The organism is Streptomyces tritici (assembly GCF_048500665.1).
Taxonomy (GTDB): domain Bacteria; phylum Actinomycetota; class Actinomycetes; order Streptomycetales; family Streptomycetaceae; genus Streptomyces; species Streptomyces tritici.
In genome coordinates this window covers 1,909,504-1,965,388 of the sequence record NZ_CP183183.1, presented here as the reverse complement: position 1 = coordinate 1,965,388, position 55,885 = coordinate 1,909,504, and the positions used below count along the sequence as shown (strand labels likewise).

General features: G+C 69.1%; 58 protein-coding genes, 3 tRNA genes and 1 pseudogene (2 of these 62 running past the window's edge). 46 read left to right on the top strand and 16 right to left on the bottom strand.

The annotated features are described in order from the left end of the window. On the bottom strand, positions 1-496 hold the 5' portion of the coding sequence (gene aceE, locus ACNJ93_RS09180) for a pyruvate dehydrogenase (acetyl-transferring), homodimeric type (RefSeq protein ID WP_418956866.1). 2,237 nt of this gene lie to the left of the window's left edge; 496 of the gene's 2,733 nt are visible here — the first part of the coding sequence; its start codon is at positions 494-496; its stop codon lies off the left edge, out of view. Between the two features lie 422 nt (positions 497-918). On the opposite strand from aceE, the gene ACNJ93_RS09175 reads away from it, so the two are divergent. The 6 genes from ACNJ93_RS09175 (at position 919) to ACNJ93_RS09150 (ending at position 5,306) form a co-directional block, all read left to right on the top strand. Beyond that, a complete protein-coding gene (locus tag ACNJ93_RS09175; protein WP_418956865.1) occupies positions 919-1,341 on the top strand; it encodes a DUF3052 domain-containing protein in 423 nt (140 codons plus the stop codon). A 101-nt stretch (positions 1,342-1,442) separates the two neighbouring features. Beyond that, a complete protein-coding gene (locus ACNJ93_RS09170; protein WP_418956864.1) occupies positions 1,443-1,901 on the top strand; it encodes a peroxiredoxin in 459 nt (152 codons plus the stop codon). Between the two features lie 130 nt (positions 1,902-2,031). Continuing rightward, positions 2,032-2,607, top strand: a complete 576-nt coding sequence (locus ACNJ93_RS09165; protein ID WP_418956863.1) for a TerD family protein — start codon at positions 2,032-2,034, stop codon at positions 2,605-2,607. A gap of 97 nt (positions 2,608-2,704) precedes the next feature. Further along, on the top strand, positions 2,705-3,280 hold the full coding sequence (locus tag ACNJ93_RS09160; RefSeq protein ID WP_418956862.1) for a TerD family protein: 576 nt from the start codon (positions 2,705-2,707) through the stop codon (positions 3,278-3,280). Positions 3,281-3,310: 30 nt separating this feature from the next. After that, entirely contained in the window at positions 3,311-4,456 is a 1,146-nt protein-coding gene (locus ACNJ93_RS09155) for a DUF475 domain-containing protein (protein WP_418956861.1), read from the top strand. 112 nt (positions 4,457-4,568) lie between these two features. Further along, complete coding sequence (locus ACNJ93_RS09150; protein ID WP_418956860.1) at positions 4,569-5,306, top strand: TerD family protein; 738 nt, start codon at positions 4,569-4,571, stop codon at positions 5,304-5,306. A gap of 60 nt (positions 5,307-5,366) precedes the next feature. Here the strand turns inward: ACNJ93_RS09150 and ACNJ93_RS09145 are convergent, their stop codons facing one another. Then, positions 5,367-6,170: a TerD family protein gene (locus tag ACNJ93_RS09145; RefSeq protein ID WP_418956859.1), complete on the bottom strand. Its 804-nt coding sequence runs from the start codon at positions 6,168-6,170 to the stop codon at positions 5,367-5,369. Positions 6,171-6,360: 190 nt separating this feature from the next. On the opposite strand from ACNJ93_RS09145, the gene ACNJ93_RS09140 reads away from it, so the two are divergent. Genes ACNJ93_RS09140 through ACNJ93_RS09130 form a run of 3 tightly spaced genes read left to right on the top strand, consistent with a single transcriptional unit; the run spans position 6,361 to position 10,877 of the window. Further along, positions 6,361-7,536, top strand: a complete 1,176-nt coding sequence (locus ACNJ93_RS09140; RefSeq protein ID WP_418956858.1) for an HpcH/HpaI aldolase/citrate lyase family protein — start codon at positions 6,361-6,363, stop codon at positions 7,534-7,536. 18 nt (positions 7,537-7,554) lie between these two features. Next, on the top strand, positions 7,555-10,005 hold the full coding sequence (locus ACNJ93_RS09135; RefSeq protein ID WP_418956857.1) for a phosphoribosyltransferase: 2,451 nt from the start codon (positions 7,555-7,557) through the stop codon (positions 10,003-10,005). Then, positions 10,002-10,877, top strand: a complete 876-nt coding sequence (locus ACNJ93_RS09130; RefSeq protein ID WP_418956856.1) for an HAD family hydrolase — start codon at positions 10,002-10,004, stop codon at positions 10,875-10,877. Before ACNJ93_RS09135 ends, ACNJ93_RS09130 begins: the two co-directional genes overlap by 4 nt. Here the strand turns inward: ACNJ93_RS09130 and ACNJ93_RS09125 are convergent. Continuing rightward, on the bottom strand, positions 10,840-11,466 hold the full coding sequence (locus tag ACNJ93_RS09125; RefSeq protein WP_418956855.1) for a DedA family protein: 627 nt from the start codon (positions 11,464-11,466) through the stop codon (positions 10,840-10,842). The genes ACNJ93_RS09130 and ACNJ93_RS09125 overlap by 38 nt on opposite strands. Positions 11,467-11,574: 108 nt before the next feature. On the opposite strand from ACNJ93_RS09125, the gene ACNJ93_RS09120 reads away from it, so the two are divergent. Then, the gene (locus tag ACNJ93_RS09120; RefSeq protein WP_418956854.1) at positions 11,575-12,738 is read left to right on the top strand and encodes a sensor histidine kinase; all 1,164 of its coding nucleotides are present in this window, start codon (positions 11,575-11,577) and stop codon (positions 12,736-12,738) included. Continuing rightward, entirely contained in the window at positions 12,729-13,385 is a 657-nt protein-coding gene (locus tag ACNJ93_RS09115; protein WP_418956853.1) for a response regulator transcription factor, read from the top strand. Before ACNJ93_RS09120 ends, ACNJ93_RS09115 begins: the two co-directional genes overlap by 10 nt. Before the next feature lie 45 nt (positions 13,386-13,430). Here ACNJ93_RS09115 and ACNJ93_RS09110 read toward each other — a convergent pair whose 3' ends face one another. The 3 genes from ACNJ93_RS09110 to ACNJ93_RS09100 all read right to left on the bottom strand — a co-directional run bounded on the left by ACNJ93_RS09110 (position 13,431) and on the right by ACNJ93_RS09100 (position 15,923). Further along, the gene (locus ACNJ93_RS09110; protein WP_418956852.1) at positions 13,431-13,652 is read right to left on the bottom strand and encodes an FmdB family zinc ribbon protein; all 222 of its coding nucleotides are present in this window, start codon (positions 13,650-13,652) and stop codon (positions 13,431-13,433) included. Between the two features lie 71 nt (positions 13,653-13,723). Next, positions 13,724-15,124, bottom strand: coding sequence for a hypothetical protein (locus tag ACNJ93_RS09105; protein ID WP_418956851.1), 1,401 nt, complete (start codon positions 15,122-15,124; stop codon positions 13,724-13,726). Between the two features lie 34 nt (positions 15,125-15,158). After that, a complete protein-coding gene (locus tag ACNJ93_RS09100; protein WP_418956850.1) occupies positions 15,159-15,923 on the bottom strand; it encodes a DUF4097 family beta strand repeat-containing protein in 765 nt (254 codons plus the stop codon). Between the two features lie 178 nt (positions 15,924-16,101). Between ACNJ93_RS09100 and ACNJ93_RS09095 the strand changes: the two genes are divergently transcribed. From ACNJ93_RS09095 to ACNJ93_RS09085, 3 genes are all read left to right on the top strand, one after another. After that, positions 16,102-16,176, top strand: a tRNA-Val gene (locus tag ACNJ93_RS09095). A gap of 472 nt (positions 16,177-16,648) precedes the next feature. Continuing rightward, on the top strand, positions 16,649-16,792 hold the full coding sequence (locus ACNJ93_RS09090) for a hypothetical protein (RefSeq protein ID WP_418961620.1): 144 nt from the start codon (positions 16,649-16,651) through the stop codon (positions 16,790-16,792). A 296-nt stretch (positions 16,793-17,088) separates the two neighbouring features. Beyond that, entirely contained in the window at positions 17,089-17,655 is a 567-nt protein-coding gene (locus ACNJ93_RS09085) for a hypothetical protein (RefSeq protein ID WP_418956849.1), read from the top strand. On the opposite strand, the gene ACNJ93_RS09080 is transcribed toward ACNJ93_RS09085, so the two are convergent. Further along, a complete protein-coding gene (locus tag ACNJ93_RS09080) occupies positions 17,652-18,410 on the bottom strand; it encodes a GntR family transcriptional regulator (protein WP_418956848.1) in 759 nt (252 codons plus the stop codon). The two genes, ACNJ93_RS09085 and ACNJ93_RS09080, sit on opposite strands and share 4 nt — an antisense overlap. A 233-nt stretch (positions 18,411-18,643) precedes the next feature. On the opposite strand from ACNJ93_RS09080, the gene ACNJ93_RS09075 reads away from it, so the two are divergent. After that, positions 18,644-18,886 (top strand): hypothetical protein, encoded by a 243-nt coding sequence (locus ACNJ93_RS09075; RefSeq protein WP_418956847.1) that lies wholly within the window; start codon positions 18,644-18,646, stop codon positions 18,884-18,886. A gap of 38 nt (positions 18,887-18,924) precedes the next feature. Next, positions 18,925-19,173, top strand: a complete 249-nt coding sequence (locus ACNJ93_RS09070) for a DUF2277 domain-containing protein (protein ID WP_418956846.1) — start codon at positions 18,925-18,927, stop codon at positions 19,171-19,173. Here ACNJ93_RS09070 and ACNJ93_RS09065 read toward each other — a convergent pair. From ACNJ93_RS09065 to ACNJ93_RS09050, 4 genes are all read right to left on the bottom strand, one after another. Continuing rightward, positions 19,133-19,744: a DedA family protein gene (locus ACNJ93_RS09065; protein WP_418961353.1), complete on the bottom strand. Its 612-nt coding sequence runs from the start codon at positions 19,742-19,744 to the stop codon at positions 19,133-19,135. The genes ACNJ93_RS09070 and ACNJ93_RS09065 overlap by 41 nt on opposite strands. Positions 19,745-20,368: 624 nt before the next feature. Further along, positions 20,369-20,833, bottom strand: coding sequence for a DoxX family protein (locus ACNJ93_RS09060; protein WP_418956845.1), 465 nt, complete (start codon positions 20,831-20,833; stop codon positions 20,369-20,371). 45 nt (positions 20,834-20,878) lie between these two features. Further along, positions 20,879-22,615 (bottom strand): alkaline phosphatase D family protein, encoded by a 1,737-nt coding sequence (locus tag ACNJ93_RS09055; protein ID WP_418956844.1) that lies wholly within the window; start codon positions 22,613-22,615, stop codon positions 20,879-20,881. A 186-nt stretch (positions 22,616-22,801) separates the two neighbouring features. After that, positions 22,802-23,458 (bottom strand): HNH endonuclease family protein, encoded by a 657-nt coding sequence (locus ACNJ93_RS09050; RefSeq protein WP_418956843.1) that lies wholly within the window; start codon positions 23,456-23,458, stop codon positions 22,802-22,804. A gap of 509 nt (positions 23,459-23,967) precedes the next feature. Between ACNJ93_RS09050 and ACNJ93_RS09045 the strand changes: the two genes are divergently transcribed. After that, entirely contained in the window at positions 23,968-24,552 is a 585-nt protein-coding gene (locus ACNJ93_RS09045) for a TMEM165/GDT1 family protein (RefSeq protein ID WP_418956842.1), read from the top strand. Positions 24,553-24,722: 170 nt separating this feature from the next. Here the strand turns inward: ACNJ93_RS09045 and ACNJ93_RS09040 are convergent, their stop codons facing one another. Both ACNJ93_RS09040 and ACNJ93_RS09035 read right to left on the bottom strand, forming a co-directional pair. Next, complete coding sequence (locus tag ACNJ93_RS09040) at positions 24,723-25,370, bottom strand: HAD-IA family hydrolase (RefSeq protein ID WP_418956841.1); 648 nt, start codon at positions 25,368-25,370, stop codon at positions 24,723-24,725. 175 nt (positions 25,371-25,545) lie between these two features. Next, positions 25,546-26,370 carry a peptidoglycan-binding domain-containing protein gene (locus ACNJ93_RS09035; protein ID WP_418956840.1) on the bottom strand — a complete coding sequence of 275 codons (825 nt, stop codon included), beginning with the start codon at positions 26,368-26,370 and terminating at the stop codon, positions 25,546-25,548. A gap of 199 nt (positions 26,371-26,569) precedes the next feature. Here ACNJ93_RS09035 and ACNJ93_RS09030 point away from each other — a divergent pair, with 199 nt between their 5' ends. Next, entirely contained in the window at positions 26,570-28,666 is a 2,097-nt protein-coding gene (locus ACNJ93_RS09030) for a DHA2 family efflux MFS transporter permease subunit (protein WP_418956839.1), read from the top strand. 8 nt (positions 28,667-28,674) lie between these two features. On the opposite strand, the gene ACNJ93_RS09025 is transcribed toward ACNJ93_RS09030, so the two are convergent. Both ACNJ93_RS09025 and ACNJ93_RS09020 read right to left on the bottom strand, forming a co-directional pair. Further along, positions 28,675-29,163, bottom strand: a complete 489-nt coding sequence (locus ACNJ93_RS09025; protein WP_418956838.1) for a GNAT family N-acetyltransferase — start codon at positions 29,161-29,163, stop codon at positions 28,675-28,677. Further along, positions 29,160-29,321 (bottom strand): annotated as a pseudogene (locus ACNJ93_RS09020) (antibiotic biosynthesis monooxygenase); the annotation flags it as partial. The pseudogene ACNJ93_RS09020 and the gene ACNJ93_RS09025, both read right to left, overlap by 4 nt. Positions 29,322-29,406: 85 nt before the next feature. On the opposite strand from ACNJ93_RS09020, the gene ACNJ93_RS09015 reads away from it, so the two are divergent. The 3 genes from ACNJ93_RS09015 (at position 29,407) to ACNJ93_RS09005 (ending at position 32,027) form a co-directional block, all read left to right on the top strand. Then, positions 29,407-31,155: a recombinase family protein gene (locus ACNJ93_RS09015; protein ID WP_418961352.1), complete on the top strand. Its 1,749-nt coding sequence runs from the start codon at positions 29,407-29,409 to the stop codon at positions 31,153-31,155. Between the two features lie 695 nt (positions 31,156-31,850). Beyond that, a tRNA-OTHER gene (locus ACNJ93_RS09010) sits at positions 31,851-31,943 on the top strand. A gap of 10 nt (positions 31,944-31,953) precedes the next feature. Beyond that, positions 31,954-32,027: transfer RNA gene (locus ACNJ93_RS09005), tRNA-Leu, on the top strand. Positions 32,028-32,044: 17 nt separating this feature from the next. On the opposite strand, the gene ACNJ93_RS09000 is transcribed toward ACNJ93_RS09005, so the two are convergent. Continuing rightward, on the bottom strand, positions 32,045-32,359 hold the full coding sequence (locus ACNJ93_RS09000) for a hypothetical protein (RefSeq protein WP_418956837.1): 315 nt from the start codon (positions 32,357-32,359) through the stop codon (positions 32,045-32,047). 53 nt (positions 32,360-32,412) lie between these two features. Here ACNJ93_RS09000 and ACNJ93_RS08995 point away from each other — a divergent pair, with 53 nt between their 5' ends. From ACNJ93_RS08995 to ACNJ93_RS08875, 25 genes are all read left to right on the top strand, one after another. Next, positions 32,413-32,868, top strand: coding sequence for an HNH endonuclease (locus ACNJ93_RS08995; protein WP_418956836.1), 456 nt, complete (start codon positions 32,413-32,415; stop codon positions 32,866-32,868). A 477-nt stretch (positions 32,869-33,345) separates the two neighbouring features. Beyond that, positions 33,346-33,828 (top strand): P27 family phage terminase small subunit, encoded by a 483-nt coding sequence (locus tag ACNJ93_RS08990; RefSeq protein ID WP_418956835.1) that lies wholly within the window; start codon positions 33,346-33,348, stop codon positions 33,826-33,828. After that, complete coding sequence (locus tag ACNJ93_RS08985) at positions 33,803-35,506, top strand: terminase large subunit (protein ID WP_418956834.1); 1,704 nt, start codon at positions 33,803-33,805, stop codon at positions 35,504-35,506. Before ACNJ93_RS08990 ends, ACNJ93_RS08985 begins: the two co-directional genes overlap by 26 nt. 55 nt (positions 35,507-35,561) lie before the next feature. Continuing rightward, positions 35,562-36,992, top strand: coding sequence for a phage portal protein (locus tag ACNJ93_RS08980; RefSeq protein ID WP_418956833.1), 1,431 nt, complete (start codon positions 35,562-35,564; stop codon positions 36,990-36,992). Beyond that, the gene (locus ACNJ93_RS08975) at positions 36,992-37,972 is read left to right on the top strand and encodes a hypothetical protein (protein WP_418956832.1); all 981 of its coding nucleotides are present in this window, start codon (positions 36,992-36,994) and stop codon (positions 37,970-37,972) included. The genes ACNJ93_RS08980 and ACNJ93_RS08975 overlap by 1 nt, the downstream gene beginning before the upstream one ends. A gap of 8 nt (positions 37,973-37,980) precedes the next feature. Next, positions 37,981-38,577, top strand: a complete 597-nt coding sequence (locus tag ACNJ93_RS08970; RefSeq protein ID WP_418956831.1) for a hypothetical protein — start codon at positions 37,981-37,983, stop codon at positions 38,575-38,577. 78 nt (positions 38,578-38,655) lie between these two features. After that, positions 38,656-39,612, top strand: a complete 957-nt coding sequence (locus tag ACNJ93_RS08965; protein WP_418956830.1) for a major capsid protein — start codon at positions 38,656-38,658, stop codon at positions 39,610-39,612. A 195-nt stretch (positions 39,613-39,807) separates the two neighbouring features. After that, a complete protein-coding gene (locus ACNJ93_RS08960; RefSeq protein WP_418956829.1) occupies positions 39,808-40,341 on the top strand; it encodes a hypothetical protein in 534 nt (177 codons plus the stop codon). Next, on the top strand, positions 40,338-40,682 hold the full coding sequence (locus ACNJ93_RS08955; protein WP_418956828.1) for a hypothetical protein: 345 nt from the start codon (positions 40,338-40,340) through the stop codon (positions 40,680-40,682). Before ACNJ93_RS08960 ends, ACNJ93_RS08955 begins: the two co-directional genes overlap by 4 nt. After that, a complete protein-coding gene (locus ACNJ93_RS08950; protein ID WP_418956827.1) occupies positions 40,682-40,930 on the top strand; it encodes a hypothetical protein in 249 nt (82 codons plus the stop codon). Before ACNJ93_RS08955 ends, ACNJ93_RS08950 begins: the two co-directional genes overlap by 1 nt. Next, positions 40,927-41,343 (top strand): hypothetical protein, encoded by a 417-nt coding sequence (locus ACNJ93_RS08945; protein WP_418956826.1) that lies wholly within the window; start codon positions 40,927-40,929, stop codon positions 41,341-41,343. The genes ACNJ93_RS08950 and ACNJ93_RS08945 overlap by 4 nt, the downstream gene beginning before the upstream one ends. Positions 41,344-41,386: 43 nt before the next feature. After that, positions 41,387-41,950, top strand: coding sequence for a hypothetical protein (locus ACNJ93_RS08940; RefSeq protein WP_418956825.1), 564 nt, complete (start codon positions 41,387-41,389; stop codon positions 41,948-41,950). A 31-nt stretch (positions 41,951-41,981) separates the two neighbouring features. Beyond that, positions 41,982-42,296, top strand: a complete 315-nt coding sequence (locus ACNJ93_RS08935) for a hypothetical protein (protein WP_418956824.1) — start codon at positions 41,982-41,984, stop codon at positions 42,294-42,296. 388 nt (positions 42,297-42,684) lie between these two features. After that, positions 42,685-45,081 (top strand): phage tail tape measure protein, encoded by a 2,397-nt coding sequence (locus ACNJ93_RS08930; RefSeq protein WP_418956823.1) that lies wholly within the window; start codon positions 42,685-42,687, stop codon positions 45,079-45,081. Between the two features lie 4 nt (positions 45,082-45,085). Further along, positions 45,086-45,928 carry a hypothetical protein gene (locus ACNJ93_RS08925; RefSeq protein WP_418956822.1) on the top strand — a complete coding sequence of 281 codons (843 nt, stop codon included), beginning with the start codon at positions 45,086-45,088 and terminating at the stop codon, positions 45,926-45,928. A gap of 367 nt (positions 45,929-46,295) precedes the next feature. Beyond that, positions 46,296-48,170, top strand: coding sequence for a hypothetical protein (locus ACNJ93_RS08920; protein WP_418956821.1), 1,875 nt, complete (start codon positions 46,296-46,298; stop codon positions 48,168-48,170). 13 nt (positions 48,171-48,183) lie between these two features. Further along, positions 48,184-48,438, top strand: a complete 255-nt coding sequence (locus tag ACNJ93_RS08915; RefSeq protein ID WP_418956820.1) for a hypothetical protein — start codon at positions 48,184-48,186, stop codon at positions 48,436-48,438. Positions 48,439-48,516: 78 nt separating this feature from the next. Further along, positions 48,517-49,242 carry a peptidoglycan-binding protein gene (locus ACNJ93_RS08910; protein WP_418956819.1) on the top strand — a complete coding sequence of 242 codons (726 nt, stop codon included), beginning with the start codon at positions 48,517-48,519 and terminating at the stop codon, positions 49,240-49,242. Positions 49,243-49,334: 92 nt separating this feature from the next. After that, positions 49,335-49,586 carry a hypothetical protein gene (locus ACNJ93_RS08905; protein ID WP_418956818.1) on the top strand — a complete coding sequence of 84 codons (252 nt, stop codon included), beginning with the start codon at positions 49,335-49,337 and terminating at the stop codon, positions 49,584-49,586. Positions 49,587-49,636: 50 nt separating this feature from the next. After that, positions 49,637-50,164 carry a hypothetical protein gene (locus tag ACNJ93_RS08900; protein WP_418956817.1) on the top strand — a complete coding sequence of 176 codons (528 nt, stop codon included), beginning with the start codon at positions 49,637-49,639 and terminating at the stop codon, positions 50,162-50,164. Positions 50,165-50,307: 143 nt separating this feature from the next. Continuing rightward, a complete protein-coding gene (locus ACNJ93_RS08895; RefSeq protein WP_418956816.1) occupies positions 50,308-51,144 on the top strand; it encodes a hypothetical protein in 837 nt (278 codons plus the stop codon). A gap of 83 nt (positions 51,145-51,227) precedes the next feature. Then, positions 51,228-51,926, top strand: coding sequence for a hypothetical protein (locus tag ACNJ93_RS08890; protein ID WP_418956815.1), 699 nt, complete (start codon positions 51,228-51,230; stop codon positions 51,924-51,926). 18 nt (positions 51,927-51,944) lie between these two features. Then, positions 51,945-52,514, top strand: coding sequence for a DNA cytosine methyltransferase (locus tag ACNJ93_RS08885; RefSeq protein ID WP_418956814.1), 570 nt, complete (start codon positions 51,945-51,947; stop codon positions 52,512-52,514). 1,038 nt (positions 52,515-53,552) lie between these two features. After that, positions 53,553-54,077 (top strand): hypothetical protein, encoded by a 525-nt coding sequence (locus tag ACNJ93_RS08880; RefSeq protein WP_418956813.1) that lies wholly within the window; start codon positions 53,553-53,555, stop codon positions 54,075-54,077. Beyond that, positions 54,064-55,885 carry the 5' portion of a phage/plasmid primase, P4 family gene (locus tag ACNJ93_RS08875; protein ID WP_418956812.1) on the top strand. Its footprint extends 614 nt past the window's final position, so the window shows 1,822 of its 2,436 coding nt (coding positions 1-1,822); it begins with the start codon at positions 54,064-54,066; its stop codon lies off the right edge, out of view. Before ACNJ93_RS08880 ends, ACNJ93_RS08875 begins: the two co-directional genes overlap by 14 nt.

The window sequence follows — 55,885 nt, the reverse complement described above, 5'->3', positions numbered from 1 at the left end:
GGAACGCGCGGGCGTAGATGCCCGGGGAGGCGTGCCCCTGGAAGAAGATCTGGTCGCCGCCGTCGCCCTCGTCCTTGCCCCGGAAGAAGTGGTTGAAGCCGACGTCGTACAGCGAGGCGGAGGAGGCGAAGGTCGCGATGTGGCCGCCGACCCCGATGCCCGGGCGCTGGGCGCGGGAGACCATCACCGCGGCGTTCCAGCGGGTGGCGTTGAGGATCTTGCGCTCGATCTCCTCGTTGCCGGGGAAGAACGGCTCGTCCTTGGTGGCGATGGTGTTGACGTAGTCCGTGCTGCGCATCTCGGGCACGGCCACACGCTTCTCGCGGGCCCGCTCGATCAGGCGGAGCATCAGGTAGCGGGCCCGCTCACGGCCGCGCTCGTCGACGGCGGCGTCGAGCGAGTCGAGCCACTCCTGGGTCTCCTCGGGATCGAAGTCCGGGACCTGGCTGGGCAGGCCGCCAATGATGATCGGGGTGCGATCGGATCCGGAAGCCACGCTGTTCCTTCGCTGTTCGGTGGAGCCACGGGTGACGGTCGGGATTGCGGAGAGCTGTCGCGCCGCCACCATCGTGTACCCCACGGGTCCAGACGTCATCTCTACCGAGAGGTAACCCCCAGGGGGTGCCCGGTCGGTCAAATCGCAACCTTACGCCCAAGCCGCGCATGCGTTTCGTCGCTGCGTTCGGCAGACTGAAGCCACGGATGGATTCAAAGCCGGACGAAGGGTGTGGGGGCGATCACGGAGCGTACGGCCCCGCTTCCCGGAGTTGCGGCGAGACGGCCCCAAACGTCACCGTTTCGGCGGTCTCGTTGGCCGGGTACTTGCGCGATCCGCCCGGCCCGTGTGGACTACGGCCAACACCGTGCGCACGCGCGCGGAACGCAACACATTTCCCGAAAACGATCAGGAGGCAAGCCGTGAGCGCGACCGCGGACCACGCGGAGGAGCGGACCAACCCGGCGGCTAGGCTGGGGTTCGAGCCCGGACAGGTGGTCCAGGAGATCGGCTACGACGACGACGTCGATTTCGATCTCCGTGAAGGCATCGAGTCCACCATCGGCCAGGAGCTCGTGGACGAGGACTACGACGACGTCGCCGATGTCGTCGTGCTCTGGTTCCGCGACGAGGACGGTGACCTCACCGACGCCCTGGTGGACACCATTGGTCTGCTGGAGGACGGCGGCATGATCTGGCTGCTGACCCCGAAGACCGGCCGCGACGGCTACATCGAGCCGAGCGACATCAACGATGCCGCGCAGACAGCTGGTCTCTCCCAGACCAAGAGCATCAGCGTCGCCAAGGACTGGACGGGCACCCGCCTGGCCACCCCCAAGCGCTGATCCCGACGCTGCACCGGAGCCCCCGCCGAATACACCCGGCGGGGGCTCCGTGCGTAGGGTGGGGGTTCACCACTTCGGCCCAATGAAGGGAAACGTCTGTCATGGCGATCGAGGTCGGCACCGAGGCCCCGGACTTCGAGCTCAAGGACAACCACGGCCGCACCGTGAAGCTCTCCGACTTCCGCGGCGAGAAGAACGTGGTGCTTCTCTTCTACCCGTTCGCCTTCACCGGCGTCTGCACCGGTGAGCTCTGCGAGCTGCGCGACAACCTGCCGAAGTTCGTGAACGACGACACCCAGCTGCTCGCCGTCTCCAACGACTCCATCCACACCCTGCGCGTCTTCGCCGAGCAGGAGGGCCTGGAGTACCCGCTGCTCTCCGACTTCTGGAAGCACGGCGAGGCCTCCCGCGCGTACGGGGTCTTCGACGAGGACAAGGGCTGCGCCGTGCGCGGCACCTTCATCATCGACAAGGAGGGCGTGGTGCGCTGGTCCGTCGTCAACGACCTGCCCGACGCCCGCGATCTGAACGACTACGTCAAGGCGCTCGACACCCTCTGATCCGGCGTCCGATGGGCCGACACCTCGGAAAAGTCTGCCCCTGCCGGGAACCGCTCACTAGGATCCAATCGTTGATCCGACTGCCAACGCACGACGGGGGCGCTGCCCCTGGAAACCAATGGAGGGACTCGTGGGAGTCAGCCTCAGCAAGGGCGGCAACGTCTCGCTGACCAAGGAGGCCCCCGGCCTGACCGCCGTCACGGTCGGTCTCGGCTGGGACGTCCGCACCACCACCGGTACGGACTTCGACCTGGACGCCAGTGCCATCCTCGTCAACGAGGCCGGCAAGGTGCGCAACGACCAGGACTTCGTGTTCTTCAACAACCTGAAGAGCGCGGACGGCTCGGTCGAGCACACCGGCGACAACCTCACCGGTGAGGGCGAGGGCGACGACGAGCAGGTCAAGGTCAACCTCGCGGCCGTGCCGGCCGACGTGGCCAAGATCGTGTTCCCGGTGTCGATCTACGACGCCGAGAACCGCCAGCAGTCCTTCGGCCAGGTGCGCAACGCGTTCATCCGCGTCGTCAACCAGGCCGGCGGCGCCGAGATCGCCCGGTACGACCTGTCCGAGGACGCCTCGACCGAGACCGCCATGGTCTTCGGCGAGCTGTACCGCCACGGTGCCGAGTGGAAGTTCCGCGCGGTCGGCCAGGGCTACGCCTCCGGCCTGCGCGGCATCGCGCAGGACTTCGGCGTCAACGTCTGAGCCGTACCGCAGTACCGCCCGTCCGGCGCCGCACGTTTCCGTGCGGCGCCGGACGCGCCTTCAGCGAGAGAAAACTGAACCGGGGAGGACCATCGTCATGGGCGTCACGCTCGCCAAGGGAGGCAATGTCTCCCTCTCCAAGGCCGCACCCAATCTCACCCAGGTGCTCGTCGGCCTCGGCTGGGACGCGCGCTCCACCACGGGTGCGCCCTTCGACCTCGACGCCAGCGCGCTGCTGTGCCAGTCGGGGCGCGTGCTCGGGGACGAGTACTTCGTCTTCTACAACAACCTCAGGAGCCCCGAGGGTTCCGTGGAGCACACCGGCGACAACCTCACCGGCGAGGGCGACGGCGACGACGAGTCGCTCATCGTGGACCTCACGAAGGTCCCGCTGCAGTGCGACAAGATCATCTTCCCGGTCTCGATCCACGAGGCCGACAACCGCGGCCAGACCTTCGGCCAGGTCAGCAATGCCTTCATCCGCGTGGTGAACCAGGCCGACGGCCAGGAACTCGCCCGCTACGACCTCTCCGAGGACGCGTCCACCGAGACCGCGATGATCTTCGGCGAGCTCTACCGCTACAACGCCGAATGGAAGTTCCGGGCCGTAGGCCAGGGGTACGCGTCCGGACTGCGCGGCATCGCTCTAGACTTCGGGGTCAACGTTTCGTAAAGCCGCGTACTTATGACGATGGGGTAGACAGTGGTTCTGAAAACCTTCGGCTGGTCGTTCGCAGTCACTGCGCTCGGCCTGGCCTTCGCCGCGTGGCAGTGGGGGTGGGAGGCGTTCGGGGTCGTACTGATCCTGTCGATCCTCGAGATCTCGCTGTCCTTCGACAATGCTGTCGTCAACGCCGGCATTCTGAAGAAGATGAATGCCTTCTGGCAGAAGATCTTCCTGACGGTCGGCATCCTCATCGCCGTCTTCGGCATGCGGCTCGTGTTCCCCGTCGCCATCGTCGCGATCAGTGCCAAGGTCGGCCCCATCGAGGCCATCCAGCTGGCGCTCGACGAGCCGGAGAAGTACGAGGCCCTGGTCACCGACGCGCACCCGGCCATCGCGGCCTTCGGTGGCATGTTCCTGCTGATGATCTTCCTCGACTTCATCTTCGAGGAGCGCGACATCAAGTGGCTGGGCTGGCTGGAGCGGCCGCTGGCCAAGCTCGGCAAGGTCGACATGCTGTCGGTCTGCATCGCCCTGATCGCGCTGCTGGTCACCGCGATGACCTTCGCCACGCAGGCGCACACCAGCACCGGACACCTGGACAAGTCCGCGACGGTGCTCCTCGCCGGCGTCGCCGGTCTGATCACGTACCTCATCGTCGGCGGTCTCTCCGGCTACTTCGAGGACAAGCTCGAGGAAGAGGAGGAGCGCGAGCACGAGGAGGAGGAGAAGGCCAAGGCCCAGGGCAAGCCGGTCTCCGCGGTCGGTCTCGCAGGCAAGGCGGCGTTCTTCCTGTTCCTGTACCTGGAAGTGCTCGACGCCTCCTTCTCGTTCGACGGCGTGATCGGCGCCTTCGCCATCACCAACCACATCTTCTGGATGGCGCTCGGCCTCGGCATCGGCGCCATGTACGTCCGTTCGCTCACGGTCTACCTGGTCCGCCAGGGCACTCTGGACGACTACGTCTACCTGGAGCACGGCGCGCACTACGCCATCGGCGCGCTCGCCGTCATCCTGCTGATCACCATCCAGCACCAGATCAGCGAGCTCATCACCGGCTTCATCGGCGTGTTCCTCATCGCCGCCTCCTTCGCCTCCTCCGTGATCCGCAACAAGCGGCTCGCCGAGGGCGACGGAAACGCCGACAGCCCCGGTGACAAGACAGAGGTGAAGTCCGGGGTGTGACAACCCGGACTCTGAGGAACGCTTCTCTGCGGGGCGGCCGGTGCACCCGGCCGCCCCGCGGCTCATGTCGGCAGCACACAGGGCACGGCGGGACAGGTGGGGGTGGGAGGCCATGGCCTTCTGGGACAGTCTGTGGCGGGGCAGCGCCGCCCAGTTCGACTCGGGCAGCGCCGCGAGCAACGCGATCGAGCTGACCAAGCGACGGCCGTCGGTCTCCTTGACCAAGCAGGGCGCCGCCACCGGCAACCTCCGGGTCAACCTCTCCTGGCGGATGCGCACCTCGGACATCGAGGGCCGCTCCCGGCAGAGCGGCCGGCTGCTGCGCCACCCGTCCAAGCTCTTCAAGCCCGAGGTCGTGCAGGGCCACACCCAGGGCGTCGTCAACGTCGACCTGGACATCGGCTGCCTCTACGAGCTCAGCAACGGCAGCAAGGGCGTCGTCCAGCCGCTCGGCAGCTACTTCGGCGACGTGAACGCGGCGCCGTACGTGAAGCTAAGCGGCGACGACCGGTTCGGCTCGCCCTCCGGCGAGACGATCTACGTCAACCTCGACCACAAGGACAAGATCAAGCGGCTGCTGTTCTTCGTCTACATCTACGACCAGACACCGGCCTTCGACCGCACCCACGCCAAGATGACGCTCTACCCGAGCAACGGGCCGCGGATCGAGATCGAACTGGACGAGCGGGCCCCGCAGGCCCGCTCCTGCGCCGTGTTCAGCATCGAGAACGTCAAGGACGAACTCGTGGTGCGCCGGGAGGTCAAGTTCGTGTACGGGTTCCAGGCCGAGCTGGACCGGCTGTACGGCTGGGGACTCCAGTGGGGCCGCGGCTACAAGACGAAGGCCTGAGGCGTGACGACGGAGCCGGCCTTACGGCCGGACGCGTGTCCGCGGGCGGACGCCGGTGGTCTACGGGCGTACGAACTGCGGTCCCATGGGCGGCAGCCGGAAGTCCGGGGCCGGGCCGGGAGGCGCGGACGACGTGACCGGCTGCGGATAGCCGTAGGCGGGTGGCGTGGCAGGGGCCGGGGGAGTGGCGGGAACGGGCGGCGCGGCGGGCTGAGCCGGCACCGGCGTGTGCACCATGGTCGCGTCGGCGTCCCCGGTGGCCGGGGCGGGCGTGCCCTGCCCGGCCGGTGCGGCGCCCGACGGCTCCTCGCCGGCCTCGTCCACCGAGATCCCGAAGGCGGTCGCCAGACCGACCAGGCCGGTCGGATAGCCCTGGCCGACCGCGCGGAACTTCCAGCCCTCGCCGCGGCGGTACAGCTCGCCGCAGATGATCGCCGTCTCCTCGCCGGTCTCCGCCTTCACGTCGAACAGCGCCAGCGGCTCGCGGTCGGCCGCGCCCGCGTCGTACAGCAGGATCCGCAGATCGGTCACGGAGCGGAACGCACCACCGTCCGAGGAGGCGGCGATCACCACCTGGTCCACCGACGGGTCCAGCGCGCCCAGATCGGCTTCGATCGTGTCGGTCAGCCCGTCGGTCTCACGCTTCTTCGACAGCCGCCGCACCAGGCCCGAGGGGTGGCGCGGCTGGTTGTAGAAGACGAAGTCCTCGTCCGAACGCACGCGCCCGTCCGGGCCGAGCAGCAGGGCGGAGGCATCCACGTCGGGGACCCCGGGGCCCGGGGTCCAGCGGAGCACGGCCCGTACGGCCGCGGTGTCGAGAGGGACGTTGGAGCCCTTCAGCATCGCGTGCGTCATGGGCGTCATCCTGCCTTCCCGCCTCCCCTCCGGACAACGCGGGGGGCGGTACACGGCGCGCCGACCACACCTACGGAAGGGGAGGGATACGGACGAGTTACCTGGATTTCATGCACTCGGGGAACTGTGGACACCCGCACCTACGTACTATTACCGGCCACATGTCGTCACGGCCACAGATGCCAGTCGGGGGAGATACATGCGTCATTTCGGGCACATCCCGTCCGCTTCGCGGGCCGGGCTGTTCCATCAGGAGCCGGCCGAGTTCACGGCCGACTCGCCCGCGCGCACGCTCGCCGCGGCCCTGGGCGCCACGCTCTACAGCCCGGCCACCCGCCCCAAGCTAGCCGACGACGTGCGCAAACAGGCCGCGCGCGGTGTCGTCTCCATGGTGCTGTGCCTGGAGGACTCGATCGACGACCAGGACGTGGAGGGCGCCGAGGCCAACCTCGTCCGGCAGTTCGCGGACCTGGCGGCCGCCGGTGCCGCCGATGGCGCGGAACCGCCGTTGTTGTTCATCCGGGTCCGTGAGCCCCAGCAGATCCCCGATCTGGTCGAACGGCTCGGAGACACCGTTCGCCTGCTCTCCGGCTTCGTGCTGCCCAAGTTCACCGAGGAGCGCGGAGCGGCCTTCCTGGAGGCCCTCACACGCGCGGAGAACGCCAGCGGACGGCGACTTTTCGCCATGCCCGTCCTGGAATCCCCGCAGCTGCTCCACCTGGAGAGCCGGGCCGAGACCCTCGCCGGCATCGCCCGGATCGTCGACAAGTACAGAGACCGGGTCCTCGCCCTGCGGCTCGGCGTGACCGACTTCTGCTCGGCCTACGGGCTGCGCCGCTCGCCCGACATGACCGCCTACGACGTCCAGCTCGTCGCCCACGTCATCGCCGACGTCGTCAACGTGCTGGGCCGCTCCGACGGCACCGGCTTCACCATCACCGGCCCCGTCTGGGAGTACTTCCGAGCCCAGGAGCGCATGTTCAAGCCGCAGCTGCGGCGCAGCCCCTTCCTGGAGGGGCGGGCCGAGGAACTGCGCACTGCGCTCATCGAGCACGACCTCGACGGACTGCTCCGCGAGATCGAGCTCGACCGGGCCAACGGCCTGCTCGGCAAGACCTGCATCCACCCCTCGCACGTGGTCCCGGTCCACGCGCTCTCCGTGGTCAGCCACGAGGAGTTCAGCGACGCACAGGACATCCTGCGGCCCGAGCGGGGCGGCGGCGGAGTGCTGCGCTCCGCCTATACGAACAAGATGAACGAAGTGAAGCCGCACCGCGCCTGGGCGGAACGGACCCTGCTGCGCGCCGAGGTCTTCGGCGTCGCCCGGGAGGACGTCGGCTTCGTGGAGCTGCTCACCGCCGGACTGGCCGGCTGACGAAGGGTGAACGAGGACGTGGAGTGGACGGGAACGTGGGTCGCCGAGCGACTGGGCGTCGAACTGGTCGGAGACGGTGAACTACGGGACCTCCTCGGTCTCGCCCTGCGGCGCAACCCGAAGCGGGCCCATCTGCTCGTCTCGAACGTGCTGGGCAAGCACGTCCCCCAGCGGCCGTCGGTCGTGTACGGGCACGGGCACGCCCTCGGCGTACGCGCCGCGGAACTGCTCGGCCCGGCCGCCGCGGACGCCGTCGTCGTCGGCTACGCCGAGACCGCCACCGGCCTCGGCCACTCCGTCGCCGACGGCCTGGGCGACGTCCCCTACCTGCATTCCACCCGCCGGCCCGTCCCGGGCGTGGTGCCCGCCGGCGGCTTCGAGGAGTCCCACTCCCACGCCACCTCCCATCTGCTGCTCCCCGAGGACCCCAAGCTGCTGGCCGGACCCGGCCCGCTGGTCCTCGTCGACGACGAGTTCTCCACCGGCAACACCGTCCTCAACACCATCCGCGACCTGCACGCCCGCCACCCCCGCGACCGGTACGTGGTCGTGGCCCTGGTCGACATGCGCTCCGCCGCCGACCTCGGCCGGCTGGCCGCCTTCGGCGAGGAGATAGGCGCCCGGATCGACCTCGTCACCGGCGCCCGCGGCACCGTCCGCCTCCCCGACGACGTCCTGGCCAAGGGCCAGACCCTCGTGGGCCAGCAGGAAGCCGCCAACGCCAACGCCTCCGCCAACCCGGCCACGCCCGCCGAGACCGCCGGCCCGGCGTCCTCCGGCGCCCAGTCCCGTCCCGTCCGGGTCGACCTGGGCTGGCCCGCCGGAGTTCCCGACGGCGGCCGACACGGCTTCACCCCCGCCCACCGGGCCCTCCTGGAGGCCGCCCTGCCGGACATGGCCGCCCGCCTGTCCGCCGCGCTGCCGCCGGTGACCGCGACCGACGGCCGCCCGCCCCGCGTCCTCGTCCTCGGCAACGAGGAGCTGATGTACGCCCCGCTCCGCCTCGCCCACGCGCTGGAGCAGACCGGGGCCGACGTCTCCTACTCGACCACCACCCGTTCTCCCGTCCTCGCCGTCGACGACCCCGGCTACGCGATCCGCACCCGGCTCGTCTTCCCGGCCCACGACGCGCCCGCCGACGGCCCCGGCGACCGCTACGCCTACAACGTGGCCGGCGCCGGCTTCGACGCCGTCGTCGCCGTCGTCGACTCCACCGCCGACACTCCGGAACTCCACGCTTCCGACGGGCTGCTGGCCCGTCTCGGCGCGCACATCCCGCACGTCGTGCTCGCCGTCGTTCCCTCCTACACCCCCCGAGGTGCCTCGATGCTGCCCGAGCCGCTGCGCGGTCCCGCCTTCTCCTCGTACGCGCCCGAGGAGGTCGGCTGGCTGCTGCAGGACCTCTCCGACGTCGAACTCGAAGCCCCCACCGAGGAGCGCGAGGAGGCCATCCAGAGCGGCGGCGCCCACTACGCCGAGTCCCTGCCGGTCGAGTACCAGCCCAGCGAGCAGTACCAGCAGCTCTTCCACGCGGCCCTCGACGCCTCCGCCGCCCGACTCGCCCGCGCCGTCGGCACCGTCACCGAGACCGTCCTCGCCGAACGGTCCGGCCGGCCCGTCCTCGTCTCCCTCGCCCGCGCCGGCACCCCCGTCGGTGCCCTGATGCGCCGCTGGGCCCAGCACCGCCACGGCCTCGACCTGCCCCACTACGCCGTCTCCATCGTCCGCGGCCGCGGCATCGACGCCAACGCGCTGCGCTGGCTCGCCGCCCACCACGACCCCGCCGACGTCGTCTTCGTCGACGGCTGGACCGGCAAGGGCGCCATCACCCGCGAACTCGCCGAGGCCCTGAAGGACTTCGAGGGCTTCGACCCGGAGATCGCCGTCCTCGCCGACCCCGGCTCCTGCGTCCGCACCTACGGCACCCGCGAGGACTTCCTCATCCCCTCCGCCTGCCTCAACTCCACCGTCTCCGGCCTGATATCGCGGACCGTGCTCCGCGCCGACCTCGTCGGCCCGGACGACTTCCACGGCGGCAAGTTCTACCGCGAACTCGCCGAGGCCGACGTCTCCAACGACTTCCTCGACACCGTCTCCGCCCGCTTCGACGAAGTCGCCGACGCCGTCGACACGGAGGTCAAGGAACTCCTCGCCGCCGACCGCACCCCCACCTGGGAGGGCTGGGCCGCCGTCGAGCGGATCAGCGAGGAGTACGGGATCCACGACGTCAACCTCGTCAAGCCCGGCGTCGGCGAGACCACCCGCGTCCTGCTGCGCCGCGTCCCCTGGAAGATCCTCGCCCAGCGCGGCGCCGGCGCGGACCTCGATCACGTCCGCCTCCTCGCCGAACAGCGCGGGGTCCCCGTCGAGGAGGTCGACGGACTTCCCTACACCTGTGTCGGTCTCATCCACCCCCACTTCACACGGGGTGCGACAGGCGCCGACGGCAAGGCGGTGGTGTCCCAGTGACCACCGCCACCGTCCTCGTCGCCAGCGACCTCGACCGCACCCTCATCTACTCCTCCGCCGCGCTGGCCCTCGGCATGCCCGACGCCCACGCGCCCCGGCTGCTCTGCGTCGAGGTCCATGAGAGCAAGCCGCTGTCCTACCTGACGGAGGCCGCCGCCGAGCTCCTCGAACAAATCGCCGCCGACACGGTGTTCGTCCCGACCACGACCCGTACCCGCAAGCAGTACCAGCGGATCCGTCTGCCCATCCCCACCCCCCGCTACGCGATCTGCGCCAACGGCGGTCACCTCCTCGTCGACGGCGTCACCGACCACGACTGGCACGCCTCCGTCCTGAGCAGCCTCGACGCCGAGTGCGCCCCGCTGGACGAGATCCGCGCCCGCTTCACCGACACCACCGACCCCTCCTGGGTGCGCAAGCACCGCGTCGCCGAGGACCTCTTCGCCTACCTCGTCGTCGAACGCGACCAGATGCCCGAGGAGTGGCTGGAGGAGTTCACCGCCTGGGCCGGCGACCGCGGCTGGACCGTCTCCCTCCAGGGCCGCAAGGTCTACGCCGTCCCCAAGCCGCTCACCAAGAGCGCCGCGATGAGGGAGGTCGCCCGCCGCACCGGCGCCACGCTCACCCTCGCCGCCGGAGACTCGCTCCTCGATGCGGACCTCCTCATGGCCGCCGACCGCGCGTGGCGCCCCGGCCACGGCGAACTCGCCGACGCCGGCTGGACCGCCCCTCACCTCGACGCGCTCACTCACCGCGGCGTCGCCGCGGGGGAGGAGATCCTGCGGCGTTTCGGCGCGACCGCCCGGACCCACCGTGCCACCCTGCCAGGGCTGCTCAGCGACGCTGCCGACGCACTCCCCGACCCGGCCTGACCACAGCCCTCAGACGTATCGCGACGAAGCACAGCACCGCGGCCACCGCCGTCCCGAGCACCGCCTTCGAGTACACCGACACCAGACCGGTGACCTGCTCCCAGTTGTCGCCCAGCGCGTGACCGGCGAGTACGAAGGCGGTGTTCCATATCGCGCTGCCCAGCGTCGTCAAAGCCAGGAACAGCGGCAGCGGCATCCGCTCCACCCCGGCCGGCACCGAGATCAGACTCCGGAAGATCGGCACCATCCGGCCCAGGAACACGGCCTTCGCACCGTGCCGGACGAACCACGCCTCCGTCCGCTCGACATCGCTCACCTTCACGAGCGGCAGCCGGGCGGCGATCGCGAGCGTCCGCTCCCGGCCCAGCAGGGCACCCACCCCGTACAGCGCGAGCGCGCCCACGACCGAACCCGCCGTCGTCCACACGAGCGCCGCGAGCAGACCGATCCGGCCCTGCGCCGAGGCGAAGCCCGCCATCGGCAGGATCACTTCACTGGGTATGGGAGGGAAGAGGTTCTCCAGCGCGACCGCGATTCCCGCACCGGGCGCGCCGAGCGTTTCCATGAGTCCGTTGATCCATTTCTCCATGCGTCCATGCTCGAATTCCGAGCCCGCCGGCGGACTGCGGAAGTCCGCAAAGCTTTCTGAGGTTTTCCGCAGTACGCGCCCCGGCCTGCCGCCGCTAGCGTGGCGATCATGAAACGACTGGCTCTGAAGTGCGCGAGGAACGCGGTCGGGCTGGGCATCGGGCTCGGCAGCGCGGTCGTCGAGCTGCTGGCTGCGGTGCTCATGGGCGTCGTGCTGCTCCCGCTGCTCGCCTGGCCGCGCGGCCGGCGCGCGGCGCTGCGCCCGGCGACCGCCGCGGCCCGCTGGTTCGTGCGCTTCGAGGCCGGCCGGCTGGAGCGATTCCACGACGTGGCGCTGCCGCCCGGGTACGCGGGTGCGCACGCGGACGCGGACGGGGACGCGCAGGTCCTGCGCTATCTCGCCCTGCGCTGGCCGCTCGGACTCCTCGGCGGGACGGTCCTGCTCGTCGGCGTGTACGGGGCCGGGCTCGCTGTCTTCGCCCTCGTCGGTTGGGTGTTCACCGAGATCGACCACCCCTGGCAGGTGGTGTTGAGCGGCTTCCTGGGGCTGTTCATGCTCTTCCTCGCCACGCAGGGGATATTCGGGGCCGCCACACTGGAGGAGCACCTGGCGGTGCGCCTCGTCGGGCCCGACCAGAGCGAGCTGGAGCGCCGGATCGAACACCTCGCGTCCAGCCGCTCGGGTGTCGTGGACGCCATCCACGACGAACGCCGCCGTATCGAGAGGGATCTGCACGATGGCGTCCAGCAGCGGCTCGTGGCACTGGGGATGCTGCTGGGCCGCGCCAGACGCAGCAGGGATCCCGTGACGGCCGCGGAGTTGCTGGTGCAGGCCCACGAGGAGAGCCGGCGGGCGCTGGCCGAACTGCGCGAGGTGGCCTGGCGCGTCCACCCGGCCGTCCTGGACGAGGCCGGGCTGAAAGCGGCGCTCGAGTCCGTCGCCGAACGCAGCCCGCTGCCCGTGGAGTTGGCCTATCGGGTGGAAGGGCCGCTGAGCAGACAAGTGGAGACGGTGGCGTACTTCATCGTCTCCGAGTGCGTCACCAACGTCGTGAAGCACGCGGAGGCGACGCGAATAGAGGTGACGATCGCCGACGACGAGAAAGGAGACCTGGTCGTGCGGGTGCGGGACGACGGCGACGGCGGGGCGGATCCGCGCGGCGGAGGACTGACCGGTCTGGCCAGACGGGTGGCCGCGCTGGACGGCACGTTCACGGTGGACAGCCCGGTCGGGGGACCGACGGACGTGAGGGCGGAGCTGCCGTGCGTGTGATGCTGGCCGAGGACTCGACGCTGCTGCGGGAGGGGCTCGCGCGCCTGCTCGTCGAGGAGGGACACGAGGTGCGGGCGGCCGTCGGCACGGCGGTGGAGCTGATGGCGGCGGTGGCGGCCGAGCCGCCGGACGTGGTCGTGGCGGACGTGCGGATGCCTCCGACGCACACCGACGAAGGGCTGCAGGCGGCGCTGGAGATCCGCCGGCGGTGGCCGTCGGTGGGCGTGCTGGTCCTCTCGCAGTACGTGGAGAAGAGGTACGCGACGGAACTGTTCACCGGAGAGGTGGGGGACGCGGGAGCGGTCGGCTATCTGCTGAAGGACCGGGTGGCGCAGGTCGACGAGTTCCTGGACGCGCTGGAACGGGTGGGGGAGGGGCGGACGGCCTTCGACTCGGAGGTCGTGCGCAGGCTGTTCGCCCGCTCCTCGCACGCCGACCCGCTGGCGAGACTCACGCCCCGCGAACGGGACGTGCTGGCGGCGATGGCGCAGGGCCACACCAACGCCGCCATCGCGACCCGGCTCCACATCTCGCAGAGCGCCGTGGAGAAACACAGCAACGCGATCTTCGACAAGCTGGAGCTGACGGGGACGGCGGAGGGGTACAGCAGACGGGTGCTGGCGGTGCTGCGTTACCTGGGCGGCTGACGACGCCGACGCCGCCCGGGCACGGCAGAACGGGCGGGGCGGGGCTCAGCCGCAGCAGCCGCCACCGCAGCAGCCGCCGCCGGAGCCACCGGCGGGGGCGGGGGCGGGGCCGGCCTTCGCCGAGCCGCCGACCGCGACGGCGGAGAGCAGCTTGACGGTGTCGGAGTGCCCGGAGGGGCAGTCGGCGGGGTCACCGGACTCGGCCATCGGGCGGCTGAGCTCGAAGGTGTCGTCGCAGGTCCGGCAGCGGTATTCGTAACGAGGCATGCCGACCAGGCTAGCGGCCCCGGCCGTACCGGGGCGCTCCCCTGCCCACCTGGCGGGCTCTCCTGCCGCCCCTAGGCGTGGCCGGCGCCGCGTTCCTCGCGGATGAGGTCGACCACCTGGGCGGCGGTGGTGCGGACGGCTTCCAGTTCGGTGAGGAAGTGCCAGTAGTCGGGGTGGCGGCCCTCCAGACCGGCGACGGCGCGGTCCAGGCGGGCGACGGCCTCGTCCAGGGGACGGGCGTGACGCGGGTCCGGGGTGTTGCGGCCGTCCATCGCGAGCCGCTGGGCGTCGCGGACGGCGAAGCGGGCGCGGTCGATCTCCTGCTGGGGATCCTTGGCGACGGCGTTGAGGCGGTGTAGCCGGTCACCGGCCGCGGACACCTCCTCGTCCGTGGTGTTCAGCAGGGCGCGGACGGTGGCGAGGAGGCTGGTCGCGTCCGCCCAGCGCTGCTCCTCGCGGGCCTTCGCGGCCTCGCCGAGCCGTGTCTCCGCCTGCCGGAGGTGGTCGGCGGCCCGCTCGGGGACATGCTGCAGGTCCTGCCAGCAGTCGGCGACGAAACGACGCCGCAGTTCGCTCAGGACCGGCTCGACGCCGCCCGCCCGGGTGGTGAGGGCCTGGGCCCGCGTCCGCAGCGACACCAGGCGGCGGTCGATCTCGGCGGCGCGCTCCGGGAGGCGTTCCGCCTCGGCCCGCACCGCCTCGGCGTCCCGCAGGACACGGTCGGCGCGCTGGAGGGTGTCGGCGACGCCATGCCGTCCGGCGCCCTCGTTCAGGCGGGTCAGCTCGGGCCCCAGCTGGGCGAGCCGGGCCGCCAGCTCGTCGGCCCGCAGCCCGGAGCTGCGCACGGTGTCGAGGGCGTCGCTCGCGCCGCGGAGAGCCTGGCGCGCCCGCTCGACGGCCGGTGCGAGCTGCGCCAGCTGGGTCTCGGCCTTGTCCAGCAGCGGTGCGATGTTCTGCTCGAAGCGGTCGAGTTCGCCCTTGACCCGGAGCAGTTCGTCCTTCGCCCGGTTCAGCTCGCCCTTGGCGCGTGCCGCGACCGAGGCCTCCAGGCCATCCCGGTCCAGGTCGTGGGCGTCGACGGCGGTGATGTACGTGTGACTGACCTCGTCGATCCGTCGTCCCAGCGCGACGAAGTCCGACTCGGCCCGACGGGCCTCCGGCGAGCCGTCCACGGCGGTGATCGTCTCGATCGAGATCCGCAGCCCGCGCTGCGCGGTGTCCAGCTCGTAGAACGCGGCGGCCGCCGCGTCCTTCGCCGCCTGGGCCTCGGCCCGCTGGCTCTCGGCGCGTCCCCCGAACCAGCGGCGCGACGTCCCGCCCCCGCCGCCGCTCGCGAACGCGGCGGGCAGCAGCGCGACGGCCAGCAACGGCGCCCCGATCATCAGCCCCAGCACGGACCTCGTCGCACTGCCCCTCGCCTGGGTCGCCGCCACATCCCTCTCCCGTGCCGAGTCCGCCCTGCCCCGGTTCATTCTCCCACCAGGCAAGGACGAACACACGGGCCGTTCAGTTCGCCGTGTGCACGACGACATCTCCGTTCTCACTGCGCGCGGAGACCTTGTGGGCGCTGGCGCGATCGGTCGGCACGTCCACGCTGACGTCCCCGTTGTCGCTGGAACTCGTGACGGCGTACCGCGCGCCGCCTGGCAGCCGGAGGTCCACGTCCCCGTTCTCGGCGCTCGCGTCGACCCGCTGCGGCGCGGCGCCGGGGGCGAGCCGGACGTCCCCGTTCGAGCTCGATGCGGCCAGGGTCCTCGGCGTACCGCTCTCCAGGTGCAGATCCCCGTTGTCGCTGCGCAGCTCGACCGGGCCGCGCTGGTCCCGTACCCGTATGTCGCCGTTGTCGCCGGTCACCGTGAGCGGCGTGGTGAAACCGGTGGCGGTGACGTCCCCGTTCTCGTTCCGCACGGTCACCGTGACGCCGCGCGGCACGGTGACGGTATGCCGGCCCCCGCAGTTGCTGGCGACGGCGTCGCACTCCACGCGCAGCACCAGCTTCGCGCCCTCCATCCGCCAGGTCGCCTTCGGGCCGTCCCCGAGGAACACCCACCCGTCGATCTGCCGGGTCACCCGGATCTCGGACACATCGCCCGGCACCAGCTCCAGGTCCGAGTCGTCCGCGTCGACGGTGAGCGCGTCCCCTTGGAACGCGAAGCTCTTCCGCTCGACCGGCGCCCCCTCGACGTCGGTGGTCCCGCACCCGGTGACCCCGAGCGCGACGACCGCGGCCCCTCCGGCAGCGAGCAGCGTACGGATGCGATGTGCGGTCACGATGTCCCCCGTCTGAACGCGTCTGACTACCCCCTCACCGTACGCAGCCCCGCCCTCACGCCACGATCCGGCCGACCACCGCACCCATGGTGGGGTTAACCACAGCACCGCCCCGCCCACCCCTGTATCGGTTTGCCGGACCCACCGGGGTGCCATGTACGCTGTTGCCTCATTCCACGGGTGCGTAGCTCAGGGGTAGAGCGCTGCTCTTACAAAGCAGATGTCGGCGGTTCGAAACCGTCCGCGCCCACCAGGACGAAGGCCCCGGACCGATCATGGTCCGGGGTCTTCTTTGGTGTTGTCGTGGCGCGTGCTTGGGGTCTCCTTTGGCAGGGTGGTTGAACGTGTTCAAGATGAGGTGTGCTGCCCGCCGGTGGGCGTGTGTGGTGGAGGTGAGAGGCGGGGTTATGGGGGGCGCGGGGTGTCGGTGGGGGTGGCGGGGGAGTGTCCGTGCGGCGTTGGGGGGTGTGGGTTTGGTGTTGGCTGGGTGTGGCGGGTATTACCCGGTCAGTGTCGACAGTGCTGAGCGGTTGACGGGTGTGTGGTCGGACTGGAGTGGGGCGACCGTCGAGTTCGCGGACGACGGGACGTTCACCGCTACGGGGTTCGACAAGAAGGACGTCGTCGGGTGGGGGTGCACCGGGTTCGCCGCGCGGCAGACGGGGAGCTGGTCCCCGTCCGGTGCGTATGGCACGGTCACCTTCGACGGGGTGGACTGTGCCGACATGCGTCTGGCCTTCTACGGCTCGCCGAGTTCCTTCGTCGCCTGCTTCACCAAGGACGTCACGTCCGGAGGGTGCTCGCACGAGTTCAGCCGGGACGAGGGCGATCCGATGGGGACCAGGCGCACGTCCGCTGCCCCGCAGTAGCGTGCCCGGAGTGGGGGTATCGCGTCTGGGACAACAAGGGGCGTCGGTGGTGGGGGGACCATGACGAGCTCTGTCCGGATGATCTTCTCGTCGAGCTGAACGGTGCGGCCGACCAGGCGAAGATCACGGCGCTGCTCAGGAAGTACCGGGCGTTGAAGCGCTGAGTCGACTCGCGGGGGCGTCGGGCTGGGTTCTCGGTGGGCGGGCGGGAACCATGTGGGGGGTGGGGGCGTCTTCGGTTCATAGGGTTTTGGGGCTCGTCGGGGTTCCGGGCGTGTGGACGGAGGATGTGGGGTTTGCTTTCTGAAGAGCTCTGGGAGCGGCTGAACGAGCCGCGGTTCAAGGCCCGGGAGTACGAGGAGAGCGAGCTGCCCGGTCCGCTCGACTCGGATGTCGAGACCGCCATGGCGGCGCTGACGAACCAGCGGGAGTTCGAGCTGCTGGCGCGGTACACCGCGAAGAACGCGGTGGGGATGTACGGGATGTACGCGGTCCGGATGGCCTCGCTGGCCGTGCGGCTGAAGGAGCCCGAGCGGATCGAGCGGGGGCTGCTCGGGTTCTGCCTGGCGCACTACAGCTGTGGCGGGAAGTTCTACTGGACGCCGCCCGGGCCGCCGCTGCTGCGCAGGGCCTGTGAGCTCCTCGAGGTCGAGGCCGAGAAGTACTTCTCGGGGATCCCCGACATCGTTCCCGAGTACAGCAGGCGGGCCGTCGGGGAGTTCCTGGCCGGTGAGGGCGTCGATGCCGAGGGGCTGCTCTATGTCGAGGGGGAGGACGAGGGCGGGTTCCGGTTTCTGAGGAAACCGTTCACCGTCGACTGGGACGGTTCCCCGCCCCCTCCCCAGGCTTCCGGGGCCTCCTAGGCGTCGAAGTCGTACTCCAGGACGTACGAGCCCGAGTCCAGCGTCATCTCGTTGAGTTCGACCGCCTGTCCCTGCTCCGTGAACGCCGTCCGGTAGATCAGGATCACCGGCGTGCCCGCGGTCAGGGACAGGCGCTGCGACTCGTCCGCCGTCGGCATGCGGCAGCGGATCTCCTCGCGGAAGTGGGCGGGCTTGCAGCCCAGTTCGGCGAGCCGGGCGTACATGCCGCCCGGGCCGGTGTCCGGGGTGGCGATGGCGGTGCCCGCCGCGACCGACGCCGGCAGGTACGACACCGACAGCAGCACCGGTTTGTCGTCCAGGACGAAGCGGCGGCTGCGGACGCAGAGCGGTGCGTCCTCGGGGATGCCGAGCGCTTCCGCGAGTCTGGCCGGGGCCGGGGCCTCGGTCACTTCGATCTGGTCCACGACCAGGGCGCGTTCCTCGATGTCGGCCGACCAGACCGAGCGGCCCGTGCCCCAGTGGCCCTGCGCCAGGCGCGGGATCCCGCGCCGCCGGATGGGGCGGAAGGAGCGGACGAAGACGCCGGCGCCCTTGCGCGCCTCGGCCAGGCCCTCGTCCCGCAGCACCGAGAGCGCCTGACGGGCGGTCATCCGGGCGACGCCGTACGCCTCCATGAGGTCGTTCTCGCCGGGGAGGCGGTCGCCGGGCCCGTACCGGCCCTCGTCGATCGCGGTTCTCAACTCGTCCGCGATCCGCCGGTACTTGGGCCGACGGTCAGTGCCCTGGTCAGCCATGGGGGACCCACTCCCTTCGTCGGGGGACACCCTAAGGCCCGGTGCTGTGGCCGGGGGTACGCGTGTGCGCCGTCCTGTGCGCCCGATCCATCCATCGGGGGACATCTCTAGAGAAACGTTGACAGGGGGGTGTCGTGGGGATTCCCTGGGTGTATCTCTGGAGATCCGCAACCCGGCACTCGTAGGAGACGACGCAGGCCAGGGCGCACGGCGCGGGCCAGGACGGAGGGACCATGACGCACCACCCCGACTCCGGTCCGTTCCTGCCCGAGGTCGGCGACCTCGTCCGGGACACCGCCAGCGGCCGGGTCGGCTTCTACGTCGACAGCGTCGCCGGCCGGCTGCTGATCCGCCCGGTGCACGGCGGCTGCGAATGGGAGGCCGAGCCCGCCGACGTCGAACTCGCGACGCCGCTGCGCGAATTGCGGGCCCGTGCCGCCGAGGCCAACGCCCGCAGCCGGGGCGATCTGCTCTGAGCCCGGCCGTTGTCGGACCCGAGGGGCACACTGGAAGCATGTGCCGCAGCATCAAGACGCTCCGCCCGCCGGTCCTGCCCCACGAGGCCACCGATGACGACATCAGGGCCGCCGCCCTGCAGTACGTCCGCAAGGTCTCCGGCTTCCGCGCGCCCGCCGCGCACAACCGGGAGGTCTTCGACCGGGCCGTCGACGAGATCGCCGACGCCACCCGCGCCCTCCTGGAGCACCTGGAGGTGCGCGGGCTCAGGAGACCGGCGTCGGAGCCGGCGCCGGACGCCGTATGACCCAGCCGGCCAGCGTGCCGGCGAGGAACAGCGCGAGGACGGAGGCCGCCGCGCCGAGCCAGTTCGCGCCCAGCCACTGGCCGCCGAGGTAGCCGAGCCCCACGCTGTACGCCGCCCAGGTCAGCCCCGCCAGCGCGGACCAGGGCAGGAAGTCCTGCACGGGTCGGCGCGCCGCGCCCGCGGCCAGCGAGACCACCGAGCGTCCGGCGGGCACGAAGCGGGCCAGCACGACGAGGGCGCCGCCGCCGTGCGTCAGCGCGGTGCCGAGACGTTCCTGCGCGCCGCGCAGACGGCGTGAGCGCGCCAGTACGCGGTCCAGGCCGCCCCGCCGGGCCATGCGGTACGCCCCGAGGTCGCCCAGCACCGAGGCCGTGGCCGCGCACAGCAGCAGGGCGGGTACGGAGGGGGCGGCGGTCGCGGCCGTCACGGACGCGGCCGCGGCGGAGGTCGCCGCCGTCACCACCAGGACGCCGCTCGGCAGCACCGGCAGGAACACGTCCAGGAGGACGGACGTGGAGATCGCCGCGTAGATCCACGGGCCCGCGGTCAGCGGCGCCAGGCTGTCGAGCAGGTTCACAGCGGTAGAGCGTACGCGCGGTGACCGGACCGCGACGCGGAACGGGCCGGAACCGCGCGGCGATTCCGGCCCGGGGTGCCGGGGGTGCCGGGGGTGCCCGGGGTGCGGGGGGGGGGGGGGGGGGGTGGCGGTGGGGCGTTGCGCGACCGGCGTCGCCCGGCCCGCGGGGCGGTGACGCGACCGCCGTCGGCCGGCTCGGGGTGCGGTGGGGCGTTGCGTGGCTGGCGTCGCCCGGCCAGGGTGTGCGGTGGGGCGTTGCGCGGCCGCCGTCGCCCGGCCCGCTGGACGGTGACAAGACCGCCGCGGCCCGGCCCGGGTTTGCCGCCGGGCGGTGAGGCGACCGCCGTCGCCCGGCCCGGGTTTGCCGGGGTGCCTACGCGACCGTCGCCCCCGGCCGGGGTTTGCCGCGGTGCCTACGCGACCGCGACCGCGGCCCGGCCCGGGTTCGCCGCCGGGCGGTGAGGCGACCGCCGTCGCCCGGCCCGGGTTTGCCGGGGTGCCTACGCGACCGTCGCCCCCCGCCCCGGTTCGCCGCGGTGCCTACGCGACCGGGACCCGGCCCGGGTTCGCCGCGGTGCCTACGCGACCGTCGCCACCCGGTCCGGGTTCGCCGCGGTGCTACGCGACTGCCGTCGCCTTGCGCTCCGGGGTCGTCGCGGCCTCCGAGTGCTGCTCGCGCTTCGGGAACAGGCCGTCCACGGCCAGGGCGCCCGGGCCGGTGAAGACCAGGAGCAGGAACGCCCAGCAGAACAGCGCCGACGCCTCGCCGCCGTTCTGCAGCGGGAACAGCGCCTCCGGCTGGTGCGCCACGAAGTACGCGTACGCCATCGAGCCGGAGGCCGCGAACGAGGCGCTCCGGGTGCCGACGCCCAGCAGCACCAGCGCGCCCGCGACCAGCTGGATCACCGCCGCGTACCAGTACGGCCAGAGGCCCGTCGGGACGGTTCCGCCGCCCGGCGCGCCGCCGAGCACGCCGAACAGCGAGGCGGCGCCGTGGCAGGCGAAGAGCAGGCCGACGACGATGCGGAACAGGCCGAGCGCGTACGGCTGAGTCCTCTGGAGGTGCGGGACAAGGGTGTTCATGGGGGGAGGGCTCCTTCGATCAGGGGGGACGACCCGACGAGGCCCTCAGGTTAGGGAAGCCTGACCATTACTTGCAAGTTCAACATTCCAGATTTCCACCATGTGGGCGCGCCCCGTCGCCCGTCCGGGCCCCCGTCCCGCCCGCGCCTGGTCGAGCCGGGCCCGCGCGGACCGCCCGCGCAGCGTCAGCGTCATCAGCTGGTTGCCGAACCACGGCCCGCCGGTCCTTCGCCAGCCGAAGGCGGGCCCCGTCACCCGCCCGTGGCGCGCCAGCGCCCGCCCCAGCCGCCGCCCCGCCCGGCTCCAGGCGAAGCGGAAGCCGAGCCGGACCACCGCCGGGATCGCGTTGTGCAGCGGCGAACAGGTCAGCTGCACCAGCCGCGTTCCGCCGGCCGGCGCCGGTATCGGCTCCGCCGCGTACGCGTGATGGACGTCCCCCGACAGCACGGCCACCGTCGCCGGCGCCCGCGACGCCCCGTCCGGCACCACGTCCAGGACCCCGTCCGTGCGCTCCGCCGCCTCCCTCAGCAGCTCGGACAGCCAGTCGAAGGACGCCGGGAACGCCGCCCAGTGCTCCAGGTCCGACCGCCGCCGCAGGTCCTCCCCGAACCGGGCCCACCGCCGGCCCCGGCCGCCCCGGCACAGCGCCGCGCTCCACGCCTCCGCGTCGTGGATCAGCGGCGGCAGCAGCCAGGGCAGCGAGGTGGCGACGAGCAGATGGTCGTACGAGCCCGGGGCGTCGAGCACCTGCTCGCGCACCCACCGCGCCTCGTCCGGGTCGAGCATGGCCCGCCCGTCCTCGTCGAGGACCCGGGCCGCGCGGGTGTCGATGGTCACCACTCGCGTCCGGCCGAAGTCCCGGCGGTGGCTCCAGCGCGTCCGCGCCGGATCGGCGTCCGCCTCGGCGGCGAAGCGCCGCAGCGCCTCCGTCCCGTCCGGCACCGCGCGGACCTCGGCGTAGAGCGGATCGGCGGCCAGTTCGGCGGGGGAGAGGTTCCCCAGGTGCTGGTACACCCAGTACGACATCAGGCCGCTCAGGATCCGCTCGCGCCACCACGGGGTGGCCCGCATGCCGGCGAGCCAGGAGGCGCTGGTGTTCCAGTCGTCGATGACGTCGTGGTCGTCGAAGATCATGCAGCTCGGTACGGTGGAGAGCAGCCAGCGCACCTCCGGATCGCCCCAGGACTCGTCGTAGAGCCAGCTGTACTCCTCGTAGTCCCCGACCTCGGCGCCCGGAGGGTCGCGCGGATCGCGGCGGGCGGCCAGCCGGCGGCGCACGGCCGGGGAGGTCTCGTCCGCGTACACCTGGTCGCCGAGCAGCAGCAGGACGTCCGGCCGTCGCGCGTCCGGGTCGGCGGCGAGGGCGGCCGCGAGCGTCGTGGCCAGGGTGTCCAGGGCGTCGGGGCCGACCGGGTCGTGCTCGCCGCCGGGCTTCGCCGCCCAGCGGCAGGAACCGAAGGCCACCCGCAGTTCCGCGTCGGGCGCGGTGTCCGGGACGCGGATGGTGCTGGGCGGGAAGGCGGAGCCGGGCAGCGGCCAGACCGGCCGGTCGTCGAGCAGCACCTCGTACGGGGTCGCGACGCCCGGCGTCAGGCCGGTGACCGGCACGAGGGCGTAGTGGTGGCCGGCGACCTGGAAGGTGCGGGCGTCGCCTCCCGCGCCGTCCGCGCAACGCACGCGCGCCGTGCAGGGGCGGTCGGCCTCGACCCACACGGTCGCCGTGCCGTCCCCCGCCCCGTCGACGTACCGCAGCAGGGGTCCCAGTCTGAGTCCGGCCGCCATGAAGTGCTCCCCTCCGTCGTCCCGCCGTCCGTCCGCATGGAGGGACGCCGACGGAACGACGGAGGGATGCCTTGTGGTTCCTCCCGGACCGACGGACCGGCGGACCGGCGGACCGGGAGAGCAGCGGACCGGCGGGGTGCGCGGGATCGGGAGGACCGTTTCAGCAGCTGCTCGGGAGGAGGAGCGTCAGCAGGCGTTCAGGACGGACTGCAGCTTGCTCTTCTCCGCCGAGTCCACGCTCAGGCCCCAGTAGTACTTCGTGTGCACCCACGCGCGGGCGTACGTGCAGTGGTACGAGCTGCGCGGCGGCATCCACTCCGCCGGGTCCAGGTCGCCCTTGGCCTGGTTGACGTTGTCGGTGACCGCGATGAGCTGCGGCCGGGTCAGGTCGTTGGCGAACGCCTGCCGCTTCGACGTGGTCCAGGAGTTGGCGCCGGAGCGCCACGCCTCGGCCAGCGCCACGACGTGGTCGATGTCGAGGTCGGAGGCGGCGTACCAGGTGGCGCCGTCGTACTCCGAGTACCAGCTGCCGCTGACGGCGGCGCAGCTGGAGTCCTGGACGACGTTCACGCCGTCGCGCTTGAGGACGACCTCACGGGTGTTGCAGGCGCCGGACTGGGTGATCCAGTGCGGGAACAGGTCCCGGCTGTAGCCGGTGGAGGAACCTTCCGCCTTGACCGTGAGCGCGGCGAGGTAGGTACGGGCGGTGGCCGCGCTGACCGGGGTGGGCATGGCCGCCTGGGCGGTCGGCGCGGTGGCCAGGAGGCCGGTGACGGTGAGGGCGGCGGTGGTGGCGAGCACGGAGATGCGGCGCGCGACTCGACGCGCGTAGACATCGGACATGCGAACTCCCTTGATGTGGGGGGACCTTGGCCGTGCCGTCCACCGGACGGCGCGTCCATCGTTGCGGCGCCGGGTTGCTGTGGGGGGTGCGCCAGGTAACAGGGTGGCGACATGGGCACGTCACATCAAGGGTCGGGTGACGCTTCGCCAGAGGACTTGCCCCGTCTTGGGGTTGGCCGGAACGTATGCCCGATTCCGTGCGGCTGTGAGTCAGGTCACTTCGCCGCGCCTGGTCGGAGGGCCGGGGGCAGGGACTTTCGGCCCTGGGGGGCCGCGCGGGGTGTCGCGTATGCTGGCCGGAGCAGAAGGGGAGTAGCTCTTCGCCGGACCGTCGACACACTGCTGGGCCTGTCCCAGCCGGCGCCCGGAGGCGGCCTCGTCAGAGGCCCGCCAGCGAGACCTTCGGCCGCGATGTCCATGACCCGTCTCATGGCGTTGCCGAGCCGAAGCGACCCCTGAAACGGATGCTCTCGGTGCGGCCGCGCCCTACCGATTGAGGAACCTGCCCCGTGCTCAGCTTCACGATCATGGCGATCACCTTCGGTGTCGTCTTCCTCGCCGAGCTGCCCGACAAGACCGCCCTCGCCGGGCTGATGCTGGGCACCCGCTACAAGGCGTCGTACGTCTTCGCGGGTGTCGCCGCCGCCTTCGCCGTCCACGTCGCCCTCGCGATCGCGGCGGGCAGCGTGCTGACCCTCCTGCCGCAGCGCCTGGTGCAGGCCGTGGTCGGTGTGCTGTTCCTCGCGGGCGCGGCGATGCTGCTGCTCAAGAAGGACGACGGCGACGACGAGGAGATCAAGGCGCCGGCCGACCAGTCCTTCTGGAAGGTCTCCGGCGCGGGCTTCATGCTGATCCTGGTCGCCGAGTTCGGCGATCTGACGCAGATCATGACCGCCAACCTCGCCGCCCGCTACGACGACCCGGTCTCCGTCGGTCTCGGCGCGGTCCTCGCGCTCTGGGCGGTCGCCGGCATCGGCATCGTCGGCGGGAAGACGCTGATGAAGTACGTGCCGCTGCGGCTGATCACGCGGATCGCGGCCTGCCTGATGATCGCCCTCGCGGGCTTCAGCCTCTACGAGGCGCTGGCGCCCTGACGGTGCCCGCGCAGATCGTAGCCGGGCCCGCGTGGAGCGTAACCGGGTCTGCGCGGCCGCCGACCGGGCCCGTGCAGCCCTGACCGGGCCCGCATAGACCCGTGCAGCCCTGCCCGGCCCCATGCAGAAGGGGCGCCCCACCCCGGGGGCGCCCCTTCTGCATGTGCGAGTCAGCCCGCGGCGCTCAGCAGGATCGTTCCCTCGGGGCCCCGCTCCAGGCGCAGCCCCGTCAGGTCTGCCACGTGCAGGTCCGGCCCGAAGGCCGCCGCGCGCGGGCCCACGCCCACGACGCGCATCCCGGCGGCGCGGCCCGCCGCGATGCCCGCCTCGGAGTCCTCGAAGACCACGCAGTCCGCCGGCTCCACGCCCAGCTCCGCCGCGCCCTTCAGGAAGCCCTCCGGGTCCGGCTTGCTCGCGCCCACGCACTCGGCGGTCACCCGGACCGCCGGCACGGGCAGCCCGGCCGCGCCCATCCGGGCCTGCGCCAGCGCCTCGTCGGCGGAGGTGACCAGGGCGTGCGGCAGCCCGGCGAGCGCGGCCATGAACGCCGGAGCGCCCGGCACCGGGACGACGCCGTCGAGATCGGCGGTCTCCTCGGCGAGCATCGCGCGGTTCTCCGCGAGGTTCTGCTCGACCGGGCGGTCCGGCAGCAGCGCCGCCATCGTGGCGTGGCCCTGGCGGCCGTGCACGACCTTCAGCGCCTCCTCCGGCTCCAAACCGTGCCGCAGCGCCCAGCGGCGCCAGACACGCTCCACCACGGCGTCCGAGTTGACGAGGGTTCCGTCCATGTCGAGCAGGAGGGCGCGGGCGGTGAGCATGAGGCGGTCTCCAGGGAGCCGGGTACAGCGTGGGTACGACGAACGAAGCGGTCCCGCCCGCCGGTCAGGGAGTGCGGGCGGGGCCACTTTGTTTTTTCACGATACAAAACAGAGGGCGCTCGACGCCACCCCGGCCCCTCTCCGCCCTCGGCCCTCCGCCCCGGCCCACGGGCCCTCACCCCTCCGTGACGGCCTCCAGCGCCTCGCGCGTCGTCGGCCCGTAGACGCCCCGCGGGTCCTCGTGGATGTCCATGGACGACTGGAAGTCCGCCACGGCCTGCTCGACCCGGTCGCCGTAGTAGCCGTTGTCCGGGCCCCTGTACGCCCAGATCTCCTTCAGTCGCCGCTGCAGCTCCGAAACCTCCGGCCCGGAGTCGCCGCGCCGCAGCGTCGGACCGCCGGCGGACTCCGGTTCCTCCGTCGCCGACGCGGACGCCGAGCGGGAGGGCGCGGGCGCGCTCGCGCTCGGGCGCGGGGCGGCCGCCCGGGCCGACGCCGTACGGGACGGGGAGGCCGTGGGCGAGGCGGACTCCGTGGGTGACGTGGACGCGGAGGGCGAGGCCGACTCCGACGCGGTCGCGGACTCCGACGCGGACGGCGACGGGGCCTCGGACACCGCGCTCGCCGTCGACGAGCTGGCCGTCGCGTCCGGGGCCGCCCGGTCCACCCGCTCCTCGCCGCCGAGGACGCCGGCGGCGAAGGCCGCCGTCCCCGCCACGGCCAGCGCCGCGACCAGCGCGACCAGGGCGCCGCGCCTGCGCCCGCCGCGCTCCTCCTCCGGTTCCGCCGCGAAGGCGGAGCGGTCGAGCAGCAGCGGCATCGTCAGCTCGGCCGGCTCCTCCCCGGGCCCCGGCCCCGGTCCGGCCGCACCGCCCGGCGGCGGCGCCATCGGCGGTACGGCAGCAGGCGCGTGGGTGGCCGAAACCTGACGGTCGTGCAGCTCCTCGTGCGGCGGCGGCACGGGGGCGGCCCCCGTCCCGTCCGGAGCCTCCAGCGTCACGTACGGGCGTATCCGCAGCGGTTCGAAGTCCTCCGTGGCCGCACAGGCGCAGGCCGCTCCGCGGCCCCCCGGGCCCGACGGTCTTGCGCACACGGGACATACGTATCCGGCCACTGTGTTCCCTCCCCTTGAACTGCCAGAGATTATGCAGCCCCCGGGCGATCCCCTCACCGCAGGCGGAGGAGAGGGACGCCGCCGGATGCCCGCTCGACAGGCCGTATCGGGACGGAACGCCCAGGATGGTCCTGTGCAGCCACTGCGGACGCCCGCCGCCCAAGGCGGAACACCTCATCAGGCCGGGAGCCGGCGCGGCGTCCTGGTCCCGATCGGCGCCCTGTTGCTCGGGATGCTGCTCGCCGCGCTCGACCAGACCATCGTCTCCACGGCGCTGCCCACCATCGTCAGCGAACTCGGCGGCATGGAGCACCTGTCCTGGGTGGTCACCGCCTACATGCTGGCGTCCACCGCCGGCACGCCGCTGTGGGGGAAGCTGGGCGACCAGTACGGCCGCAAGAAGCTGTTCCAGGCCGCGATCGTCATCTTCCTGATCGGCTCCGCCCTTTGCGGCGTCGCCCAGGACATGCCCCAGCTGATCGCCTTCCGCGCCGTCCAGGGCCTGGGCGGCGGCGGGCTGATGGTGCTGTCCATGGCGATCGTCGGCGACCTCGTCCCGCCCCGTGAACGCGGCCGGTACCAGGGTCTGTTCGGCGCGGTCTTCGGCGCGACCAGCGTCCTCGGGCCGCTGCTCGGCGGCGTGTTCACCGAGCACCTCTCCTGGCGCTGGGTGTTCTACGTCAACCTGCCCGTCGGCGTGGTCGCGCTCTTCGTCATCGCCGCCGCCCTGCACATCCCGGCCCGCGGCACCCGGCACACCATCGACTACCTCGGCACCTTCCTCATCGCCTCGGTCGCCACCTGCCTCGTCCTGGTCGCCTCCCTCGGCGGCACCACCTGGGCCTGGAGCTCCCCGCAGGTCATCGCGCTCGCGGTGCTCGCGGCCGTGCTGCTGGTGTGGTTCGTGCGGGTGGAGCGGCGTGCGGCCGAGCCCGTCCTGCCGCTGAAGCTGTTCCGGATCCGGACGTTCACCCTCGTCGCGGTCATCAGCTTCGTCGTCGGCTTCGCGATGTTCGGCGCGATGACCTATCTGCCGACATTCCTCCAGGTCGTCCAGGGCGTCTCCCCGACGATGTCCGGCGTCCACATGCTGCCGATGGTGCTCGGCATGCTGATCACCTCCACCGGCTCCGGCCAGATCGTCTCCCGCACCGGCCGGTGGAAGGTCTTCCCGATCCTCGGCACCGCCGTCACCGCCCTGGGACTGCTGCTGCTCAACGAGCTGACGGAGACCAGCTCCACCTGGGCGATGAGCGGCTCCTTCTTCGTCTTCGGCGCCGGTCTCGGCCTGGTCATGCAGGTCCTGGTGCTGGTCGTGCAGAACGCCGTCGCCTACGAGGACCTCGGCGTGGCCACCTCGGGGGCGACGTTCTTCCGCTCCATCGGCGCGTCCTTCGGCGTCGCCGTCTTCGGCACGGTCTTCACCAGCCGCCTCACCGACAAACTCGACGCACTCCTCGCCGGCCGCGAACTGCCGCCCGGCGTCGACGCCGACCGGATCTCCGGCGATCCGCGTGTCATCGGCGCCCTCCCGCCCGAGCTGCGCCCCGGCGTGTTGCACGCCTACGCCACGTCCATCACCGACGTCTTCCTGTACGCCGCGCCCGTCGTCCTCGTCGCCTTCGCCGTCTCCTGGTTCCTCAAGGAGGACCGGCTGCGCGGCTCCGTCACCGCGCCCGACGCCAGCGAGACCCTCGCCTCCAACCCCGTGCAGCGCTCCTCGTACGACGAGTGCGCCCGCGCGCTGTCCGTGCTCGGCTCCCGGGAGGGCCGCAAGGCCGTCTACGAGAGGATCACCGCCCGGGCCGGGTACGACCTGCTGCCCGCCGCGAGCTGGCTGGTGCTGCGCATCCGGCGGCACGGCGCGGTCGAACCCGCGCGGCTCGCCGAGAGCACGGCCGTGCCGCTGCGGGCGGTCACCGAGGCGGCCCGGCAGGTCGAGGGGCGCGGGCTCGCCCGCCGGGAGGGCCTGGCGCTGATGCTCACCGACGAGGGCGTCGAGGTCGCGACCCGTCTGGCGAAGGCCCGCGAGGAGTCGCTGGCCGAGCTGCTCGGCGACTGGTGGGGCCCGGAGCGGCCCACGGACCTGGTGCAGCTGGTGGAGGAGCTGACGGCGGAGCTGTGCGGCTCGGACGCGGAGCGGCCCTCCACGCACGAGCCGCCCCGCGACCACCGCGCCTGAGAGCGGGCTCAGAGCTCCTTGCCGTACCAGACCTCCATGTACGGGCCCTCGCAGTAGGCCGGGATCTCCGCGTAGCCGTTCCGGAGGTACAGCGTGCGCGCCTCGATCAGGTCCAGCCGGGTGTTGAGGACCATCCGGCGCGCGCCGAGCGCACGCGCCGCGTCCTCCAGGGCGCCCAGCAGCAGCGCGGCGCCGCCCGAGCCGCGGTACGCCGGACGCACGAACACCCGGGTCAGCTCCGCGCGCTCCGCGTCGAGCAGCAGCACCCCGCCGCAGGCGGCGGGCTCGTCGCCGTACCGGCCGACGAGGAACTGCCCGGTCGGCGGGACCAGCAGCTCCACGCCGTCGTTCGTCAGGCCCTCGTCGATCTCGGCCGCCGTCGCGGGCCGCTTCCAGTACCGGCTCGCGACCTCGTCGTAGTAGTCCCGGCGCAGCGCGGTCGCGTCCGCGGTGTCGTACGGCTCCGGGCGCAGCGCCCAGCCGGTGGTCACGGTCACTTGGGGGACGCCTGCTGGACGACCTCGAAGGACCACAGGGTCGAGCCGGTCGCCGCGGGCTTCGGCCGCTCGGCCCCGCCCTCGCCGCCGGCCGTGCCCTGGTGGGCGGCCTTCATGGAACCGCTCATCCAGTTCTGGAAGTCCTCCTCGCTGCGCCAGCCCGACGAACGCAACTGCGTGTTCTGAGGGAGAGACATGACGGCGACGGTAGCGGAGCGGAACGTACTGGTCCCCACGGGGGACATGACACCTACCTCCAACAGTCCCCTAGCGGGCACCGTCTTCGCCGAGACGCTGCGGGGTGTTCGCTGCATCCGTCTGTCGGTCCTCACCGACGAGACGACATCCCCGGAGCGGCAGCGCGAAGCCGGCGACATCGCATCGGCAGCGCACAACATCAGCTTCGGCGAGGGTGACCAGCTCCGCGAAGCTGTCGACCTTGACGTATCAGCATCGAAGGTTGGTCCCTTCGACCGCCCGCAGCTCGGGGCGTGGCTCGCGAAGCCGGACGAGTTTGACGCTCTGGTCTGGTGGCGCTTTGACCGTGCCATCCGGTCCATGAGCGACATGCACGACTTGGCGAAGTGGGCCCGAACCCATCGGAAGGTTCTCGTCTTCGCCGAGGGGCTAGGCGGGGGCCCGATGGTGCTGGACTTCCGCAACCCCATGGACCCCATGAGCGAACTCATGATGCTCATGCTTGCTTTCGCGGCGCAGGTCGAAGCACAGAGCATCAGCGCTCGTGTGTCCGGTGCTCAAGCGGCACTCCGTGCAATGCCGCTTCGGTGGGCTGGTGGCGGGGCGCCCCCGTACGGATACATGCCCGTCCCCATGCCCGAGGAGCACGGCGGGATTGGCTGGACGCTCGTTCCGGACCCGGATGCCGTCAAGGTCATTGAACGGATCATCCGGGAGTGTCTGGACGGGACGTCGCTTAACCAAATCGCCGTTGCCTTGAACGCGGAAGGTGTCCCCAGTCCGCGGGACCACTGGTCGATTAAGAAGGGGCGAGTAAAGGACGGGAAGGTACTCGACTCCCGCGGACGTCCCCGCGAGCGAAGCAAGTGGACCGGCGCCAACATTGGGAAGCTGCTGCGCAACCCGGTGTTGATCGGATGGAAGATGCATCGGGGGAAGCCGGTACGGACCAAGTCCGGCGAGCCGGTCATGATCACAACTGCGCCCATCCTCACGCGCGAAGAGTTCGACCGCATCGGGAAGGTACTGGACGACCGGCACCACAAGGTTGTCTTTACGGCTCGCGTCGACAGTCGGGCTCTCTTGCTCGGCGTCATCCACTGCGACGGCTGCGGCGGGCGGATGTACCTGCGGGACAGCGAGCGGGTACAGGCTCGGCAAGCCCCCTTCTACATCTGTAGCCCGCAGTCCCGCGGTGAGGTGTGCCCGCAGCCGACCAACGTCCGCGCCTCATGGGTGGACGACTACGTGACCGCCGAGTTCCTTCGGCGCGTCGGCTCCGTGCAGACGACGACGGTTGTAGAGATCCCCGGTTATGACCCCGAGCCCGAGCTAAAGGCCACTCTGGCCGAGTTCGAGGAGCACCAGGAGCAAAAAGGGCGGCAGAAGTCGAAGCACGCTGCTCGCGCGTGGCAGGAACGGGCGGACGCGCTTGACGCGCGCATTGCCGAGCTGGAAGAACGCGAAAAGGTGGAACCGCAGCGGGTTGTGACCCACACGGGGCGGACCTTTGCCGACGAGTGGGCCGGCGCAACCACCGAGGAGCGACGGGCCATGCTGGTGGAAGCGGGGGTGAGGCTCGATGTCCGTAAGGGGCGCGCGGGCGGGTGGCGGAAGCTCGATACCCGACGGGTGGACTTCACCATGTCCGGTGAGCTGGACCCCGCCGCGGAGTCCGTTGCCGTTGCTGCGGGAGACGACGAAGCGGTGAAGAGGAACGAAGCGCCCCCGGCCCCGGGTAGCTCTGCGCGGCTCATAGAGACGTGTCAAGAGCGGGTGACTGTGGCTGCGTGAGCCGGATACCCTCGCCGTAGCCCGTGCCGGTATGGAGAGCGCGGGTGAGGCACGGCGCATCCTTGGACACGTTCCGGAAATGCAGTACACCCGTGCCGCCCTAGCCAAGCCCCGGTAGTCCCTCGCGGACCGCCGGGGCTTTGCTGTGTCCGCAGCGGGGGCGACCAGCGGGCGGAGCTATGACGGTATGACGGTTCAGACTGTTTTTTCGTATGCACAAGAAAAAATAAGGAGAAAACCAAACCGACCGTCGAAACACCATCCCGTCATGCTCGGCCCTCGGGAATCCGGTGGTCCCCACACCACAGTGAGGGACCGAGTGGCACGGCTCGCGGCCGGACGGACGGCGCGGGAATCTGCTGGTCCCCACAACACAGTGAGGGACCGCACGGAGTCACCGAGCACGCCGCACGGCGGGTGCCGGGAATCTGCTGGTCCCCACAACACAGTGAGGGCGGGACTACCGCGCACCCACCCCAAGGGGGATCTCGGCGGACCGAGTGCCCGCCCTCACACCAGCTCTGCCCGTGCACCACGCACCCCGCCGTTACGGGGGTGGCCGCAGGGGTCGTGAGGCAGAGCGCGGGGACCGCACCGCCCATGAGTAACCGCCCTTGACCGGGGCGCCGAAAGGGGTCGTAAGCGCGTGCGGTCCCCACCGTGTCCGGACCGGCCCCGTCGGCGAGGACGACCAAGCCCACCTGACCCAATCGGCAGAGGTGCGCGGTACCGGCCCCGGCTCGGGGATATCGGCCGCAGAGTTCCGGGTTCGAGTCCCGGGGTGGGCACGTACGACCAGCCCGCCTAGCCCAATCGGCAGAGGCGCAGCGCCTAGAACGCTGAGGTTCCCGGTTCGAGTCCGGGGGCGGGCACGCGACGACAGACAGACCTACTCGGCGGGGCGCAGAGCCTCGCGCACTCGGTCCAGCCCTACGCGCCGAATCAGTGGCGCTACGGGGACGCTGAACCGGGTTCCGGGTTCGTCGCCAACGTCGATGACCCGTTCCGGGAACAGCCCCTCGCGGGCTTGGACCAACGCGTCTGCGGGGTCCATGTCGAGGATTCGGGCCGCCGAGTCGAGCGGCACCGTGGGCGGTAGTTCGTAGTCGGGAGCGTTGCTGTTCCCGTCGCCTCGCACGGTCAACACGATGTCGCCGAGCGGGTCCATGCCTGCCTGCACGTCGGGCCGTTCATTGCTGGTCATGGCGTCAACGCTACTGACTCCGAAGTCCGCCCGTACCCCACTTGCCGACCCGTATGGGGGCAGTGACCAGAACTCACCCCAAGGGGGCGCACATGCGCTGTATCGACTGCACGGAGCCGGCGACCCACCGCCGACGCTGCGAGCGACACCACACGGAGTACGAGCGACGTCCGACCGTCCGCACTCGTCGAGCACGCAGCCGACGACGTGCGGCCCGGAACGACGCTGCTGCACGACTCCGCCGGATCATCGAGCGGAAGGGGCACGCATGGTGTGACTGGTGCCTAGACGACTTCCCCGCCGATGCGGTGGACGTGGACCACGTGCGGCCCCTCGCCCTCGGCGGTGAGGACGTGGACGGCAACGTTCAAGTGCTGTGCCACGGCTGCCACCAGCTCAAGACGAGCACGGAGTTCGGGAAGCACGATCCCGCAGCCGGCTCGGCTGATGCGCCGCACGTCGCTGTTGCGCACATTCGTTGTCGGTGCCGCCACAACCATGCCGCGTAGACCCCGCCCGCCGTGCTCGGTACCCGGGTGCCCCGAACTGACTGCCCGTGGTGGCCGCTGTGCCGCACACGAGCGTGAGGCGACCGCACAACGGGAGACACCGGGGACGAGCGCGTACGGGCGACGGTGGCCGAACATCCGGCGCCGCTACCTCAACGCACATCCGTGGTGCGTGCTGTGCACGAAGCCGGCGACGGTGGCCGACCACTTCCCGGAGTCGCGTCGCTCGCTGCTCGCACGTGGAGTGTCCGATCCCGATGCGTGGTCGCGGCTGCGTCCGCTGTGCACGTCGTGCCACTCACGGGAGACCGCGAAGCACCAGCCGGGCGGCTTTGCTGCCGAGCGTCGCTCTCAGCGCGAAGCGGAGCGTCCGCCGTACTGACCAGGGGGTGACCCCCCGCCCCTCCCGAGATTGCACGGCAGGGAGGCAAAAAACTCGCATGGCTCATCAGAGCGTTTCGGTGGAGGTGAACCCCTATGGCAGTACCCGGGCAAAAGCCCAAGCCCCATATACAGGCAGTGCGCGAGGGCACGTTCCGCCCGGACCGCAACAGCGAGGGTGCGCGCTTCGCCCCCTCGGAGCCGGTCGAACCGGACTGGGACGAGTTGCTGCCGGGCGACTCCGCCGAGGACGTGCGGGGCAAGGCTCGCGACGTGTGGCGCCGGACGATTCCCGCCCTGGTGGTGGCAGCCGGCTTGACCGACTCGCAGCGCGAAACGGCCATTGAGTACTGCCTAACGGTGGCTCGGCTCTGGCAGGCAGAGCGGGAGCTTTCCCGCACGGGGCTGGTAGTCGAGACAGAGCGCGGGAACGTGAAATCGCCGTGGGTGACGATTGCCCACCAGTACCGGAGTCACTTCCGCTCGCTGGTGGGTGAACTCGGGCTCTCGCCCGCGTCGGCAACCCGGATCACCCCGCCGGACTTTGGTGGGGATGATGACGGAGACGTATTCGACTGACGGTCTGCCCGTCCCGCTGGACGCACTGCGGGAACTCGGGCTCACCGAGGACGAGATAGCCGACGCTTGCGGCTCGCGCCCCCTGGTGGTGGCAGCGCAAGCCGCGGACGCTCCAGGCGCCTACTTCGATGTGTCGGCCGCTCGGCGAGCCGTGGACGCTATCCAGTCGTTCAAGCACACGAAGGGGCGTTGGGGTAACAGTCGACTTCGGCTCTCGCCGTGGCAGATCGTTTGGGTAATCGCCCCGATCTTCGGATGGCTCGCCCACGACCCCGAGTTGGGCCGCGCGGTGCGAGTCATCCGCTCGGCGTGGATCGAAGTCCCGCGTAAGAACGGCAAGTCCACACTTTCGTCCGGCATCGGTCTTGTGCTGCTGCTCGCAGACCGCGAGATCGGCGCAGAGGTATACGCGGCTGCTGGCTCGCTCCCACAGGCCGAGCGGGTCTTTGACGACGCTAAGCGCATGGCGCTCACTTCGCGGGCCGTACGGGGCCGCGTAGAGGTTCTACGGGGCCTTATCCGAGTGCCGCGTACGGGCGGTGTCTTCCGAGCCCTTTCGAAAATCGCCGAGACTGCCCACGGATTGAACGTGTCCGGCGCGATCGTGGATGAGGTGCACGTGCACAAGCGGCGTGACCTCATCGACGCGATCGAGACCGGCACCGGTGCCCGAGATCAGCCGTTGGTCATCTTCATTACGACGGCTGACGAAGGTACCGAGGGCAGCATTTACGACGAGAAACACACGTATACGCGCCGTTGCGCGGACGCTGTTGTCTCGGACCCGGGCCACTACGGAGTGATATGGGCTGCCGAGGAGAAAGACGACCCGTTCGCAGAGAGCACGTGGCGCAAAGCAAATCCGGGGCTCGGCGCGTCTCCCTCGCTCGCGTACATGCGCCGTGAGGCGAACAAAGCCAAGAGCACCCCGAGTTACTTCGCGACGTTCTGTCGTCTATCGCTCAACCGCCGTATGCGGGCTGCTTCGCGGTGGCTGCCGCTCTCGTTGTGGGACGAGAACAACGGCCCCGTGAACGACAAGACGTTTCGGTATCGGCGAGCGTGGGGCGGGGTCGACCTCTCCGCGGTTTCCGATCTCTCGGCGTGGGTCCTCGCTGTGGAATCCCGCGTGCCCGGAGTCGAGTTGGAGTTGATCGCGCGGTTTTGGCTGCCCGAGGAGAGGGCCGACGAGCTAGAGCAACAGCTACAGGTCCCCATCCGGCAATGGGCCCGCGAGGGACTGATCACGCTTACCGAGGGCGACGCGATCGACTATGACGCCATCGAGAAACAGATAGTCGCGGACTGCCGTCGGCTGGACGTCCAGCGGATTTCGTACGACCGGATGTTTGCCGGGCAGCTCGTCCAGCGCATCGAGGCGAAGACGCGCGGTGTCGACGTCGTTCCGGTCGCGCAGACCTACCTAGGCATGTCTCCGGGCTGCAAGGAACTTGAACGGCTGTTGCGCGAGGGCCGAATACGGCACGGCGGTAACCCGGTGCTCCGCTGGAACGCGAGCGTGGTGGAGGTGTACCGCGACGGCAACGACAACATGCGCCCGGTGAAGCCGGACCGCGGAAAATCGTCCGCGCGAATCGACGGGATTGCCGCTGCGGTCATGGCACTTGACGGGTACGTGCGCCGACCGCTCAAACGTCCTCGCGCTGCGAGCGCTTAGACCGCCCCGTTCGGGTTCAGCCGGCCGGGGCTTTTTCATGCCCGAAGGGGGGAGCATGGCGGAGACTCCGCTACAGATGACGGTCCGGCTCCGCGCGAAGATCGAGCGACGGAAGAACGAGACCCGCAAGTGGTCCGACGCGTACGAGGGAAAGCGACCGCTGCTGTTCGCGAGCCCGGAGTTCAGCGCGCAGACCGGCGGACTGTTCAAGGACTTTTCCGATAACTGGTGCGCCACGGTCCCGGACGCGACGGTGGAACGGCTTATGCCGCTCGGCTTCCGGCTGGAAGACGGCACGGTGGACCAGGCAGCCGCGACGGCATGGCGGAAGTCCGAGTGCGACGTAGAGATTGGCCTAGCGCTGCTGGAAGCGCTGATTACGGGCCGCTCGTACGCGCTGGTCTGGAAGCCGGACGGGATCAATACCGAGATCACCTTTGAGCACGCGGCAAACGCCATTGTCGAGTACGTCCCGGGTCGTCGCCGGCTCCGCGCTGCGGGGCTGAAAGCGTGGCGTGACGGGACGTGGGAGTTCGCAACGCTGTTCACCCCGGACATGGTGTACCGGTGGCAGCGAAAGGGCCGAAGCCACGAATGGACCGGCCGCACCGTCGGGCTTCCGAGGGGCGAGCCATCGCACATCAAGAATCCGCTCGGGGTCGTCCCGCTGGTGGAACTACCCAACCGTGGCAGGCTGCACGGAAAGCCACGCTCCGAGCTGGTGACCGTGCTCCCGCTACAGGACTCCGTCAATACCTTGTGGGCTCACTTGCTCACCGCTTCGGACGGTCTCGCGCTGCCCGCTCGGGCAATCCTCGGAATGGACCGGCCCGTTCGGGAGATCATCGACCCTGAGTCCGGCGAAGTCGTCGGCGAGGAAGACGAGCCCATTGACAAATTCCGCTCGGACCGTTTGCTGTGGCTTGAGAAGGAAGGCGCATCGATCGCCGAATTCTCCGCCGCCGATCTCGATAACTACTTGCGCGTTATCACTAAGGCAGTCGAGCACATCGCGGCGCAAACCCGCACGCCCGCCACGTACCTAAGCGGGCAGCTCATCAACGTGAGTGCGGATGCCCTCGCCGCATCGGAAGCCGGTCTAGTGGCCAAAGTGACCGAGCGGCAACGGCACTTCGGCGCAGGACTGCGCGAAGTGATGCGGCTGGAAGCCCTCGCAGCCGGCGAGCGGGGACGAGCCGAAGCCCTCGCGCTCGGCACGGTGATTTGGCGTGACCCGCAGTTCCGTTCGGACTCCCAGTACTCGGACGCGCTCGTCAAGCTCAAGAGCATTGGCGTACCGGATGAGGCTCTGTGGGAGCGAATCCCCGGGGTCACCCCGGACGAGATCGCTCGATGGAAGCGGATGCGCGACGACCAGGCGGGCGCGATCCTCGGCGGCAACGTGGCCGCGCTGTACGGGCCGAAGCCGCCCGAGGACGACCAGGGCGAGGACGAGCCCGCGGACGAGCTGCCGGACGTCGCGTAATGCCGGACTCCGCGACGCTCGCGCAGACCCGTTACACGGAAGTCCAGAGCATCACGCGCAGCGTGGTCGACGCCGTACAAGCTCTGTGGCGGGACGTGACCCCGGACCGCATCCTGTCCGCCATGTCCGGTGAGACCGGCCGCGCGATCCTCGCCGCGGTGACCACGGGGCAGATGACCGCAGCGGCAGGGGCCCAAGCATTCGTCACCGCATCCATGCTCGCGCAGGGTGCGGCAGCCGGACCGCTCGGGCTGCTGAACCCGGGCGCCCTCGCAGGGTTCGCCGCGGACGCTCGTCCGCTCTCCACGCTGCTCTACGTCCCGGCTATCAGCACGGCCCAAGCTCTAGCCGGCGGAGCATCCGCGGAAGCGGCATCCCTGGTCGGGCTGAACCAAATGGCCATGCTCGTAAGCACCACGGTTGCCGACACGGCGCGTGCCGCTACGTCGGTCGCCATGGCTGCCGAGCCCCGGTGCGTGTCCTACGTCCGGGTGGTCCGGCTGCCCGCGTGCGCCCGCTGCATCGTCCTTTCCGGGCGGCAGTACAGCTACAGCACCGGCTTTCGTCGGCACCCCCGGTGTGACTGCGGCATGGAACCGATGACGGATGCCGAGTGGCGCGGGACCGACACCCCCGAGGACTTGTTCCGCCGGATGAGCCCCGAGGAACAGCGGAGGCGGCTCGGTGCCGCGGGAGTCAAGGCACTGGAAGCCGGGGCCGATCTCGGGCAGCTCGTCAACGCGCGCCGAGGACTGGCGACGGCAGCCACGAGCCGGGGCCCGCTGCGGGTGACCACGGAGGGGACGACGAAACGCGGTATCGGCGGCAAAGCGCTGAACTCCGGTTTCGAGAAAGTCCCCGGCAAGCGGTACGAGCGTGCAAAGGAAGCCCGGCTAATGCCGGAAACCATTTTCAAACTTGCTGGCGATGACCGAGAGCACCAAATAGCGATGCTCCGGAAACACGGATACATCACGTGAGGGGACACATGCCTAACGACCCGAACCCCAACCCCAACCCGAACCCGACTGGCCCGGAGCCGAAGACGGGCGAGGGCGACCCGAAGCCGAGCGGCAACCCGCCCGAGGGCACGAAGCCGGGCGAGGGCGGCGACGACTCTGCCGCGGAGCTGTCCGCCGAGCGTGCTGCCCGAACTGCCGCGGAGACCCGCGCCGAGGAAGCCGAGCGGGAGGCAACCCGACTCCGCCGCGCGAATGCTGCGCAGAGGGGCACCGACCTTGACGCGCTCCGCGACGAGATCCGGGCCGACTTCATGGGGCAGCTCGTCCGCGCCGAGCTTCGTGCGGCGGCAACGGGCAAGCTCCGTGACCCTGCGGACGCGCTCGCCCTGGTCGACCTTGACTCGCTCACCGGTACGGCGGGCGACGTCGACACCGCGGCCATTGCTGCCGCCGTGGACCAGCTCGTCAAGGACAAGCCCTATCTCGCCGCGGAGTCGACCGCATCGAGCCCGGCCCCGTGGGGCGACGTCGGCTCGGGGCAGCGCGGCACCACGGACCCGAAGGACGAGCCCGCTGCGTCGCCGTTCGATCGGCTGCGGGACGCGTACAGCACCGCCGAGTAACCCGCACAACCAACCCACACCGAGGGACACACAAACCGTGCGTCCCTTTTTTCATGCCCAAATTCAGGGAGATAGCACATGGCGCTTTCGCTCGCCGAGTCCGCGAAGCTCAGCACCACCAACCTCCAGCGCGGAGTCATCGAGACTTTCGTTCAGGAATCGTCCATCCTGGACCGCATTCCGCTCATGCCCATTGAAGGTAACTCTTACAGCTACAACGAGGAAGCCACGCTGCCGGGCGTCGCTTTCCGTGGCGTGAACGAGGGCTACACCGAGAGCACCGGCACGGTCAACCAGAAGTCGGAATCCCTGGTGATTCTCGGCGGTGACGCGGACGTGGACCGTTTCATCGTCCAGACCCGCGGCAACCTGAATGACCAGCGCGCCATTCAGACCCGCATGAAGGTCAAGGCTGCGGCCTATAAGTACCAGGACACGTTTTTCAACGGTGACACCGCTACCGACCCCAAGTCCTTTGACGGTCTGCGTAAGCGGCTGACCGGTGGACAGGTTCTCTCGGCGGGCACGAACGGTGCTCCGATCGTCGGCAACGGTGACTCCGATGCCCATGCCTTCTTCGATCTGCTGGACGGTCTCGTGGGCTCTGTTCCGGGCCTGACCAGCACCAACGGCGCGATCTACGCCAACCGTCAGGTGATCGCGAAGATCAAGAGCGCGGCTCGCCGGCTCGGCGGTTACGAGATGGTTCGCGAGGCTCTTACCGGAAAGCTGGTGGCAACGTACAACGGCATTCCGCTGCTCGACCCGGGCCAGACTGCCGCGGGCGCGGACATCCTTCCGCAGACGGAGACGCAGGGTACGGCCACCGACGCGTCCAGCATTTACGCCGTGCGCTTCGGCCAGACCGAGGACGATCAGGCCGTGACCGGTCTCACCAATGGCGGTGTCATGGTGGACGACCTCGGGCAGCTCGAAACGAAGCCCGCTTACCGCACGCGAATTGAGTTCTACTGCGGTCTCGCCGTTTTCGGTGGCAAGGCTGCCGCGCGTCTTAACGGCGTCCTCGCCAAGTAGCCGAGAGGGGTACGGAATTGCCGCCGCGTAAGCGTGCAGCGTCCGCCCTCAAGATTCCGCACACGGATTCCTGTCCGCCCCCGCCCCGCATTGAGAGCTTCCCGGTTCTCGATTCGGGCGGGGTCGCACGGACCGTGACGCGGTGTCTGGCGTGCGGCGCACAGACAGTCAAGTAACAAAGGGAGGTAACGCGTAATGGCACTCCCTGCACTGGCCACCGTGGACCAGCTTGCCGCGTGGATGCAGCGCGAGCCGGCCGAGATGCCCGAGGGCGCCGCCCTGGTGCTCGATGTGGCGTCCGCGGTGGTCCGCCGGGAAGCCCGGCAGAGCTTCACCCGCGGGACCAGCTCGGCCACGCTCCACCCGAACGGGGGTTGGGTGGTGCTGCCGCAGCGTCCCGTGATCGCGGTGCAGTCCGTCCGTGCGGGCGGGCAGCTCGTCCCGCCGGACCGGTGGCAGCTCGTCCGGGACCGGCTCGCCGTGTTCGACGACCAGGCCGTGACCGTCACCTACACCCACGGATACGCGTCCGTGCCCGGGGACGTGCTCGCGGTGGTGCTCACCCTCGCCGGCCGAGTGCTCACCAACCCGTCGGACCTACGGCAAGAGTCGGTCGGCTCGGTCTCGGTGACCTACTCGGCCGAGACCATCGGGGCGTCCCTCGCCCCTGCGGACCGGGACCTACTCGCCCGGTACCGGCGACGCGTCGCGGTGGTGAGGCTCCGGTGAGCGTGCACTACACGCAGACGGTCGTGATCGTCCGGGCCCCCTTCGTGGAGGACCGGTACGGCAACACCACGTCCGAACGGGACTGGGCCCGCGCGACCAGGACGACCGTCCGCCGCGTGTCCGTCCAGCCCGACGTGTCGACCGAGGACACCGGGGACCGGCCCGTGGTCGTCACCGGGTGGCGACTGGCCACGCGCCGCGGTGTCGACGTCGACCTACAGCCCGGGGACCGCGTGGTGGCGCTCGGCCGGCTGCTCGATGTGGACGGCGACGTGTCGCGCTGGACGGTCTCGGGCCGACACCACCACACCGAAGCCCGGCTAAAGGAGGTGATCGGCTGATGCGCTTCCGCCCGAACCGGAATGGGATCAACTCCCTGATGAAGTCGGACGAAGCCGGGGCCGAAGTCCGCCGGATTGCCGAGCGGATCAAGGCTGCTGCGGAGTCGACCACGGGGGGCGACTTCCGGACCGACTCGGCTCTAGGCGCCCGCCGTTGGCGTGCTGCTGTGATTGGCGACTACGCGAAGCACAACGACGCCGAGAGCACGCGGCGGGCTCTGCTCGGCGGGATGGACGGTGCCGAGTGAGCACCCGCCCCGTGGTCGTCATGCCGGACGCGGTGGCCGTGGTTACCGCCTATCTCCGGTCCGCCCTCGCGGCAGCCGGCGAGCCCGTCCCCGTGCTGTCCCGCATCCCCTCGCCCCGGCCCTCGCGGTTCGTCCGGGTGGAACGGGTCGGGGGCACGCGTCAGACGGTCGTGTCAGACCGGCCCCGGCTCGATGTCCACGCATGGGCCGAGACCGAAGCCGATGCCGCGGACTTGGCCGAGCTGGTCCGCGCCCTGGTGCACGTCATCCCCGGAGTTCGGGGCGGGGTCACGGTCTACACCGCCCGCGAAGTCGGGGGCCCGCAGTGGCTACCCGACGCCGAGTCCGGCTCTCCCCGATATGCGTTCGCCGTGGAAATCCACATGCGCGGGCGCGTTCTTCCCGGCGCCTAGTTCGCCAATCACCCATCACCGCATTACCTACGGGGGTACTCCCATGGCTCTATCTGCCAACGCGGTTCGCGTTGCTGTAACTGGTGCCGCATATGTGGCACCGCCCAAGACCACACTTCCGACCGATTCCGAAGCCACGTGGAACACGGCTTTCACGGACATCGGATGGATTTCCGATGACGGCATTACCGAGTCCAACTCGGCCGACGCTACCGAGATCAAGGGTTGGCAGGGCGGGCAGACCGTCCGCAAGGTGATCAGCTCGTCCGAGATGACCTTTTCCTTTACGGCCATCGAGACCAGCAAGACCGTGCTTGAGCTATACCACAAGGGCTCAAAGGTGGTCACCACGACCGGCAAGTCCGTGCTCGCCGTAAAGGCGCCCGGACCGGACCGCAGGACGTTCGGTTTCGACGTCATCGACGGCGACTCGCATATCCGGATCGTCATTCCGGACGGCGAAGTCACCGAGACCGGCGACATCACTTACAAGGGTGACGAAGCCATTGCCTACGAGCTGACCATTACGGCCTATCCCGGCCCGGACGGCACCGTGGCATTCAAGTACAGCAATGACCCTGCCTGGTCTGCCGCCCCGCCCGCCTAATCCGAACGCAACGACTTTCTAGGTAGGACTCATGACAACCACCGCTTTTGACCTTGACGTATGGGTCAAGGAAGCCCGCCGGGAACCCTTCCGTTTCACCGTCTCCGGTCGTCTCTTCGAGATGCCCGCCGCGGGAGAGCTGGACAAGTCCGTCCTCACGTCGGTCAACATCGATAACCCGTCCGCCAGGGACATTGAGACCCTGCTAAAGGCGGGTCTCGGCGAGGCTTGGCCCGTCTTCAACGAGATACCGATTCCGCTTGCTGCCCTCGGTGAACTGTTCCGGCGCTGGCAGGCACACGAGGGTGTGCCGCTGGGGGAATCGTCGGCCTCTGCCGACTCCTGAGTGAGCACGGAGAGGCCATCGAAGCGGACCTAGCCCGCTACTACGGTGCCGATATCCGGGACGTCTTCCGACCGGGCTCCGGGCTCACGTGGCGCCGCTTGCGGGCCCTGGTGACCAATCTCCCCGCCGAGTCGGCCCTTGGTAGGTCCCTCGCCGGCGAAGACGCCGGATGGACGCTGGAAACGCAGCTACTTGCAGCGCTGCACGATCGTTTGGCGGAAGCCAACTGGCAGCGAGGGAACGCGGGTTCAAAGACGCCCGACCGTCGCCCCAAGCCCATTTCGCGGCCCGGAGTCCGGCCCGACCGAATCGGCGGCACCGAACGGGACCCGCGCGAAGTCGCGACATATCTCGCGCGATTGCAGCCCACCACGGGGGGTGAGGGCTAATGGCCGTGGAAGTCGGCATGGGCTACGTGTCCATCGTGCCGGAAGTCCAAGGGTTCGCCGAGGAACTACAGCGGCAGGTAGCCGGTCCCGCCGAGGACGCGGGACAGAACGGCGGACAGGCAGCCGGCGAGGGCTTCACCGGGAAAATGGGTGGAGCCCTTAAAGCTGGTCTTGCTGCGGTCGGCGTGGCTGCTGCGGCAGTTCTCGTCAAGGGCTTTTCGGATGCCCTGGACCAAACCCGTATCGACGGACGCATACAGGCTTCCCTAGGAAGCACCCCCGCCGAGGCGAAACGGTACGGCGAAGCCGCCGGGCAGCTCTACGCCCACGGCATCACGGAATCCGTAGAGGATGCCGCATCGGCAATCTCGGGCGTCATGCGATCGGGCATCCTTCCGCCTGACGCGACCAATGCGCAGATCGAAGAGATAACCGGCAAGGTTGCAAACCTGTCGGACGTGTTCGAGCTAGACCTAGGCCAGACCAGTAATGCGGTTGGCCAGATTCTCAAGAATGGGTTGGCCAAAGACGGTAACGAAGCTCTCGACATCCTCACCGCTGGAATGCAGCGAATGGGGCCGAGGGCCGACGACATGGCCGACACGTTCAACGAGTACAGCACGAAATTTAGGGACCTCGGCCTATCCGCTGCGGACGCCATGGGGCTTATGTCTCAGGGTCTACAGGCGGGTGCCCGAGACACGGACACCATGGCTGATGCCCTGAAAGAGTTTCAGATCAGGGCTACGGACGGCAGCAAGACGAGCGCCGATGCTTATAAGGCTATCGGGCTCAATGCCGAGGAAATGACCCGCAAGATTGCGGGTGGTGGGGCCGGTGCTAAAGAGGGATTGCAGCAAGTCCTAGACGGCATTAAGGCGATTAAGGACCCGGCGGAACAGAACGCCGTGGCGGTCGGCCTTTTCGGCACGAAAAGTGAGGACCTCGGCCGCGCGTTGCTCGCAATGGACCCGAAGACCGCCGTAAAGGCTCTCGGGGACACTGCGGGCGCCGCAAACAATATGGGTGACGCGCTGCACAACAATGCGTCAGCCAAGATCGAGCAATTCAAGCGGACGCTAGAAGTCGGCGTAAGCAACTTCATCGGAAACAACGTCCTCCCGCCCCTGATCGGGTTTGCGTCCACTGTAGGCAGCGTCCTCGGCCCCGCGCTAAGCGCCGGTAAGGACTTCGTATCGGGGTTCTTCAACGCGTTTTCCGGGTCAGCCGGCGGAGCATCCATTGCGGGTTTCGGGCAGGCTCTACTTACGGCCGGAACGACTCTTCGGGATGCATTCCTCCCGGGGCTGCAAGGGCTCGTCACGCTTGCTCAAACGACCCTGCTGCCTGCCCTAAAGGGGCTTGGGGACGTTCTATTTAATCAGCTCGTCCCTGCCTTTATGACGCTCTACACCAACGTGGTGGGAGCCGTCGTACCCATTCTGTCGTCCCTCGGAAAGATTCTTCTAGAGGTCATTTGGCCTGCGATCATGAGCGTCTATACGTCCGTGGTCGAGAATCTGCAACCGATCTTCGCGTCAGTCTCCGCGTTCATATCCGAACGCGTGGCGCCTGCCGTCCAAATGATCGGTGACAAGCTGCGCGAGGTAGTCGACAAAGCCCGTCCGCTCATCGAGTTCATAACCATGGTGGTGTCGTGGTTCGGCCGACTCGTGGCGGATATTCTCGGTTTTGTCATTCCTGTCATCGTTGACTTGGCAGGGCCCATCTTTTCAGGGCTGTTCTCCGCACTTGGAACCGTGATCGGGTGGATTGGCAACGTCATCGGCTGGTTTTCCAGTCTGGCAACTGGCATACGCGATGCCGGACGCTGGATAGCCGACTTCGCATCGGCCGGAATACGCAAGTTCGGCGAATTCGTAGAGTGGGTAAAGGGTCTCCCGAAGCGCATCAATGATTCGCTTGGCGATTTCGGCCGGCTACTGGTCGACAAGGGCGCCGATCTGGCCCGTGGTATCTGGGAAGGCATCAAGGGCATGGGCGGTTGGCTGAAAGACAAGCTGATCGGATGGGCCAAGAGCGCCATTCCCGGCCCAATCGCCGATGCCCTCGGCATCAACTCGCCCTCGCGTCTCATGAGAGACGAGATCGGCCGGTGGATTCCGCCGGGCGTGGTCGAAGGTATCGACGCCGAGCAATTCACGCTTGACGCGCGCATTCGGTCCATGGTGACCGTGCCCCGAATCGACGGAATAAGACCAGTCGGACGCATACGGCCGGCACGCGACACCGCGGGCCCCGGTGCCTGGTGGTGGGACGAGCTGCGGCGCATCCTCGCCGAGCGTGAGGACCGCCGGGAAATCGTGCTGCGTGTCGGTCCACAGGAAATTGCTCGGGCCGTGGCAGCGGGCAACCGTCAGATAGCTAGGAGGTGAGCACATGTGGATTGGGGCTCCCGGAAATCTCCGTCAGATAAAGGACGGAGCGACCAAGTTCGAGCGAAGCCCCGACGTGAGCGTGAAGGAATTCCGGTCGCTCGCTGGTGGGGTCACGACGTGGGCCCCATCCGTCATGCCACGTCGGTACTCCCTCGAATGGGAGGCAATGGCACCGGGCGACGTGGCACACATAGACGCACTCGCGCGCCGGATTTCCTATGTGGGGCCCCTGGTGCTGCTGGACCCGCTTGCCGTCAACATCCTTTCAGGGCGGCAGTCGGAGGGGAAAGGCGACTTCCGTCAATGGGAGTACAGCGCGTCAGAAGTAACAATGTACGCGACCGGTGCGGCACCGAGTTCGGTGGTGGCCAACGTAACGAGTGTGCCCACGGCCGGTGCGGCGATCGGCTGGAAGCACCCGACATGGGCCGGCTTCCCGGTTCCCGCGGGCTCGGTCACGTGGTGGCCGTGGGCGTTCGGGTACTCCCACGCTGCCAAGGTCAGCGGGCTTGATCTCAAGTGGTACAGCGCGAGCGGGTCTTGGCTCAGCACGACCACGCAGACCGACGCGTCTCGGCCCATGGTCGCCACCGTTCCGTCCGGGGCGGCATTCGTGGTGCCGTCCCTCCGGGTCACGGCAACCGGGTTCTACAGCATCAGCCGAGCCGCGCTCTGTCTCGGAGACGCTGCCGCGTACCTGACCTCTCTTGGCAGCGCACTGCCGACGGGCGAGGGCTGCCCCGGGGTCAGCATCACGGGATACCGCCATGCCGCCACCCCCGGGGACGGAACGTACCGGGATATCAGTCTGGATCTTGTGGAGGTGACAAGTGCGACCGGCTAGCGCGGCGCTCATTGCTGCTCTCGGGGCCGGCGAGCGCTCCCCTGCCCATGTGGTGCGGCTCGGGGGCGAGGACATGTCGGAGCGGGTACAGAGTTGGTCCCTAGACCGTGCGTACTCCACTGATCTGCCGGAAGCGGTGCGGGCTTTCTCCGGGTCGACCAGCGCCGAGTTCACCGCGACAGTAACGGGCCGCGCCGGCTGGTCGGCTCCGGGCACGCTCGGACCGTGGGCTAGCAGGTTCACGGGCGATGCCGCCCGCCCGGGACAGTCCGTCGTGGCCGGGTGGGGCATCGCCGGTGAGACGTTGGACGCGTTCCGGGGAACGGTCCGCAGCCGCTCGGCCGAGTCCGCTACGGACATCGTGTCCGTGACCGCGCTGGACGGTGCGGAGCGTCTGCGGCTGCCGGCGAAGCTGCCCCGCCCCGCCTTTCCGCTGCGAACGATGGACCCCTATAAGGGGTCTATGGCGTGGGCTGCTTCCTGCACATGGGTTGTGGATGAGCTGCTAAGAAAAGCCGGTATCCACACCTGTCCGCCGCCGCGTCCGACCGCGATTTTGTATGCATCCATGCACGGAGGGGCCGCCCCGTCCATCGGAGAGCTTCGCTCCCTTTCCGGGATTTGGAATGACTGGACGCAGCCAAAAGCACCGTTCGAAAGCTGCGCGGACGCAACATATTACAGCTCTCCGTCAGCGAATTACGGCCCTGTAGCGACTGCGGTCAACCGCGCGATAGGTGACGGTCTCTACTTGGAAGGGTGGGTCAATACCGAGGGCGGGTCCACCACCATGGATAAGACCATCCGCTACCGGCTTGAGTACGACACGACCACCGGCAACACGTCGGATCATCGTTTCCTCGGTCTTGAAATCAACTTCACTACAGGCGTGCTCACTGCTAGCCACGGCACCAGTTATGACCCTGCCCTGAATCAGCGAGTGACATGGACGCCATCTTTCCTTACCGGTAATTCAGGGGTTCATCATTTCGGGTGGTGGGTCGAGTGGAGTGCGACGGGAGTTCCCACCGTGGTGCCCTACATTTCCCGCTCGGCTGCTGCCTGGTGGTACGGAGGGAATGGAGTTCTCAGCGCCACACCGTCACCCCCCGGAGACCTGTACGCAATCAATTTGGCAATGACGAACATCCGTGCCGAAGCCATGCAGGTCTCCAAAATGAAGACACGTCCCGCCACTCACGCCGAGCGCACCCTAGAAGGGACTTGGCTCAAGGGCGGCACCCTTGGGAAGCCAGATTTCCAGCTCGCTTCCATCCCGAAGGTTTCCGGCGACTCCTGGTCGGTGATCACCGAGATTGCAAAAAAGACCCTATCTACGGTCGAGTTCGACCGGGACGGGTTCTTCCGGATGCAGGGGTACTCGCGGTGGGCCACGACCCCAAGCACGCCGGCTGTGACCGTTTCCTCTGCGAGGGAGCTAGCTAGCCTCACCGTGTCAGAGGAAATCGACGCGTGCCGAAATGACGTGACAGTCAAGTGGGCAAACTATGGCGGACATGACTACGAGTACGTGGGCGTGCGCGATGCAAACGTAATCTCCATTCCTTCTGGCTTCACGACCATTCGATCCCTGCCGATCAGCGAGGATCGATACGACTGCGACGCACCGTCACTCCATACCGACCTAGAAGGTATCGGGGGTCTTGTACTGCGGACAGGCACGCTCGCCACGAGTCCACTCGCCCGAGGTCTCGCCGAATGGGAGGTACGGCGGGACGGTGGCGAAACACGCCTATCGATTCTGAATCGTGGTCCCTCCACGATCTACTATCACGGGGCAGTGCTCGACGCCGACCGCGACGACTCATCCACCAAAACCCCTGCAACTTCCGTATCCGTGGCGCGTGATACCGCGAGCCAAGCGGCATACGGGGTGCAGGCTTACGAGCACGACGCGACTCCTTGGGTGCAATTCCCGGACGATGCTTCGGAACTGGCGAACGCATTGCTAAAGGCTGCGGCTTTTCCCGCGCCTCTGCTGCAAAGCGTCGAAATCCTGCCGGACCCCCGGATTGAACTCGGCGACGTGGTTCGCGTGGTCGACAGCACGGGGGCCGCGCTGGACACGCTCGCGTGGGTCGTCGGAGTGCGCACCGAGGGAAGCGACGCAGCCGTCAGACAGACACTCACGCTCCGAGGGGCGCAGACCAACGGACCGCCCACAGATCAGGGGCTGTTTCCGGACCCGCCCACCCGGCCCGGAGCACCACCGCCGAGATAGAGAGGGGAGGGACGTGGACGACCAGGACGACCCGCTAGGCGTAGTCATCGGCGCGCGGGAGATCTACGACGAAGTGGTTGGGCTGCGCGGGGACGTGCAGCGGCTCGGCCAGGACGGCGAGAACGTCACCGAGACCCTTGCCGACCACGAGACCCGCATTCGTGGGCTCGAAAGCGAGCGAGCGAAGTACGTGCTACCCGTCGCACTTGTCGGGGCCGTGGCAACCGTCGTCGCCGCCGGCCTTGCCGTGGCGAAGCTCGCCGCATAGCCGACCACCAGCACCAGCACCAGCCCCGTACCGGGCTCACCGGACGGGGCTTTTTCATGCCCAACTCAAGGGGGAATCGTGACTGTTGACGGAATGATCAGCGCTGCTACGGCATCGCTCGGATACAAGGAAGGGCGGAACAACGACACCACTTTCGGCAAGTGGTACGGGCTGAATTACAACCCGTGGTGTGACATGGCTGTCAGCAAGTGGGCTGCGGACAGCGGTAATTCCGCCGTAGTCGGCAAGTTCGCCTATTGCCCGTCGCATGTGAATTGGTTCCGTGCGCGGGGTCAGTGGCACAGCCGGACAGCTGCCGCAAAGCGCGGGGACATCGTGTTCTTTAGCTGGGACGGGGGTCCGGTCGCCGATCACGTCGGCGTCGTCACCGAGGACGCTGCCCCGGGTGCGTCTGTCCGCACCATCGAGGGAAACACGTCGTCCGGCAACTCGGGCTCGCAGGACAACGGGGACGGTGTGTACCGCCGGACTCGGGCCCGCTCGCTCATCCTCGGTTTCGGTCGCCCCGCGTACGTCCAGCCCCGCCCCCGCCCTCGGTACGTGCCGTTTCCGGGGAGCGACTGGTTCAGGAAGAACCCCCGGTCCCCGCTGATCACCGCCATGGGCCGCCGGCTGGTCGCCGAGGGGTGCGGTCGCTACGTGTCCGGTCCGGGCCCGCAGTGGACCGACGCGGACCGTCGCTCTTACTCGGCGTGGCAGCGGAAGCGCGGATACAGCGGCGCGGACGCGGACGGGTGGCCCGGTAAGGCGACGTGGGACGCGCTGCGGGTCCCGAAGCCGTAGTGACACCACGTGAGGGCTGGTCCGTCCGGCGGGGACCATCTCGGCCACGCATCCGCCGGATTCATCACACACAGCAATCGGAAGGGACTCCCATGTCGTTCATCAGCAAGCACCCGGCCCGTATCTACGCGGTTGCCGTCGCCGCTCTCGCCCTGGTCGCCCACTACCGGCCCGAGCTGCCGAGCGCGCTCGTCCTCGGTCTCGTGGCTGCTGTTCTCGGTGTCGGTGAGGCGGTCCAGCGCACCGAGGACCGGAAGACCGCCACGGCCGGCGAGCCGGTCCCGAGCGACGACCAGGCCGACGTGTTCACCGAGCACCAGGACGCCGAGGGCACCGGCGCGTGACGTATCGGCACATCGCTCTCATGGGGCGAGCGGGCTCCGGTAAGGACACCGTGGGGGCTCGGCTCGTCTCGCGGTTCGCGTTCGCTCGTATCGCGTTCGCGGACCCGCTGCGCGCCCTCGCCCTCGATGTGGACCCCATTGTGGGCCACGAGCCGACCGGCTTCGAGCCGATCCCGCTCCGTCTGTCGGACGTGGTGCGGCGGGAAGGGTGGGACCGGGCCAAGGGGCGCCCGGAAGTGCGCCGTACGTTGCAGCGGCTCGGACAGGGAGTCCGCGACCAGGACGCAGAGTTCTGGGTCCGGCTCGCCCTCGCCAAGCTGGACGTTGCCGAGCGGTGGCACATCCCTGCCGTCGTCACGGACTGCCGGTACGAGAACGAAGCCCGCGCGCTGCGGGCCCGCGGCTGCCTGCTGGTGCGCATCGAGCGTCCGGGCGAGCACGGCCCCGCCGGCGAGGACGAGCGGCAGCACCGCAGTGAGACCGAGCTAGACGACTTCCCCGCGGACGCCGTGCTTACCAACGGCGGGTCCGTGGACGAGCTGTACGCGCTCGCGGACCGGCTCGCCGTACCGCGCTGATCAGCGCGAGGGGATGACGGCATGACGACCAGACTGCCGTTTTGGTTTTCTCTCTATTTTCTTAGACGCATACCAAAAAACAGTCTGAACCGTCATGCCGTCATCCCCTCGCCACCACACACATTCACGAGGGGGACTCACTTATGCCCGGCGCCATCCGGACTATCAAGCGCGGCGGCAGCCGCTTCTACGTCAACCCGTCCACCGCGGAAAAGGTGCCGGGCGTTACGTCTATCGTCTCGATGCTCCCAAAGCCGTACCTGACTTTCTGGGCTGCTCGGATGACCGCGGAAACCGCCGTGGAGAACCTTGACGCCGTGCGGGCTATCGCCGAGCGTGACCCCGCGGGGGCCGTCGATTTCCTGCGCAACGCGCACACCCGATACACGAAGCTCCGGGCCAAGGTGGGGTCGGACGCGCATGACATGTTCGAGCGCATGATTCGGCTGGAAGAGATAGGCCGAGTGCACCCCGACCTAGAGCCGTACCGAATCGGCTTCGCGGAATTCCTTACCGCTGTGCGCCCGCAGCTCGTCCGCGCCGAAGATGTGGCCTGGTCGGATGAGCACCGGTATGCGGGCTCCTTTGACGCCATTGTGCGCGTGCGGCTCGGTGATGACGGTAAGCCCGACCACGAAAACGGCGAGTGGCACACGCTCGTTGTCGACTGGAAGACGAGCAAGAGCGCTTATCCGGACGTCGCGCTACAGCTTGCCGCGTACGCGCACGCCGACCGGCTGATTTCCCCGGACGGCACTTCCGAGCCCATGCCGCAGATCGACGGGGCTGCGGTTCTGCACATCACGCCCGAAGGGTGGGTGTTCAAGCCGGTCCGCATCGATGAAGAGATCTTCAATGTCTTTCTGACGCTGCGGCACGTCTTCCACTGGGACCGCGACCTTTCCAAGACCGTATTCGGCGTCCCGATTGCCGAGAGCGTCCGTCGGCTTGTCACCGGCACGCAGCGGCGAGCTTCGTAAAACCAGCACGACACAACCCAATCACGGACGAGCGCACCTAGGCGACTCGTCCTTTTTCATGCCCAAAAACAGGGGGATACAGCATGGCTCTGCGCATTTTCGAGACCGACCCGGACGCGATGCCGAAGGGTTCTTTCTCTGACGACACGGTGGGCCGCTTCCACTCCGGCCGCTCCGTCAACGGCATTCCGGAAACCCTTTCCGCGTGGAAGGTTTCCACGGGTGACCCGGACGTGGCCGACGCTATCGCTCAGCTCATGGGCGGCACTCCCGAGGAGACCGATTCCACGTCGGAAAACTTCATCGAGATTCTGACCGAGGCGAAGCGCGTCAAGGTGGTTCTCGCCGGCGCGGACGCGATCACGTCGGACATGAAGCTGTGGAACGGCAACGTTCTCATTCACCACTGCGACGGTGTCGAGTTCCTTTCGCCGGATGAGGACCGGGGTAAGGCGTGCGGCTGCCCGGCCCTTATGGAGGACCGTAAGGCGGCTTATAAGGCAAAGCGGGGGCCGGGTCCGTCCATTGCAGTAACGTTCCGGCTCGCCGAGGATTACGACCTTGGCCTTTTCCGTTTCCAGACCGGCTCGTGGAAGCTCGCCGAGACGCTTCACGAGATCGGCAACGCGCTCGACAAGATCAAGGGCGAAGCCCTCGCCGAGCTGGGCATTGAGCTGGTGGAGTACACGACGAAGAAGGGCCGGGACGTCTCGTACTTCAAGCCGGTTGTAAAGGTTCTCAAGTCCTGGAACGACGCGGTTGCGGAGCCGACTCCGTTCTAGTCGGCCGAGGGGCCCGGCATGTTCGGGTCCCTCTTTTACGGGGGTATCCACATTCCGATTCTGGAACTGTGCGCCGGATACGGGGGGATCGGTCGGGCCGTGGAGGCACTGACCGGAGAGAGGATCAGATACGTTGCGGAAGTTGATCCGTATGCGTCTCTGATCCTCGCCAACCGGTATCCGCACGCACCGAATCTCGGAGACATCACCAAATACGACTGGTCCACCATTGCGGGTGAGGTGGACATCATTACGGCAGGTTTCCCCTGCCAGGACATCAGCAACGCGGGACGACGGGCGGGGATTCACGGTGAGAGGTCGGGTATCTGGGAAAGCGTACTCGGGGCCATTCGCGTTCTTCGACCACGGCTCGTTTTCTTGGAGAACGTATCCGCCATCCGAAACCGGGGCCTCGCGCACGTACTCGCGGGACTGGCCGAGGCACGGTACGACACTCGATGGTGTTGCCATCGGGCGTCCGCAGTTGGAGCCGCCCACCACCGCGATAGATGGTTTCTCATCGCTTCCCCTACTCCCCACCCCACTGGCGTCAGACGCCACGAAGGGGCCGGACTTCGCGAGGGATGAGCGGGACGGTAGCGGCGGGCAGGATCTCGTTACCGCCGTGGCGCGACTCTTCGACAAGGAACGCGCACACAAGCTGTTCAAAACCCCCACCGCCAATTTGGGGACGAACGGCGCTCCGCAACATCCGGATAAGCGACGTGCGGGCGGACACGGGCCGACGCTCGATGATGAGGTTTCCTATCTGCTGCCCGTAGACCCGGAAGTGGCCGAGGAAACCCCGGGCGCCTTTCATAGCCCCCGCGAGTGGTGGGCGGACTACGCGCCGGCTGTACATCGGTGGGAAGTGCTCATGGGCACACCCGCGCCTATCCCGGTTGAGTTCGGCCCTCGCGGTGGTCGACGTCTCGCCGCAGTGTTCGCCGAATGGCTTATGGGACTGCCGCGGGGCTGGATAACGCACATTCCGGGGCTCAACCGTGCCCGGCAGCTAAAGGCAGCCGGAAACGGAGTGGTCTCACAACAGGCTTTCGCGGCCTATTTGCACCTACTGAATCACAAGGGGGACGAGCATGGGTAAGCGAGGGGTAGTCACTGACTATGCCGGGGACGAGCTGTACCGCGATGACCTAATCGTGTACTCCGCGCGGCAGGGAAATCGCGTGCGCATGGTCGACGCGATCGTTGACAAGGTGACCACTCGACTAGTGGACGGTCGGCTTCGCGCAATGCTTCGGGTCCAGCCCACCGGCATTGAGTCCGGGTTCACGAAGCGCCGATCCCTCCGCAAGGAATGGATTTCCGCGGAGCACGTCCGACTTATCACCCCGGACGTATCCGGCGAGCGGAACTAAGAACGACGACCAGGCAGAGGGCCGGGCGACCAAAACGGTTGTCCGGCCCTCTGCTGTGTGGGGGGACGAATGATCTACGAAATATCTGCCGACTACGCGCCCCCTATCGGGGACGTGCGCGAACTCTCGGCCGGCGACGAGCTACACCTTTACGAGGGCTGGAAGACCCGCCCGGACTGGTTGCGCTATCTCGCTGCGGCAGCTCACGCCATGGGCCGGGGCTGCGTGATCCGTCAGGGGGCCGACCTTGGCTAACCCCAACAAGGCACGCGGCACGGCGTGGGAGAGCGCCGTACGGGACTTCCTGAACGGCTTTCTCGGGCTGGTCGACGAGCGCGGCACGTTCGTGGACCCCTTCGACGGCATGAACGTCCGCCGGGCTGCGCAAGAGGGTGCCGCGGACGTGGGCGACGTGCACGCGGTCCCGTTCATTCTGGAATGTAAGGACGTGGCGAGCGCCGCTGTTCCGACGTGGCTGCGGCAAGCGGAAGTCGAAGCCCGGCACGCGGGCTTCCCTTACGGCGTGGTCGTGCACAAGACCCGCCGAGCCCCGGTCCACGCGGGGCGCGTTCATTTCACTGTCCGCACGTGGACACGGGTCCGGCTCGCCCTCGGGCACACGAGTCGCACCATGGCCGAGCTGTACGGCTGCACGTTCACCGTGCGCGGTCTCGACACGGCTCGCTGGTACGTGTCCCTGCCCCTGTGGGACTTCGCGTCTCTGCTCGCGGACTACCGCGCTCGCTCGGGGGTGAGCCGTGCTGTTCGCTGATCTGCTCTCCCGCTTCGGCGATGTCGCCGAGCACCAGGACGGCGGGTACGTGGCACGCTGCCCCGCCCACGACGACGGACGCCCGAGCCTCCGCCTATGGCGGGGCGAGGACCTGAAAGTCAGGATCACGTGTCGCGCCGGCTGCGACACGGCAGACGTCATCCGGGCTGTGGGGCTCGACTGGTCGGCGCTGTTCGATGTGTCCGGCCCCGGAGCCACGGTGTCCGCCGAGCGACCCGAGCTGGTCCCCCCGCGCTTCGTTGCCGGTCTCGCTGCCTACGTCGATCGCACCACCGCAGCTCTCGGCGACTGGTCGTCCGAGTGGGCCGGGCGAGCCCGGGACTATCTTGCGAAGCGCTTCGGGCTCGATGTCGAGACCGCGATAGATCTCGGCATCGGCGTGGACCCCGGGGACCAGGGCGACGCGTTTCCGTACCTGTCTCGGCAGTACCGGGCTCACCCCCGGCTCACGGTCCCGCTGCACGGGTGGGACGGAGTGACCCGAGGACTACAGGGACGGGACCTCTCCGGCGACTGCCCCGCGCGGTGGCTCTCCCTGGTCAACCCGCGCGGTCACCGCTGGTCCCCGTACGGCGTGTTCCGCGGCGCGGGCGGTTACGGCACGGTCCTGGTCTGCGAGGGGCCCGGAGACGCGCTCACGGCCGTTGCGTGTGGCTATGACGCCGTTGCCGTTCGCGGGGCTTCCCTCGCCGGCTCGCCCGAACTGGTGGCGGAGCTTGCCGAGGGGCTGCGGGGCTCGCTCGTCATCCTCGCCGGCGACGCCGACCGAGCGGGCTCGGGCTTCACGGCACGGCTCGCGGCCGGTCTCGCCGGGCACGGTGTCACGGCGTACGCGCTCGAAATCCCGCGTCCCGGTTGGGACTTGACCGATTGGCGCGAGGACGGGCCCGACCGGTTCGCCACCGAGCTTCACCGTGCGGTCAAGGCAGCCAAGCCCGTACGGGACTCGGCGGACGCCGAGGACGAAGCCCGCTCCGCCGAGCTTGCCGAGCGCACGGGAGCCGACGCGGTGACCCGGGACCAGGGCGCCGAAGCCGCCGAGATCCTTGCCCGGCTCGTGGGGCAGCTTGGCGAGTCGGACGCGATGAACGCACACGCGCTTATTGCGTGGTGCGGGGGCCGAATTCGGTACGCGTCCGGGCTCGGGTTCTATACGTGGGATGGCTCGGTGTGGGTCCGCAGTGACACCCGCGTCCGGCAGGAAATCCACCGCATGGGGGCCGCGCTCGTCCTCGCGGGACAGACACAGGCTGCTCGCGGATTCACCATGACCACGCGCATTGACGCACTCATGACGGAACTCAAGTCCGTGCCGTCCGTGCGGGTAGAGGCAGCCGATTTCGATAACCGGCCGGATCTGCTCGCGTTCAAGAACGGGATTGTGGATCTCCGTACGGGCCGGCTCCGTCCGCATGACATGCGCGACATGCTCACGTACGGGCTCGACCTTGATTACCGGCCGGAAGCGGCCTGTCCGCGGTGGGAAACCTTCCTCGCTGAGATCTTCCCAGGTATGCCGGACATGCCCGCGTACATTCAGCGTCTCGTGGGCTACGGCATTACCGGGCACGTTACGGAACAGTCGTTCGCTGTTTTGTGGGGGAAGGGAGCCAACGGTAAGTCCGTGCTTGTCGACACCCTCACGGCGGTATTCCGTGCTATCAGCAAGACCACGCCGTTCGCGACGTTTGAAGCGAAGTCCAGCGGCGGCATTCCTAACGATATCGCGGCATTGCGTGGCGCCCGACTCGTCATGGCGTCCGAGGGCGAGAGCGGGGCTCCCATGT

Coding starts and splice junctions, on each gene's coding strand:
- ACNJ93_RS09170 (WP_418956864.1), top strand. CDS start 1,443: ATGGCGATCGAGGTCGGCACCGAGGCCCCGGACTTCGAGCTCAAGGAC.
- ACNJ93_RS09160 (WP_418956862.1), top strand. CDS start 2,705: ATGGGCGTCACGCTCGCCAAGGGAGGCAATGTCTCCCTCTCCAAGGCC.
- ACNJ93_RS09150 (WP_418956860.1), top strand. CDS start 4,569: ATGGCCTTCTGGGACAGTCTGTGGCGGGGCAGCGCCGCCCAGTTCGAC.
- ACNJ93_RS09145 (WP_418956859.1), bottom strand. CDS start 6,170: ATGACGCCCATGACGCACGCGATGCTGAAGGGCTCCAACGTCCCTCTC.
- ACNJ93_RS09140 (WP_418956858.1), top strand. CDS start 6,361: ATGCGTCATTTCGGGCACATCCCGTCCGCTTCGCGGGCCGGGCTGTTC.
- ACNJ93_RS09125 (WP_418956855.1), bottom strand. CDS start 11,466: ATGGAGAAATGGATCAACGGACTCATGGAAACGCTCGGCGCGCCCGGT.
- ACNJ93_RS09120 (WP_418956854.1), top strand. CDS start 11,575: ATGAAACGACTGGCTCTGAAGTGCGCGAGGAACGCGGTCGGGCTGGGC.
- ACNJ93_RS09110 (WP_418956852.1), bottom strand. CDS start 13,652: ATGCCTCGTTACGAATACCGCTGCCGGACCTGCGACGACACCTTCGAG.
- ACNJ93_RS09105 (WP_418956851.1), bottom strand. CDS start 15,124: ATGAACCGGGGCAGGGCGGACTCGGCACGGGAGAGGGATGTGGCGGCG.
- ACNJ93_RS09090 (WP_418961620.1), top strand. CDS start 16,649: ATGCGTCTGGCCTTCTACGGCTCGCCGAGTTCCTTCGTCGCCTGCTTC.
- ACNJ93_RS09080 (WP_418956848.1), bottom strand. CDS start 18,410: ATGGCTGACCAGGGCACTGACCGTCGGCCCAAGTACCGGCGGATCGCG.
- ACNJ93_RS09075 (WP_418956847.1), top strand. CDS start 18,644: ATGACGCACCACCCCGACTCCGGTCCGTTCCTGCCCGAGGTCGGCGAC.
- ACNJ93_RS09070 (WP_418956846.1), top strand. CDS start 18,925: ATGTGCCGCAGCATCAAGACGCTCCGCCCGCCGGTCCTGCCCCACGAG.
- ACNJ93_RS09060 (WP_418956845.1), bottom strand. CDS start 20,833: ATGAACACCCTTGTCCCGCACCTCCAGAGGACTCAGCCGTACGCGCTC.
- ACNJ93_RS09055 (WP_418956844.1), bottom strand. CDS start 22,615: ATGGCGGCCGGACTCAGACTGGGACCCCTGCTGCGGTACGTCGACGGG.
- ACNJ93_RS09050 (WP_418956843.1), bottom strand. CDS start 23,458: ATGTCCGATGTCTACGCGCGTCGAGTCGCGCGCCGCATCTCCGTGCTC.
- ACNJ93_RS09040 (WP_418956841.1), bottom strand. CDS start 25,370: ATGCTCACCGCCCGCGCCCTCCTGCTCGACATGGACGGAACCCTCGTC.
- ACNJ93_RS09030 (WP_418956839.1), top strand. CDS start 26,570: ATGCCCGCTCGACAGGCCGTATCGGGACGGAACGCCCAGGATGGTCCT.
- ACNJ93_RS09015 (WP_418961352.1), top strand. CDS start 29,407: ATGACACCTACCTCCAACAGTCCCCTAGCGGGCACCGTCTTCGCCGAG.
- ACNJ93_RS09000 (WP_418956837.1), bottom strand. CDS start 32,359: ATGACCAGCAATGAACGGCCCGACGTGCAGGCAGGCATGGACCCGCTC.
- ACNJ93_RS08995 (WP_418956836.1), top strand. CDS start 32,413: ATGGGGGCAGTGACCAGAACTCACCCCAAGGGGGCGCACATGCGCTGT.
- ACNJ93_RS08990 (WP_418956835.1), top strand. CDS start 33,346: ATGGCAGTACCCGGGCAAAAGCCCAAGCCCCATATACAGGCAGTGCGC.
- ACNJ93_RS08985 (WP_418956834.1), top strand. CDS start 33,803: ATGATGACGGAGACGTATTCGACTGACGGTCTGCCCGTCCCGCTGGAC.
- ACNJ93_RS08980 (WP_418956833.1), top strand. CDS start 35,562: ATGGCGGAGACTCCGCTACAGATGACGGTCCGGCTCCGCGCGAAGATC.
- ACNJ93_RS08975 (WP_418956832.1), top strand. CDS start 36,992: ATGCCGGACTCCGCGACGCTCGCGCAGACCCGTTACACGGAAGTCCAG.
- ACNJ93_RS08970 (WP_418956831.1), top strand. CDS start 37,981: ATGCCTAACGACCCGAACCCCAACCCCAACCCGAACCCGACTGGCCCG.
- ACNJ93_RS08965 (WP_418956830.1), top strand. CDS start 38,656: ATGGCGCTTTCGCTCGCCGAGTCCGCGAAGCTCAGCACCACCAACCTC.
- ACNJ93_RS08960 (WP_418956829.1), top strand. CDS start 39,808: ATGGCACTCCCTGCACTGGCCACCGTGGACCAGCTTGCCGCGTGGATG.
- ACNJ93_RS08950 (WP_418956827.1), top strand. CDS start 40,682: ATGCGCTTCCGCCCGAACCGGAATGGGATCAACTCCCTGATGAAGTCG.
- ACNJ93_RS08940 (WP_418956825.1), top strand. CDS start 41,387: ATGGCTCTATCTGCCAACGCGGTTCGCGTTGCTGTAACTGGTGCCGCA.
- ACNJ93_RS08935 (WP_418956824.1), top strand. CDS start 41,982: ATGACAACCACCGCTTTTGACCTTGACGTATGGGTCAAGGAAGCCCGC.
- ACNJ93_RS08930 (WP_418956823.1), top strand. CDS start 42,685: ATGGCCGTGGAAGTCGGCATGGGCTACGTGTCCATCGTGCCGGAAGTC.
- ACNJ93_RS08925 (WP_418956822.1), top strand. CDS start 45,086: ATGTGGATTGGGGCTCCCGGAAATCTCCGTCAGATAAAGGACGGAGCG.
- ACNJ93_RS08905 (WP_418956818.1), top strand. CDS start 49,335: ATGTCGTTCATCAGCAAGCACCCGGCCCGTATCTACGCGGTTGCCGTC.
- ACNJ93_RS08895 (WP_418956816.1), top strand. CDS start 50,308: ATGCCCGGCGCCATCCGGACTATCAAGCGCGGCGGCAGCCGCTTCTAC.
- ACNJ93_RS08890 (WP_418956815.1), top strand. CDS start 51,228: ATGGCTCTGCGCATTTTCGAGACCGACCCGGACGCGATGCCGAAGGGT.
- ACNJ93_RS08885 (WP_418956814.1), top strand. CDS start 51,945: ATGTTCGGGTCCCTCTTTTACGGGGGTATCCACATTCCGATTCTGGAA.